Annotated in this window: 45 protein-coding genes and 1 pseudogene (2 of these 46 only partly in view); 22 read left to right on the top strand and 24 right to left on the bottom strand. The window is 73.3% G+C overall.

The window, feature by feature from the left end; translation table 11 throughout:
• A protein-coding gene (locus ACFW6B_RS16480; protein WP_386596439.1) for a phosphatase PAP2 family protein crosses the window boundary here: on the bottom strand, positions 1-146 show its beginning. It extends 610 nt beyond the left edge of the window; 146 of the gene's 756 nt are visible here — the first part of the coding sequence; the start codon lies at positions 144-146; the stop codon falls past the left edge of the window.
• A 461-nt stretch (positions 147-607) separates the two neighbouring features.
• Between ACFW6B_RS16480 and ACFW6B_RS16475 the strand changes: the two genes are divergently transcribed.
• Positions 608-1,072 (top strand): GreA/GreB family elongation factor, encoded by a 465-nt coding sequence (locus tag ACFW6B_RS16475; protein ID WP_386596437.1) that lies wholly within the window; start codon positions 608-610, stop codon positions 1,070-1,072.
• A gap of 245 nt (positions 1,073-1,317) precedes the next feature.
• On the opposite strand, the gene ACFW6B_RS16470 is transcribed toward ACFW6B_RS16475, so the two are convergent.
• The 4 genes from ACFW6B_RS16470 to ACFW6B_RS16455 all read right to left on the bottom strand — a co-directional run bounded on the left by ACFW6B_RS16470 (position 1,318) and on the right by ACFW6B_RS16455 (position 4,165).
• The gene (locus tag ACFW6B_RS16470; RefSeq protein ID WP_386596435.1) at positions 1,318-2,013 is read right to left on the bottom strand and encodes an alpha/beta hydrolase; all 696 of its coding nucleotides are present in this window, start codon (positions 2,011-2,013) and stop codon (positions 1,318-1,320) included.
• Between the two features lie 766 nt (positions 2,014-2,779).
• Complete coding sequence (locus ACFW6B_RS16465; RefSeq protein ID WP_386596433.1) at positions 2,780-3,058, bottom strand: hypothetical protein; 279 nt, start codon at positions 3,056-3,058, stop codon at positions 2,780-2,782.
• Positions 3,059-3,153: 95 nt separating this feature from the next.
• Positions 3,154-3,408, bottom strand: a complete 255-nt coding sequence (locus tag ACFW6B_RS16460; protein WP_386596431.1) for a hypothetical protein — start codon at positions 3,406-3,408, stop codon at positions 3,154-3,156.
• A gap of 271 nt (positions 3,409-3,679) precedes the next feature.
• A complete protein-coding gene (locus ACFW6B_RS16455) occupies positions 3,680-4,165 on the bottom strand; it encodes a PaaI family thioesterase (protein WP_386596429.1) in 486 nt (161 codons plus the stop codon).
• 147 nt (positions 4,166-4,312) lie between these two features.
• On the opposite strand from ACFW6B_RS16455, the gene ACFW6B_RS16450 reads away from it, so the two are divergent.
• From ACFW6B_RS16450 to ACFW6B_RS16440, 3 genes are all read left to right on the top strand, one after another.
• On the top strand, positions 4,313-4,792 hold the full coding sequence (locus tag ACFW6B_RS16450; RefSeq protein WP_386596427.1) for a winged helix-turn-helix transcriptional regulator: 480 nt from the start codon (positions 4,313-4,315) through the stop codon (positions 4,790-4,792).
• Positions 4,793-5,080: 288 nt separating this feature from the next.
• Positions 5,081-6,472, top strand: coding sequence for a diacylglycerol/lipid kinase family protein (locus tag ACFW6B_RS16445; RefSeq protein WP_386596425.1), 1,392 nt, complete (start codon positions 5,081-5,083; stop codon positions 6,470-6,472).
• 370 nt (positions 6,473-6,842) lie between these two features.
• The gene (locus ACFW6B_RS16440) at positions 6,843-7,283 is read left to right on the top strand and encodes an SRPBCC family protein (protein ID WP_386596538.1); all 441 of its coding nucleotides are present in this window, start codon (positions 6,843-6,845) and stop codon (positions 7,281-7,283) included.
• Between the two features lie 94 nt (positions 7,284-7,377).
• Here the strand turns inward: ACFW6B_RS16440 and ACFW6B_RS16435 are convergent, their stop codons facing one another.
• From ACFW6B_RS16435 to ACFW6B_RS16415, 5 genes are all read right to left on the bottom strand, one after another.
• Entirely contained in the window at positions 7,378-8,553 is a 1,176-nt protein-coding gene (locus ACFW6B_RS16435; RefSeq protein ID WP_386596423.1) for a glycoside hydrolase family 6 protein, read from the bottom strand.
• Between the two features lie 166 nt (positions 8,554-8,719).
• On the bottom strand, positions 8,720-9,874 hold the full coding sequence (locus tag ACFW6B_RS16430; RefSeq protein ID WP_386596421.1) for an XdhC family protein: 1,155 nt from the start codon (positions 9,872-9,874) through the stop codon (positions 8,720-8,722).
• A 132-nt stretch (positions 9,875-10,006) separates the two neighbouring features.
• Entirely contained in the window at positions 10,007-12,394 is a 2,388-nt protein-coding gene (locus ACFW6B_RS16425) for a xanthine dehydrogenase family protein molybdopterin-binding subunit (RefSeq protein WP_386596419.1), read from the bottom strand.
• 2 nt (positions 12,395-12,396) lie between these two features.
• The gene (locus ACFW6B_RS16420) at positions 12,397-12,999 is read right to left on the bottom strand and encodes a (2Fe-2S)-binding protein (protein ID WP_386596417.1); all 603 of its coding nucleotides are present in this window, start codon (positions 12,997-12,999) and stop codon (positions 12,397-12,399) included.
• Positions 12,999-13,889: an FAD binding domain-containing protein gene (locus ACFW6B_RS16415; protein ID WP_386596415.1), complete on the bottom strand. Its 891-nt coding sequence runs from the start codon at positions 13,887-13,889 to the stop codon at positions 12,999-13,001. The genes ACFW6B_RS16420 and ACFW6B_RS16415 overlap by 1 nt, the downstream gene beginning before the upstream one ends.
• A gap of 530 nt (positions 13,890-14,419) precedes the next feature.
• On the opposite strand from ACFW6B_RS16415, the gene ACFW6B_RS16410 reads away from it, so the two are divergent.
• Entirely contained in the window at positions 14,420-16,093 is a 1,674-nt protein-coding gene (locus ACFW6B_RS16410) for a PucR family transcriptional regulator (protein WP_386596413.1), read from the top strand.
• A gap of 151 nt (positions 16,094-16,244) precedes the next feature.
• Positions 16,245-17,009, top strand: a complete 765-nt coding sequence (locus ACFW6B_RS16405; RefSeq protein ID WP_386596411.1) for a hypothetical protein — start codon at positions 16,245-16,247, stop codon at positions 17,007-17,009.
• A 93-nt stretch (positions 17,010-17,102) separates the two neighbouring features.
• Here ACFW6B_RS16405 and ACFW6B_RS16400 read toward each other — a convergent pair whose 3' ends face one another.
• Positions 17,103-17,834: an alpha/beta fold hydrolase gene (locus ACFW6B_RS16400; protein WP_386596409.1), complete on the bottom strand. Its 732-nt coding sequence runs from the start codon at positions 17,832-17,834 to the stop codon at positions 17,103-17,105.
• A gap of 180 nt (positions 17,835-18,014) precedes the next feature.
• The gene (locus tag ACFW6B_RS16395; protein ID WP_386596536.1) at positions 18,015-18,959 is read right to left on the bottom strand and encodes a GntR family transcriptional regulator; all 945 of its coding nucleotides are present in this window, start codon (positions 18,957-18,959) and stop codon (positions 18,015-18,017) included.
• Positions 18,960-19,503: 544 nt separating this feature from the next.
• On the opposite strand from ACFW6B_RS16395, the gene ACFW6B_RS16390 reads away from it, so the two are divergent.
• Together ACFW6B_RS16390 and ACFW6B_RS16385 are read left to right on the top strand one after the other, a co-directional pair.
• On the top strand, positions 19,504-20,358 hold the full coding sequence (locus ACFW6B_RS16390; protein WP_386596535.1) for a (2Fe-2S)-binding protein: 855 nt from the start codon (positions 19,504-19,506) through the stop codon (positions 20,356-20,358).
• Between the two features lie 401 nt (positions 20,359-20,759).
• Positions 20,760-21,800: a DUF2637 domain-containing protein gene (locus tag ACFW6B_RS16385; protein ID WP_386596407.1), complete on the top strand. Its 1,041-nt coding sequence runs from the start codon at positions 20,760-20,762 to the stop codon at positions 21,798-21,800.
• A gap of 39 nt (positions 21,801-21,839) precedes the next feature.
• Here ACFW6B_RS16385 and ACFW6B_RS16380 read toward each other — a convergent pair whose 3' ends face one another.
• Positions 21,840-22,292: an ATP-binding protein gene (locus tag ACFW6B_RS16380; protein ID WP_386596405.1), complete on the bottom strand. Its 453-nt coding sequence runs from the start codon at positions 22,290-22,292 to the stop codon at positions 21,840-21,842.
• Between the two features lie 215 nt (positions 22,293-22,507).
• Here ACFW6B_RS16380 and ACFW6B_RS16375 point away from each other — a divergent pair, with 215 nt between their 5' ends.
• Together ACFW6B_RS16375 and ACFW6B_RS16370 are read left to right on the top strand one after the other, a co-directional pair.
• Positions 22,508-25,570, top strand: coding sequence for an alpha-mannosidase (locus tag ACFW6B_RS16375; RefSeq protein WP_386596403.1), 3,063 nt, complete (start codon positions 22,508-22,510; stop codon positions 25,568-25,570).
• A gap of 148 nt (positions 25,571-25,718) precedes the next feature.
• On the top strand, positions 25,719-27,191 hold the full coding sequence (locus ACFW6B_RS16370) for a helix-turn-helix domain-containing protein (RefSeq protein ID WP_386596401.1): 1,473 nt from the start codon (positions 25,719-25,721) through the stop codon (positions 27,189-27,191).
• A 135-nt stretch (positions 27,192-27,326) separates the two neighbouring features.
• Here ACFW6B_RS16370 and ACFW6B_RS16365 read toward each other — a convergent pair whose 3' ends face one another.
• On the bottom strand, positions 27,327-29,486 hold the full coding sequence (locus ACFW6B_RS16365) for a protein phosphatase 2C domain-containing protein (RefSeq protein ID WP_386596399.1): 2,160 nt from the start codon (positions 29,484-29,486) through the stop codon (positions 27,327-27,329).
• Between the two features lie 419 nt (positions 29,487-29,905).
• Between ACFW6B_RS16365 and ACFW6B_RS16360 the strand changes: the two genes are divergently transcribed.
• The gene (locus ACFW6B_RS16360) at positions 29,906-30,886 is read left to right on the top strand and encodes a helix-turn-helix domain-containing protein (protein WP_386596397.1); all 981 of its coding nucleotides are present in this window, start codon (positions 29,906-29,908) and stop codon (positions 30,884-30,886) included.
• A 36-nt stretch (positions 30,887-30,922) separates the two neighbouring features.
• The gene (locus tag ACFW6B_RS16355) at positions 30,923-31,405 is read left to right on the top strand and encodes a DUF456 domain-containing protein (protein WP_386596395.1); all 483 of its coding nucleotides are present in this window, start codon (positions 30,923-30,925) and stop codon (positions 31,403-31,405) included.
• Here the strand turns inward: ACFW6B_RS16355 and ACFW6B_RS16350 are convergent.
• Positions 31,392-32,654 carry an SGNH/GDSL hydrolase family protein gene (locus ACFW6B_RS16350; RefSeq protein ID WP_386596393.1) on the bottom strand — a complete coding sequence of 421 codons (1,263 nt, stop codon included), beginning with the start codon at positions 32,652-32,654 and terminating at the stop codon, positions 31,392-31,394. The genes ACFW6B_RS16355 and ACFW6B_RS16350 overlap by 14 nt on opposite strands.
• A gap of 73 nt (positions 32,655-32,727) precedes the next feature.
• On the opposite strand from ACFW6B_RS16350, the pseudogene ACFW6B_RS16345 reads away from it, so the two are divergent.
• Positions 32,728-32,871: pseudogene (locus ACFW6B_RS16345) on the top strand (PPOX class F420-dependent oxidoreductase); the annotation flags it as partial.
• On the opposite strand, the gene ACFW6B_RS16340 reads toward ACFW6B_RS16345, so the two are convergent.
• The 4 genes from ACFW6B_RS16340 to ACFW6B_RS16325 form a co-directional block, all read right to left on the bottom strand.
• The gene (locus ACFW6B_RS16340) at positions 32,810-34,357 is read right to left on the bottom strand and encodes a DNA-3-methyladenine glycosylase 2 family protein (protein WP_386596391.1); all 1,548 of its coding nucleotides are present in this window, start codon (positions 34,355-34,357) and stop codon (positions 32,810-32,812) included. The pseudogene ACFW6B_RS16345 and the gene ACFW6B_RS16340 sit on opposite strands and share 62 nt — an antisense overlap.
• A 135-nt stretch (positions 34,358-34,492) precedes the next feature.
• Entirely contained in the window at positions 34,493-35,593 is a 1,101-nt protein-coding gene (gene rsgA, locus ACFW6B_RS16335) for a ribosome small subunit-dependent GTPase A (protein ID WP_386596389.1), read from the bottom strand.
• A 266-nt stretch (positions 35,594-35,859) separates the two neighbouring features.
• Positions 35,860-37,371: a cellulose binding domain-containing protein gene (locus tag ACFW6B_RS16330; protein ID WP_386596386.1), complete on the bottom strand. Its 1,512-nt coding sequence runs from the start codon at positions 37,369-37,371 to the stop codon at positions 35,860-35,862.
• 216 nt (positions 37,372-37,587) lie between these two features.
• Complete coding sequence (locus ACFW6B_RS16325) at positions 37,588-38,910, bottom strand: radical SAM protein (RefSeq protein WP_386596384.1); 1,323 nt, start codon at positions 38,908-38,910, stop codon at positions 37,588-37,590.
• A gap of 162 nt (positions 38,911-39,072) precedes the next feature.
• Here ACFW6B_RS16325 and ACFW6B_RS16320 point away from each other — a divergent pair, with 162 nt between their 5' ends.
• Entirely contained in the window at positions 39,073-39,921 is an 849-nt protein-coding gene (locus tag ACFW6B_RS16320; protein ID WP_386596381.1) for an alpha/beta fold hydrolase, read from the top strand.
• A 177-nt stretch (positions 39,922-40,098) separates the two neighbouring features.
• On the opposite strand, the gene ACFW6B_RS16315 is transcribed toward ACFW6B_RS16320, so the two are convergent.
• Complete coding sequence (locus tag ACFW6B_RS16315; protein ID WP_386596379.1) at positions 40,099-41,076, bottom strand: hydroxyacid dehydrogenase; 978 nt, start codon at positions 41,074-41,076, stop codon at positions 40,099-40,101.
• A gap of 228 nt (positions 41,077-41,304) precedes the next feature.
• Here ACFW6B_RS16315 and ACFW6B_RS16310 point away from each other — a divergent pair, with 228 nt between their 5' ends.
• The 6 genes from ACFW6B_RS16310 (at position 41,305) to ACFW6B_RS16285 (ending at position 50,228) form a co-directional block, all read left to right on the top strand.
• Positions 41,305-42,555, top strand: a complete 1,251-nt coding sequence (locus tag ACFW6B_RS16310) for an FAD-binding protein (protein WP_386596376.1) — start codon at positions 41,305-41,307, stop codon at positions 42,553-42,555.
• A 116-nt stretch (positions 42,556-42,671) separates the two neighbouring features.
• On the top strand, positions 42,672-43,919 hold the full coding sequence (locus ACFW6B_RS16305; RefSeq protein ID WP_386596374.1) for an ROK family transcriptional regulator: 1,248 nt from the start codon (positions 42,672-42,674) through the stop codon (positions 43,917-43,919).
• Positions 43,920-44,187: 268 nt separating this feature from the next.
• Complete coding sequence (locus ACFW6B_RS16300) at positions 44,188-45,453, top strand: ABC transporter substrate-binding protein (RefSeq protein WP_386596372.1); 1,266 nt, start codon at positions 44,188-44,190, stop codon at positions 45,451-45,453.
• Positions 45,454-45,474: 21 nt separating this feature from the next.
• Positions 45,475-46,440: a carbohydrate ABC transporter permease gene (locus tag ACFW6B_RS16295; RefSeq protein ID WP_386596369.1), complete on the top strand. Its 966-nt coding sequence runs from the start codon at positions 45,475-45,477 to the stop codon at positions 46,438-46,440.
• Positions 46,437-47,330 carry a carbohydrate ABC transporter permease gene (locus ACFW6B_RS16290; protein WP_386596367.1) on the top strand — a complete coding sequence of 298 codons (894 nt, stop codon included), beginning with the start codon at positions 46,437-46,439 and terminating at the stop codon, positions 47,328-47,330. The genes ACFW6B_RS16295 and ACFW6B_RS16290 overlap by 4 nt, the downstream gene beginning before the upstream one ends.
• A gap of 12 nt (positions 47,331-47,342) precedes the next feature.
• The gene (locus ACFW6B_RS16285; RefSeq protein ID WP_386596365.1) at positions 47,343-50,228 is read left to right on the top strand and encodes a glycoside hydrolase family 2 TIM barrel-domain containing protein; all 2,886 of its coding nucleotides are present in this window, start codon (positions 47,343-47,345) and stop codon (positions 50,226-50,228) included.
• A gap of 54 nt (positions 50,229-50,282) precedes the next feature.
• On the opposite strand, the gene ACFW6B_RS16280 is transcribed toward ACFW6B_RS16285, so the two are convergent.
• Together ACFW6B_RS16280 and ACFW6B_RS16275 are read right to left on the bottom strand one after the other, a co-directional pair.
• Entirely contained in the window at positions 50,283-50,888 is a 606-nt protein-coding gene (locus ACFW6B_RS16280) for a hypothetical protein (RefSeq protein WP_386596363.1), read from the bottom strand.
• Positions 50,885-52,588 (bottom strand): PHP domain-containing protein, encoded by a 1,704-nt coding sequence (locus ACFW6B_RS16275; RefSeq protein WP_386596361.1) that lies wholly within the window; start codon positions 52,586-52,588, stop codon positions 50,885-50,887. The genes ACFW6B_RS16280 and ACFW6B_RS16275 overlap by 4 nt, the downstream gene beginning before the upstream one ends.
• Before the next feature lie 248 nt (positions 52,589-52,836).
• Here ACFW6B_RS16275 and ACFW6B_RS16270 point away from each other — a divergent pair, with 248 nt between their 5' ends.
• Positions 52,837-53,445 (top strand): TetR/AcrR family transcriptional regulator, encoded by a 609-nt coding sequence (locus ACFW6B_RS16270; RefSeq protein ID WP_386596359.1) that lies wholly within the window; start codon positions 52,837-52,839, stop codon positions 53,443-53,445.
• Between the two features lie 21 nt (positions 53,446-53,466).
• Here the strand turns inward: ACFW6B_RS16270 and ACFW6B_RS16265 are convergent, their stop codons facing one another.
• A complete protein-coding gene (locus tag ACFW6B_RS16265) occupies positions 53,467-54,192 on the bottom strand; it encodes a rhomboid family intramembrane serine protease (RefSeq protein WP_386596357.1) in 726 nt (241 codons plus the stop codon).
• Positions 54,193-54,240: 48 nt separating this feature from the next.
• Positions 54,241-55,977: a DUF2264 domain-containing protein gene (locus tag ACFW6B_RS16260; RefSeq protein ID WP_386596355.1), complete on the bottom strand. Its 1,737-nt coding sequence runs from the start codon at positions 55,975-55,977 to the stop codon at positions 54,241-54,243.
• Positions 55,978-56,303: 326 nt separating this feature from the next.
• On the opposite strand from ACFW6B_RS16260, the gene ACFW6B_RS16255 reads away from it, so the two are divergent.
• On the top strand, positions 56,304-56,464 hold the 5' end (the start) of the coding sequence (locus ACFW6B_RS16255) for a rhamnogalacturonan lyase B N-terminal domain-containing protein (protein ID WP_386596353.1). Its footprint extends 1,534 nt past the window's final position; 161 of the gene's 1,695 nt are visible here — the first part of the coding sequence; the start codon lies at positions 56,304-56,306; its stop codon lies off the right edge, out of view.

Raw genomic sequence — 56,464 nt, 5'->3', positions numbered from 1 at the left:
CCCACGTCGTAGGCGGCCTCCCCGAGCCGCGCGTCCAGCGGGCCCGGCTCGCTGTCGCCCGCGTACAGGACCCCGAGCACGAGAACCACCAGCGCGGCGAGGACCGCGGTCAGTGCGAGCCGCGCCCGTAGCGACGGGGGCACCACGGCGGCTTCCTCCCGGCTCCAACTCCCCACGAACGAACCCCCGTTGCGTCCGGCACCGGCCCGTACGCGAGCCTTCGCCACCCTAACCAACAACACCCGCGCGGCACACCGCCGCAGGGTGGTGGTACGGATGGAATTCCGCCCCCCCTGCGGGGCGGGCCCCGCACGGGCTCCCGGCCGTCCTGCCTGTCCTGGGATGCGGTCAAGAGTCTCACCCGGCTAGCACTGGGGGCGTCTGCCGTGGTTCGCGGCGTGCTTGCGGCGGCTCTTCTTCTTCCGGCGTCGCTTCGAGGACATGGGGACCTCCCTCACTTCACTCGCAGGACGGCGTGAAGCGTCCTGAACTCCGGTGACCCACGATTCCACACATCGCATACCGCCGCGATACGGCTCAGGAGCACACAGAAGCGCGCGGATATGCTGATATCACCCCGATTCGACTCGCACATCGAGGAGCAGGCATGCCCAGCGAACCGGCACCGATCAGCGAGGCCGCCCGTCAGGCACTGGAGCGGGAACTCGCCGAACTCCGCACCGAACGCGAAACGGTCGCGACGGCCCTGCAGGACTCGGGCGCGGAGGTGGGCGACCACGCCGACGCGGCGGACGAGTTGCAGCGCGCGAACGATCTGCGGCGCCTGGACGACCGGATCGCGCGGATCACGACGCGGCTCGCGCAGGCCGAGGTGACGGGTCCGCCGCCCACGGACAGGGTCGGCGTGGGCAGCACGGTCACCGTCCGGTTCTCGGACGGCACGACGGACACCGTCCAGATCGGCGAGGGCGCCGCGGTGCTGGACCGGACGCTCGTCACGGCGGACAGCCCGCTCGGACGAGCCCTCCTCGGCCACCGGCCGGGCGACACCGTGAACTTCCGGGCCCCCGAAGGACCCCGCAGCGCGGCCGTGATCTCCCTCGGCGGCTAGGACCTGTCCGGTCGATCATGGTGCTCGAGCAGGACCTCCTGGAACGACTCCTACCCAACAGACGCCTGCGCAGCCAGCCCCGCGTCGTGAAACGCAAGATGTCCAACTACCGGCTCAAACGACCTGGACACCATGACTGGCCCCAGCCCACCTGCACCGGCACACGAGCCGTCCTCATCACAAGACCCCAACCCGCAGATCCGTAAAGCAACGGCATTGCCTTTAGGGCGTGTATCGGAAGTGGATCAGATCGCAGTGGCGAGTTCGACGAGGTGCCGGGCCGTGCCGGCAGGATCGATGATCTGATGGAGGTGTGCACCGGGCAGGTGTGCCACACGCCAGCCGCGTTCGCGCGCCTCGGCGGCAAGGTCGTTGTACGGAGGGCCGAACAGCAGGTAGGAGCAGGGATGGTCGTCCCAGCCGTCGGGGACCGGAATGTGCTGCTCGTAGTAGGACAGCGGCAGGGTGGGCTGTTCCTCGATGACTGTCTGCCGCACCCTCGGATCGGAGAACATGGGTGCGACGTCTGCCTCGTCCCACCAATCGGTCCAGCGTGGCAGCCTGCCGTTCACGGCCATCGGGCGGAGGAAGCTCAGCATCTCGGGTGAGGCAAGAGGGGTTGGTCCGATCCGGGCCGGTAGCGCGGCATCGACGAAGATCGAGCTTGTCACCGGATGGTCGAGGCCCGAGCGAATTGCCGGGAGAAACAGGCCTACGTTGCTGTGTGCCACCAACGTGAGGTGGCTGTCGGCCGGGATGGGCCGGAGGTCGTCGCGGACGGCACTGACGATGCGGGGCCAGAAGGGCGGAGCACCGGCGCCTATGTGCAGCAAGGACGGCACCCGTACCTGGTATCCCGCCGCCGTCAGGTGTTCGGCCACAGGGTGCCAGGTCGAGGGACCTACGGACGGGCTGTGCACGAGAACGAAGATCGGCTGCATGTGACGATCCTGTCGCCCATGTCATCGGAGGCGCGACGGTCTTGGCTGACAGCAGAACGCTTCGCTTCGATGAAGCTCACGCGCCGTCACAGTACGGCCGTTCACAGCCATTCGCCGATGGCGGCGATGAGGACGGTGGCTTCATAGCGGACGGCGAGTTCGTCGTATCGCGTAGCCATGGCCCGGTACCTTTTGAGGTGATTGATGCCACGCTCGACCGCGTGCCGGGCCTTGCAGTCCTGCGGGTCGGACTTCGGCGGTCAGCCGCCGCGCGAGCCGCGTTCCTTGCGGTTACGGGCTTGATCCACCTTGTCCGGGATGTGCAGGGAATCCCGCCTCGCCGCAGGTAAGCGCGGTTCTTCCGGGAGGCGTGAGCCCAATAGGCACATGGGTTGGCTGTTGGTCAGTCCAGGCAGGGGCCGGGCTGGACATCTGTGCTGTAAGCAGCACCGTGAGTGCTTCGACAAGAGGGACGTGTTCTGGCCCCTGCCGTCGCGGACCCGCTCGCCATACCGTTCCGTGATTCGAGTCATCCTCAGGGCCACCTCCCCATCAGCCGGAGCCGTCAAGTTCTTCACGAGAGTGAGGGTCCCCGAGCAGGGCTGGGGCCACGGACGGCTGATGGGGTGGTGCGCCCGCGAGCGCTTCTACTAGGTCGCCGGGTGGTTCCGCCGCGGCTCGATGCCGCGCCAGGGCCTGTCGGCGGCGGACGGCCGGAGGACCCGCGATCCGGAGTCCCCCGGTGCGTCCGTGCCTCGTGGTGAGTTCAATCCCCGTAACTGGAGGGCGGGTAAGGGGCCCTGGCCCGCCGGGTGACATCGCCCGTCGGGATCCGGCCGGACCCCACCTCCAGGTCGATCTCCACGCGCTCCCGCCGGTAAGCAGCCTCGGGATCATCCATGGGTCCGCCGAGCAGTCCGGCTTCCCGCCGCTCGCGGACCACGCGTGCGTGAAGCTCGTCGTCGTCGCTCCGCAGGGGCATTCCCCTGTTGTGGGCGTGCTCCGGATCGCCTTCGACGGCCCGGTTGGACTTGTGGTGCGTCATGCGCAGCCTCCTCAAACGACTACCCGGCGTCTCGCGCGCCCGGGTACGTCCTCGGTGTGCAGGAGTCCTCCGTCCCGTCCTTCGTCGTGCGTCGGTCACTTCGGTGTACCGCTGGCCAGCTCCGCGCTCTCCCGCCCCACCTCGGCGCCGTCGCCCGAAAGCCCTTCGTCAGAGGCGGTGTTGTCCGCTCGGGCCGACAGCGAGCGCGCGGGTTCGGCCTTCGTGGCGGCCTGCAGCAGGTGCTCCGTGTCGAGATCCGACGTCCCGTCCCGCCGGGCGCGCCGTGCGGCCGGGTTCAACGGTTCACCGAAGGGGTCGGACGAGCCGAAACCGTGGGACGACATCAACATGGACAGCTCCCGGTGCGGCGGCTGGTCCTTTCCACCATTTCGCGGTGCCTATTGCTCCGCAACCGGAGCGGGCATCCACGCCGCAAAGGTCCTGGCCTGCGGTTATTCCTCACGGAAGGCGGAACTCGCCGAGGGGAGGCGGGCGTTGCCGAACCCCGGAAAACGGACACGACCCGCCCCGGACCCGCACGCCCCGCGGACCTGCGGACCCGCGCGAGGAACGCCGGACGGTCGGCCGGGCGGACAGCCGGACAGCCCGGCGGCCGGGCGGTCAGACCGAGAACAGCAGGCAGCTGCTGGTGGTGTGGGCGAGCAGCCTGTCGGACTCGTCGAAGAGCTCAGCCTGGGCGAGCGCCGTACGACGGCCGCTGTTGAGGACGGTGCCGACCGCGCGGACCCTGCCGGTGTCCACGGTGACCGGCCGCAGGAACTTCACGTTCAGGTCGAGCGAGGTGTACCCGGTGCCCCGGGGCAGCACGGACTGCACCGCGCAGCCCGCCGCGGAGTCCAGCAGGGTGGCGAAGATGCCCCCGTGGACGCTTCCGATGGGATTGTAGTGCTCCTCTCCCGGAACCAGGGAGAAGACCACCCGGCCGTGCTCGACCTCTTCGAGGGTCATGCCGAGGGTCGCGGAGATCGGCGGCGCGGGAAGCCGTCCCGCCTGCATCTCCCGGAGGAAGTCGAGACCGCTGTGACGGGCGACGGCGGCCGCGGTGACGGCCGGGTCCTCCCAGTCGTACGTACGAGACCTGCCCATGGTTCTTCCACTCTCCCGCCTCGGCCGCCCGGCCCTCCGCCGTCCGGCTCCACACCTGACTCCGTTTTACGAAGCCAGCAGGTACGGCAGAAACTAGCCAGCGCCACACCTGGCTGTCAATCTCACAGCCAGCCTACGATGGGGCGCATGACGTGGCTCGACACCAGTACCGACAACTGCACGGTCCAGCGGACGCTCGACCTGATCGGCGAGAAGTGGTCGATGCTGGTCCTGCGGGACGCGATGAACGGCGTACGGCGCTTCGACGACTTCCGGCGTCATGTGGGGCTCTCCGACAGCGTGCTGTCGGACCGGCTGCGCAAGCTGGTCGCGGCCGGAATCCTGGACACCGTGCCGTACAGCGAGCCCGGCAGCCGCACCCGCAACGAGTACCGGCTCACCCGCAAGGGCTGGGACCTGTGGCCCGTCATGATCGCCCTCAAGCAGTGGGGCGACCGCTACACAGCGGATCCCGAGGGGCCGCCGCTGGAGGTCGTGCACGCGGACTGCGGCGAGCAGGTGCGCACGGCGGTCGTGTGCGGGGCCGGGCACGGCACGCTGATCCCGCCGGAGGCCCGCACCCGCCCGGGCCCGTCGGCGCGGCGGACGGACCCCTCCGGCCGGTGAGGGCACCGGCCCGTGAAGGCGGCGGCCGACCCGGCCCCGGGGTCGTGGAGGCACCCGGTCCGGCCTCCGGGCGGGGTGCCGGAGGGAACGCGCGCCAGGAAACGGGCCGGAACACAGGCCGCCTCGTGGTGCCGGAGCCCGGCTCGTGGCAGCGTGACCCCGTGAGGGCTGTCCCGGCACGTCGGACATGGACGTCCGCCGTACGGGCATCAGGTTCGCGTGACCGGCGCGGCGGTGCCCTCTCGGACGGCGGCCGCGGTGCCGGACGGACCGACCGGTGGAGGAACGATGAGCACACGGACGGGGCCACCGGCCCGCGAACGGTGGGCGGCGAGAGCCTCCCTGACGGCGGCGGCGCTCGCCGTGGCGCTGCCCCTCGCCTTCGGGGGCGTACGCGGCTTCCTGCTCCTGCTCGCCGCCTTCGCCGCGATGGCCGTCGCGGCGGCGGCCCTGTGGTGGGCGCTGACCCGGCGCGGCCCGGTGCGCTGGATCGCGGGGCTGCTCGCCGTCGTCCTGCCCCTCGCCGTCGTCGTGGTCCTCGCGATCACGCTGCTGTGGACCCTGCTGCTGTCCCCCGTCCTGTGGGTCGTCGCCGTGTGGTGCGGCCGCTACGCGCTGCGCAGCGCCCACGGCCGCGCCCGGTCCATGAGAGAACGGCGCACCCCGCCGCCGCGACGGCCGTTCGTCCTGATGAATCCCCGCTCCGGCGGCGGCAAGGTGGAGCGGTTCGGCCTCGTGGAGAAGGCCGAGCGGCTCGGCGCCCGCGTCGTGCTCCTCGATCCGGAACGGCACCAGGACGTCACCGAGCTGGCCCGGCGGGCGGTCGCCGACGGAGCGGACCTGCTCGGCGTCGCGGGCGGTGACGGGACGCAGGCGCTCGTCGCGGCCGTCGCCGCCGAGCACGGTCTGCCGTTCCTCGTCGTCTCGGCCGGCACCCGCAACCACTTCGCCATGGACCTCGGCCTCGACCGCGACGACCCCGCCGCCTGCCTGGACGCGCTGAGCGACGGGGTCGAACTGCGGGTGGACCTCGGCTTCGCCGGTGAGCACCCGTTCGTCAACAACGCCTCGTTCGGCGCGTACGCGGCGGTCGTGCAGGACCCCGCCTACCGGGACGACAAGATCGGCACGATCCTGGAGCTCCTTCCGGAGCTGCTCACCCGTGAGCGGGGACCCGTGCTGACCGCCCACGCGGCCGGTACGACGCTCCGGGCGCCGCAGGCCGTGCTGGTGAGCAACAACCCGTACCGCACGAACGATCCGGCGGGCCTGGGACGGCGCGAACGGCTGGACTCGGGACTGCTCGGTGTCCTCGGCGTCAAGGTGGACAGCGCGCTCGAGGCAGCCCTGCTGCTCTCCCCCGCCCCGCAGGGCCTGTCGGTCCTCACCGCGCGCGAGGTGGTCGTGACCGCCGACAGCCGCGAACTGGAGGTCGGCGTCGACGGCGAGGCCATGGTCCTGCCCACCCCGGTCCGCTGCCGTGTCGAACCCGGTGCGCTGCGCGTGCGGGTCCCGAGGAAGCGTCCGGGCGTCCCCGAGGTCCAGCCCGCCCTGGACTGGCGCCGGCTGATGGCCATGGCCCTGCTCGTGAGCCGTACGGCCGGCGTGCACCGCCCCGGCCACGGACCGGGGCGGGAGCGGCGGCCGAAGGAGCCGGAGGAGCGGTCCGGCACTTCCTGAGCGCCGTGCGGGAGCGCGCCGCGGGCCGTCGGTTCCAGCGCACGGGCGGTGTCCGGCAGCCGTGGCCCGACTCGGACTCGGTGAGCCGGGACCCCTCCTCGCCGCGGGCCGCGACGAGCGCGGCCGTCGTGTCGTCGCCCGGCTCCCGGCGCTTCGACTCGACGGGCCCGGCGAGCGGTTCGTGGACCTCCCGGTGGGTGGCCATGACCTGATCGGGATGTCGGGTGCGGGACCGGTCACCGGGACGTCGAGCGCGGGGCCGGTCACCGGGAGTCCGGCTTCAGGTCCGGGCACCGGGGCGCCTGGTCCGGGGCCGGTCGCCGGAGCGGGCGTCTCCGGGCCGTGGCTCTCCGGCGCCTACGATCGTGCCGTGGTCCTCTTCGTCCTGGAACGCGTGTCCCGGCACTCCGTCGCCGAGAGCTGGCGGCGGCTGACCGACTGGCCCCGGCACGCGGACGTCGTCCCGCTGACCCGGGTCACCGTGCGCACTCCGGCGCCGACGCGGGAGGGCACGCTGTTCGTGGCGCGGTCGGGAATCGGGCCGCTCGCGTTCGACGACCCGATGGAGGTCGTCGCGTGGAACCCGCCGGACGGCGGGGGCCCCGGAACGTGCCGGCTGGTCAAGCGCGGCACGTTCGTCACGGGCTGGGCCGAGTTCGAGGTGCACCCGGCGGGCGGCGGCGGTTCGCGGGTGGTCTGGCGCGAGGAACTGGGCGTGCGCGGCCTGCCCGGCTTCGCCGACCGGCCGCTGGACCGGTCGGCACGGTGGATGTTCGGGCGCGCGATGGACGGGCTGCTGGGGCGGGGGTGACCCCTGGCCGCACCCCCGGGAGGCGACGGCCGGGCTTCCCTCCCCGCCGGGGCGTCCCGGGAGACCAGTCCTCCCCGGCGGGGGCTCCCCGGGGTCAGGTGCCCGGCAGAAGCGGCGGTTCGGCCAACCGGGCGAGTTCCAGGGCCTGTTGCGGGAACCAGTCGCCCGCCTTCGGGTCGACCGTGCCGCGCTCGGGGTCCTCTGGCCCCGCGGTCCCGCGCAGACAGAGCCCGTCCGACTCACCGGGCGTCTTGATCCACAGCCGGGCGTCCTGGAGCGGGTCGCCGGTACGCAGCGTGGGGCGGGCGCCGAGGCCGCGGTCCGGCGGGTTGCACCAGTCCTGCGCGTCGGTGTACTTGCCCGGCGGCGGGGTCCAGGTGCCCCGGCCGTTGCGGCTGGAGTCCGTGACGAAGTGCTTCATCCGGGACGGCGGGGCCGACACGTTCGCGTCGAGCCATGCCTGCGCGTCGGCGCGCGGCCACCACTGGTTGGGGCACAGGGCAGCGTCACCACCGCTGTCGGCGTAGGCCAGACAGGACGAGATCAGCTTGCCGTACCAGGAGTCGGCGTCGTCGGTGTGGTAGTTCGAGGCGTTGGTGTAGAAGCCGGAGGCGCGGGCGACACCGCCCTGGACCAGGCGCGGCACGATGGAGTTGACGGAGTGCCAGCCCGGGTGCCCGGTGTCGAGGTAGACCTTCGTCCCGCGCAGCGGCTCCAGGGCGTCGACCGCGTAGTTCACCTCGGTGTAGCGCGCGGCCGTCCTCGTGCCCTGCGCGTCGTCCTGGCCGCAGTCGGAGGGCAGCAGGGCGAGGGAGTCGGGTTCGAGGGTGACGATCGCGTCCCCGCGGCCGATCCCCCGGGCCACGGCGTCGATCCACGCCTGGTACTCCGCGGTGTTCGCGGCGCCGCCCGCGGAGTAGTTGGAGCAGTCCCGGCCGGGGATGTCGTACAGCGCCAGCACGGCGATCGCGTCCTTACGGCCCGCGTCGCGCACCACCGCGCGGACGTCCTTCTCCACCTCGGCCGGCGTCTGGTCGCCGAACCAGACGGCCTGCGGGGTGTTCACCATCGCCAGGATGCCCGCCGCGTCACGGAACTCGCCCGCCCGGGCGAGACCGAGGACCTGTTCGTACGCCGCCGGGTTGGCGTCCGGGACGTACAGCGACGGTCCGCGCCCCGCGGACTGCGCGGCCTGCGCCGGGGGCACGGCGACGAGGGCGGCGAGCCCGACGGACAGGGCGGCGAGCCGGATGAAGGTGCGTCGTCTCATGCGGGTCCACTCCAGGGTCGCAACGGTCACGAGGAACTTGCGGGAGCGCTCCCACAGGAGGGTCGCCGAGCGACGGGCGGGCGTCAATACGGAGCACGAACAAGGGCAGGAGCACAGGGCGCGGAAGGACGCGCCCGGAAACGGCGGAACGGCCGGGCCGTGTCCGTCAGGCCACCGACCCGATCCGCCGCGCCGAGGCCGGGGGCGTGTCGTGGTGGATGGGGGTGTGCGCCCCGGTCAGGGAGGCCCCGCTCCCTCCGCGCCGGTCGGCCACGATCTCCGCGGCGATCGACAGCGCCGTCTCCTCGGGGGTCCGTGCCCCCAGGTCGAGGCCGATGGGCGACCTGAGGCGGGCCAGCTCCGTCTCGGTGACCCCGGCCTCGCGCAGCCGCTCGTTGCGGTCCAGGTGGGTGCGGCGCGAGCCCATGGCGCCGACGTACGCCACCGGGAGCCGCAGCGCGAGCCGGAGCAGCGGGACGTCGAACTTGGCGTCGTGGGTGAGGACGCACAGGACGGTGCGGGAGTCGACCTCCGTGCGCTCCAGATAGCGGTGGGGCCACTCGACGACGATCTCGTCCGCCTCGGGGAAGCGCGCCGCCGTCGCGAAGACCGGGCGGGCGTCGCACACCGTCACCCGGTGGCCGAGGAACTTGCCCACGCGGACCAGCGCCGAGGCGAAGTCGACGGCACCGAAGACGATCATGCGCGGGGGCGGGACCGAGGACTCCACCAGGACCGTGAGCGGTGCTCCGCAACGAGAGCCCTGCTCTCCGATCTCGACGGTGGCGGTGCGGCCGGCGTCCAGCAGGGCCGCCGCCTCCCCCGCCACCGTGCGGTCGAGTGCGGGACGGGCGCCGGAGCCGCCCTCGTACGAGCCGTCGGGGCGTACGACGAGGGCGTGCCCCATCAGGTCGGCGGGCCCGCTCACGACACGGGCGAGCGCGGCCGCCTCGCCGCCCGCCGCGGCGGCCAGGGCCGTCGCGAGCACGGCCCTGCGGGCGGTGTCCCGCGAGCGGACCGGGGTGACCAGGACGTCGATGACGCCGCCGCAGGTCAGGCCGACCGCGAAGGCGTCGTCGTCGCTGTAGCCGAAGCGTTCGAGGACGGTCCCGCCGTCCTCCAGCGCCTGTCGGCACAGGTCGTAGACCGCTCCTTCCACGCAGCCGCCGGATACCGAGCCGACGGCCGTGCCGTCGGAGTCGACGGCGAGCGCGGCTCCGGGCCTGCGGGGCGCGCTGCCGCCGACGGCCACCACGGTGGCGACGGCGAAGTCGCGGCCCTGCTCGACCCACCGGTGCAGTTCTTCGGCGATGTCCAGCATGTCCCGTTCTCCTTGGCGGCGGTTGCGGGGAGGGGGTGCGGTGGCGGACGCCGGGCCGGCCGCCACGCCCGCGGTGGTCGAACCGGGGGACGCTCCGGGAGGGCTCCGGGAAGCGGGAGGAGCGCCCGGCGCCTAGGCAGTTCCCGTGAGGTGTTCGGGGCGTACCGGGGTCCGGGCGAGCTCCAGACCCGTCGCGTCCCGGATCGCCGCGAGGACGGCCGGGGTGGACGACAGGGTCGGGGCCTCGCCGACGCCGCGGAGGCCGTAGGGGGCGTGGTCGTCGGCGAGTTCGAGCACGTCGACGGGGATGGTCGGCGTGTCGAGGATGGTGGGGATCAGGTAGTCCGTGAAGGAGGGGTTCTTCACCTTCGCCGTCCTCGGGTCGACGATGATCTCCTCCATGACCGCGACGCCCAGGCCCTGGGTGGTGCCGCCCTGGATCTGGCCGACGACGGACAGCGGGTTGAGCGCCTTGCCGACGTCCTGGGCACAGGCCAGTTCGACGACCTTGACCAGCCCGAGTTCGGTGTCCACCTCGACGACGGCGCGGTGCGCGGCGAAGGAGTACTGGACGTGCCCGTTGCCCTGCCCGGTGCGCAGGTCGAAGGGTTCGGTGGGCCGGTGCCGCCACTCGGCCTCGACCTCGACGGCCTCGTCCTCCAGCACGTCGGCGAGATCGGCGAGGACCTCGCCGCCGTCGGTGACGACCTTGCCGCCCTCCAGGAGGAGTTCGGCCGTGGCCCACGCCGGGTGGTACGTGCCGAACTTGCGGCGGCCGATCTCCAGGACCTTCTCGCGGACCAGCTCGCAGGAGTTCTTGACGGCGCCGCCGGTGACGTACGTCTGACGTGAGGCGGACGTCGAACCGGCGCTGCCCACACGGGTGTCGGCCGGCTGGATGGTCACCTGGGCGACGCCCAGTTCGGTGCGGGCGATCTGCGCGTGGACGGTGACACCGCCCTGGCCGACCTCCGCCATCGCGGTGTGCACGGTCGCGACGGGCACGCCGCCGACGACCTCCATGCGGACCCGGGCGGTCGAGTAGTCGTCGAACCCCTCGGAGAAGCCGACGTTCTTGATGCCGACGGCGTACCCGATCCCGCGGACGACGCCCTCGCCGTGCGTGGTGTTGGACAGACCGCCGGGCAGCTGCCGTACGTCCGCCTCCTCGCCCGCCGAGAGCCACTGCCGCTCGGGCGGGAGCGGCATCGCCTTGACGCGGCGCAGGAGTTCGGCGACCGGGGCCGGCGAGTCGACACGCTGCCCGGTCGGCAGGAGCGAGCCCTGCTCCATCGCGTTGAGCCGGCGGAACTCGACCCGGTCCATGCCCACCTCGTCGGCGAGCCTGTCCATCTGGGCCTCGTAGGCGAAGCACGCCTGGACCGCGCCGAAGCCGCGCATGGCGCCGCAGGGCGGGTTGTTGGTGTAGAGCGCGAGGGCCTCGATGTCGACGTCGTCGACCACGTACGGGCCGACGCCGAGCGAGGAGGCGTTGCCGACGACCGCCGGGGAGGCCGACGCGTACGCGCCGCCGTCGAGCACGATCCGCGCCTTGACGTGGGTGAGCTTGCCGTCCTTGGTGGCCCCGTGCTCGTAGGTGAGTTTGGCGGGGTGGCGGTGGACGTGTCCGAAGAAGGACTCGAAGCGGTTGTAGACGATCTTGACGGGCTTGCCGGTGCGCAGGGCCAGCAGGCAGGCGTGGATCTGCATCGACAGGTCCTCGCGGCCGCCGAACGCGCCGCCGACCCCGGAGAGGGTCATCCGGACCTTGTCCTCGGGCAGGCCGAGCACCGGGGCGATCTGGCGCAGGTCGGAGTGCAGCCACTGGGTGGCGATGTAGAGCTCGACCCCGCCGTCCTCCGCGGGTACGGCGAGTCCGGACTCGGGCCCGAGGAAGGCCTGGTCCTGCATGCCGAAGGTGTACTGGCCCCGGACGACGAAGTCGGCCCGGCGCGCGGCCCGTTCGGCGTCGCCGCGGACGATGGGCTGGCGATGGAGGATGTTGGGGTGCGGGACGTGGCCGATGTGGTGGTCGGTGCGGCCCTCGTGGACGAGGACCGCGCCGGGCGCGGTCGCGGACGCCTCGTCCGTGATCACCGGCAGCTCGCGGTACTCCACCTTGATCTTCGCGGCGGCGCGGCGGGCGGTCTCGGGGTGGTCGGCGGCGACGATGGCGACGGGCTCGCCGTGGTGGCGCACCTTGCCGTGCGCGAGGACCGGGGTGTCCTGGATCTCCAGGCCGTAGTGGCGCACGTCGGTGGGCAGGTCGTCGTACGTCATGACGGCGTACACACCGGGGGTGGCCAGGGCCTCGGCCGTGTCGATGGACACGATCTCGGCGTGGGCGACGGTGGAGCGCAGGATCTGGCCCCACAGCATGTCCTCGTGCCACATGTCGGAGGAGTACGCGAACTCTCCGGTGACCTTGAGGGTGCCGTCGGGGCGGAGGGTGGACTCGCCGATGCCGCCCCTGGTCCCGGAGCCCTGGGTGATGTTCGTGGGTGTGCCGGTCGTTCCCATGGTCAGACCGCCTCGGACTGCCGGGCGGCCGCGAGGCGGACCGCGTCCATGATCTTCTCGTAGCCGGTGCAGCGGCACAGGTTGCCCGAGAGCGCCTCGCGGATGTCCGCGTCGCTCGGGTTCGGGGTGCGCTCCAGCATCTCGTCCGCCGCGATCAGCAGACCCGGGGTGCAGAAGCCGCACTGGACGGCTCCGGCGTCGATGAACGCCTGCTGGACGGGCGAGAGTTCGGTTCCCTCGCCGGCCTGCGAGTCGTGGCCCTTGGCGGCCCAGCCCCGGGCCTCGTCGAGCGAAACACCCGAGGACTCGGGCGTGTCGCACGCTCCCGTCACGCAACCGGCTTGCTCGGCACGCTGCTTGGCGAAGTCGGCCAGCCCCTCGACGGTGACGACCTCGCGGCCCTCGGCCTGGCCGGCGGCGACCAGGCAGGCGCACACGGGCACGCCGTCCAGGCGGACGGTGCAGGAGCCGCACTCGCCCTGCTCGCAGGCGTTCTTGGAGCCGGGCAGGCCGAGACGCTCACGCAGGACGTACAGCAGGCTCTCGCCCTCCCAGACGTCGTCGGCCTCCTGCCGACGGCCGTTGACCGTGAAGCTGACACGCATCACGCGACTCCTTCCGTGCGGGCGGCGGTACCGCGGTAGGACTCCCAGGTCCAGGTCAGCGTGCGACGGGCCATGACACCGACCGCGTGGCGGCGGTAGCCCGCCGTACCGCGGACGTCGTCGATCGGGTTGCAGGCCGCGGAGCACAGCGCGGCGAACTGCCTGGCCACCGACGGCGTGATGACCTTCCCGTTGTCCCAGAAGCCGCCCTCGTCGAGCGCCGCGTTCAGGAACTCCTCGGCGGCCTTCGCGCGGACCGGGGTCGGCGCGGCCGAGCCGATGCCGGTGCGGACCGTACGGGTCTCGGGGTGCAGGGCCAGGCCGAAGGCGCACACCGCGATCACCATCGCGTTGCGGGTGCCGACCTTGGAGAACTGCTGAGGCCCGTCCGCCTTCCTGACGCGGACGGCGCGGATCAGCTCGTCCGGCGCGAGCGCGTTGCGCTTCACGCCGGTGTAGAAGTCGTCGATCGGGATCAGCCGTGAACCGCGCACCGACTCGACCTCGACCTCGGCGCCCGCCGCGAGGAGTGCGGGGTGGGCGTCACCGGCCGGGGAGGCGGTGCCGAGGTTGCCGCCGACGCCGCCGCGGTTGCGGATCTGCGGGGAGGCGACCGTGTGGGAGGCGAGCGCCAGTCCGGGAAGCTCACGGCGCAGGTTCTCCATGATCCGGGTGTACGGGACGGAGGCGCCGAGGCGCACGCTCTCGTCGCCGACCTCCCACTCGCTCAGCTCTCCGATGCGGTTCAGGTCGAGGAGGTACTCGGGCCTGCGGTGATCGAAGTTGATCTCGACCATCACGTCGGTGCCCCCCGCGATCGGCACGGCCGTGGGGTGCTCGGCCTTCGCGGCGAGCGCCTCCTCCCAGCCGGCGGGGCGAAGGAAGTCCATGAGTGGCTCTCTTCATTCGTGTCGTGGGCGTGGTGATCGAGCCAGATCGGGTGCGGCGTCATCGGCTCGCACAAGAGGTCTCAACAGCGGAGTGGGGTCAGTACACAGCGGACTCCGGCACCGCGGTCAGTCACCGAAACCATGAAGGAGTTCGCTGGCCAGCGCGCGCATCTTGTAGATTCGTATGAAACGAGGCCATCAGCAACCTCTTCGTTTTCCTCTGGAAACAGATGGTCGGCCCTCTGGAAACAGATGGCCGGCCCTCTGGAAACAGACGGTCGGCCTTCCGGGAACAGACGGCCTGCCCTCCGGGAACAGGGACACGGCCCTCCGGAAACGGACGGCCGATCCTCCGGGAACAGGGCCGCGGCCCCTGGGAAGCGGGGACGCGGGCCGATGGAGACCGAAGGCCCCGGGGCCGGTACCGCCGGTGGCCGGAACCCGCGGACCGCTCCGCGGAGCCCGGGACGCCGACGGGCCTCACCACTGATCCATCGTAGATTTCGAGACAAAGAACGGCGGCGACGAGAATGCGGCTGCGCGCACTGCTGGACACGGACGCGCTGGGCCTGCGGCTGCTCGGCGGCGAGGACGAGCTCGACCGCACCGTACGCGGTGTGATGACCACCGACCTCAAGGACCCGAGCCGCTACCTCTCGGGCGGCGAGCTGGTCCTCACCGGTCTCGCCTGGCGGCACGACGCCGAGGACTCCGAACCGTTCGTCCGCATCCTGGCGGGCACCGGGGTCGCGGCCCTGGCCGCGGGCGAGGCGGAGCTCGGCGACATCCCCGACGACCTGATCGTGGCCTGCGCCCGGCACCGCCTGCCGCTGTTCGCCGTGAACGAGTCGGTCGCCTTCGCCACGATCACCGAGCACGTCGTGCGCCAGGTCTCGGGCGAGCGCGCCGGGGATCTGGCCGCCGTGGTCGAGCGGCACCGGCGGATGATGACCTCGGGCCCGGCGGGCGGCGGCCCCGACGTGGTCCTCGATCTCCTCGGCACCGACCTCGACCTGCGCGCCTGGGTCCTCTCCCCCGCCGGACGGCCCGTCGCGGGCTCGAAGCTCGCGGGCGGCGCGCTGCCGGCCGGCACCCGCGCCGAGCTGGCCGCCGCGCATCTGTCGGCGCTGCGCACCGGGCGCCGGGGGCCGCACCGGGTGGCCGTGGGCCCGGCGGTGTACTCGCTCTTCCCCGTCCGCTCCTCGGGGCGTGCCACGGGCGCCTTCCGGGACGTCCGCGAGACGGTGCTCTCCGACTGGCTGCTCGCCGTCGAGGCGGACGCCGGGGACTGGCCCGAGGAACGGCTCGACCTGCTCCAGGGCGTCACCCAGCTCATCGCGGTGGAGCGGGACCGGCGGGACGCGGCGCGCACGGTGCGCCGACGGCTCGCGCAGGAGGTCCTGGAACTGGTCCAGGCGGGGGCCGCGCCCGCCGAGATCGCGGCCCGGCTGCGGGTGGCGGCGCCGGTGCTGCTGCCGGGCCTGGGCACCGCCCCGCACTGGCAGGTCGTGGTGGCCCGCGTCGAGTGGGACGGCGGCGAGATCGAGGGCGGCCCGGTCGCCCAGGCGCTGCTGGAGGAGATCCTCGTCGACCCCCTGTCGCCGGGCCCCGAGCACTCCGACCGGATCGCCGTCGCCCACACGGGGGACGAGGCGGTCGCGCTGGTCCCCCTTTCGGCGGTCCCCTCCGACGAGGAGGGCTCCGAGCCCGGCCTGCACGCCGACACGCTGCTCGCGGCCGTACGGGAGCCGCTGGCGGCCGGTCTGGACGACGACGGCCGGCTCACCATCGGGGTCAGCGCGGCCGTCCACTCCGCCGAGGGGCTGCGCGGCGCGCTGGAGGAGGCACGGCACGCCCGCCGGGTCGCCGCGGCCCGCCCCGGACGGGTCTGCGCGGCCGGGCACCAGGAGCTGGCCTCGCACGTCCTGCTGCTGCCGTTCGTCCCGGACGACGTGCGCCGCGCCTTCACCGCCCGGCTGCTGGACCCGCTGCGCGAGTACGACGGCCGGCACCGCGCGGAACTGATCCCGACCCTGGAGGCGTTCCTGGACTGCGACGGCTCCTGGACGCGCTGCGCGGCCCGGCTTCACCTCCACGTCAACACCCTGCGCTACCGCGTCGGACGCATCGAACAGTTGACGAGTCGTGATCTGTCGCGGCTGGAAGACAAGTTGGACTTCTTCCTGGCACTGCGGATGAGCTGAGTCCAGGAGCCCCGGGCAACCCCGCGCGCGGCCCACGACTTTGTGAAATCCTTCACCTACCCTCTTGGCCGCGCCCCGTGATCCGTGCTGAGATGCCACCACTCAACAGCTCGATGGCGTGCTCGGGGAGGGCAACGTGGCGCATACCGCCATGTCTGGTACCGGAACGACTGCAGGGGACGATCCACTCCAGACCGCGGTATGGCGGCTGCGCTCACGCGCCTGCTGGGCCGACGCGGCCGCGCTGATCCAGCCGCACGCGGCGGGGCCGGCGCTCCAGAGGGCGTCGCTCCTGGTCGAGCGCTGTCTCTACACCGAGCAGGGCTGGGCCGAGGCGGAGGACGCGCTGCGCACCGCCGAGGCACTGGCGCAGAGCGACGACGAGCGGGGCGCGGCCGCCTGCGAGCGGGGCCAACTCGCCTATGCCGCGACCCTGCTGGGCGTGCGCGACCGGGCCGACGAGGCGCGCGCGGCGCTGGGCCGGGCCGCGGCGCTGCTCGCGCCGGGCGCGCCCGGCAGGGCGCTGCTGGACTTCCGGCGCGGGCTGCTCGCCGAGAACCTCGCGCACTCGCCGCAGGCGGCCCGCGCCGCGTACCGGCGGGCGCACGCGGGCGCGACCGACCGGAACGACGCCCTGCTGCTGTCCTTCACCTGGCGGCATCTCGCCGGAATCGCCTTGCGCGAAGGGGAGTTGGCGGAGGCCCGGCACGGCTTCGCCGAATCCCTGCGGATCCGGGAGGAGCTCGGGTACCTGGTCGGTACGGCGCCGGCGCTGGCGGCCCTGGCCGACGCCGAGAGCGAACCGGAGGCGTCACGGCTGCGGGCGGAGGCGGGACGGCTGTTCAGGCTGCTCGGCGGTGTCCCCCTGTGGCTGGCGGACCGGTTGGACCCGGCACCGCCGGCGGCGACGGCCTGATCCCGTACGACGGGACGCGCCTTCGGAGCCCCGCCCGGGTGCGGACCTTCACGGGCGGGGCCGCACGCGCGCGGGACTCCGGGCGGGGTGCGCTCAGTTCACCGGAGGGAGCGTGCGGGCGAAGCGGCGGACGGCGTCGGCGAAGGCGTCGGGGGCGTCGAAGTTGGCGAGGTGCCGCGCCCGCGGGACGAGTTCCACGCGAGCGTCCGGATGGGCGCGGGCGAAGTCCGCCTCGCCGGCGCGGAAGACCGTGTCCTTCTCGCCGTTCAGGATCAGGACCGGGGCCCCCACGTGGCGCATCGCGTCCGCGTCGAAGCGCCCCAGCAACTCGCCCCAGGCCCGCGGCAGGGTGTGGAAGGCGTAGCCGGCGCGAATGGTCGCCTCCACCACCTCCGGCGGGTAGAGGCGGCGCAGCAGGCGGTCGTTCCACCGGGTGAGGCGCTCGGCCGGGAGGTGCGGGACCAGCCGGGCGGCCCAGCGGTACGGCACCGCCCGGCGGCCACGGGTGGAGGCGCTGGCCCCGGCCAGGACCAGCCCGCGCAGCAGTTCCGGGCGGCGGCGCGCGAACTCCAGCGCGGCGTAACCGCCCAGGGAGTGCCCGACGACCAGGGCCGGCCCGTGGCCGAGCGAGTCCACGGCGGAGGCGATGACCTCCGTCGAGGAGCCCAGGCTCCAGGGCTGCGCCGAACGTTCGCCGTGGCCCGGGAGGTCGACCGCGGCCACCGGGAACTCGTCCCGGAGCGCGGCGAGTTGCGAACTCCACTGTCCCGCGGAGAAGCGCGTCCCGTGCACGAAGACGATGGGCTTCACGTCCGTCGCCGTCATCGGTCCCCCAGTCACCCCGGTCCCCGAACCGGCTCCGCCGACGGGGATCCCCTCGTGATAGCGGGAAACTCTAGCCGCCCGTGCTCCCGCGCACGGGATTCGGCGGCCGGGGGATTCCCGGGGACGAACAGGGCCCGGCCGCGGGCGGGTTCGCCGGCCGGTGGTGGTGGGCGGGGCCGTTCAGGAAGCGCCGGTGAAGTGCTCCCGCACCAGGGCCTGGACGACGGTCAGGTCCTCGGCGATCAACGCGTCCAGCAGCGCGGCGTGTTCGGCCGCGTCGGCCACCAGGTCGGCGCGTCCCCGGGAGACGGGACCGCCGACGAGCGGCCACTGGGCACGGCGGTGCAGATCGTCGGCGAGGCGCACCAACTGCGCGTTGCCCGCGAGGCCGAGGACCGCGCGGTGGAAGGACCGGTCGGACTCCGCGTAGGTCACCCGGCAGCCCGACGAGGCGGCCCGAACGGTGGCATCGGCGAGCGGGCGCAGCTCGGCCCAGCGGGCGGCCGGCACGGTGCGCGCGAGCCTGAGCATCACCGGGACCTCGATCAGGCCCCGGATCTCGGCGAGTTCGGCCAGTTCCCGGGTACCGCGCTCGACGACGCGGAAGCCCCGGTTGGGGACGACCTCGACGGCGCCTTCGAGGGCGAGTTGCTGCATCGCCTCCCGCACGGGCGTGGCCGACACCCCGAAGCGCTCGCCGAGAGCGGGGGCCGAGTACACCTCGCCGGGGGCGAGTTCACCCGCGACGAGCGCGGTGCGCAGGGCGTCGAGGATCTGGCCCCGCACGGAGGCGCGCTGCACGACGGGACGGGCGGCCTCCGCACGGGCGGCGGGGCGCGCCCGCTCCGTCTCGTCGCCACGGGCGTTCGGCTCGCGTGCGGCCGGACGGGTCTCCTCGGCGTGCGCGGGGCGGGCGCCCCCGCCGTCCGCTCCCGGCCGGGTCTCGTCCGCGCGCGGGGGAGCGGCGTTCTCCGGACGTGCGGCGGGGCGTGCCTCGCCGTCGGGTACGGGACCGGCGTCCCCGGGGTTCGCGACAGCGCGTACGCCGTCCGTCTGTACGACGGGGCGAACGTCGTCCGCACGTGTGCCGACGCGTACGCCGGCGCGGGCGTCGTCCGCGCGCACGCCGGCACGGGCACCGTCCGTACGTACGGAGGCGCCGGTGCCGTCCGCGCGCACGCCGGGGCGCGTGCCCTCGGCGCGCGGGTGCGGGATCGGGGTCTCACTGTGCGTGTGCTCACCGCGGGCCGAGGCCAGGACGGCCGGATGAACGCCGCCGGGACCGGCACCGGGCCCGTCTCCCACGCCGCCCGCGGGCATCCCCCTGGCCAGTCCCACGTCCACGGGCCCCGGCTGCTGCGGAACCCGGAAGGCGCCCGCGCGGACGTCCGGGGTCCACGGCCCGGCGGAGCCGTGCGCGCTGCGCGGACCGGCCTGCTCCACGGTTCCTCCTCCGGGTCGGCGGTACTGGGCGGTCGTGACGTCGGCCGTCACCGGTCCGTCAAGTGTCACTGGTCCGTCAAGCACGATAGGCGCACACGGGCCCAGTTCAAACACCCGGACGACAGGGTAAGGTAAGGCTTACCTGCCAACGATCGTGAAGCGATGGTTCCGCATGTCCACTCCCACGCTGCCGGCCGATGCCGCCGCCGCGACCGCTCCGGCGGCCATGACCGCCCTGGCCGGTCCGTACGTGCCGGCCGCCGCGTCGCCCGTCGCGGACGCCTACGCGCGGCTGGGCGAGGCCTTCCCCGGGCTGGGCGTCACGGAGCTGGGAGCGGGAGAAGCGGCCCCGCGGGGCGCGGGTTGGGCCGCCGCCGCCCTGCTCGCCGCCGGCGGGCCGGACCTCGACGCGTTCCTCGCCTGGGACGAGGCCCAGGTGCTCCGGGACTACGGCACGCGCGCACGGCCCGACGTCGTGGCCGGCTTCGGACTGCACAGGTACGCCTGGCCGGCCTGCCTGCTGATCACCGTGCCGTGGTTCCTGCTGCGCCGGGTGCCCCGCCTGCCTGTGGAGAACGTCACGTTCCACCGCGAGCTCGGCCGGATGGCCGTGCGGATCGACACCTTCGCCTGCCTGCCGGACGACCCGGCCGCCGCCCTGCCGGGCGCCCGGGTCGTACCCGACGAGGAGGCGCTGCGCGCCGAGGTGCGCTCCGCGGTGGCCGAACACCTGGAACCCGTCCTCGGCGGGTTCGGGCCGCGGATGCGACGGCGCGGCCGGGCCCTGTGGGGCATGGCGACCGACGAGGTGGTCGAGGGCCTCTGGTATGTCGCCCACCTGCTCGGCGAGGAACGGCGCGCGATGCGCGAGCTGGAGCTGCTGCTGCCGGACTCGACCCGGCCCTACGTCGGCTCGGCGGCCTTCCGCGAACTGACCGGTCCCGAGGGGGAGTCCCTGCCCACCCGCGACCGGGTGAGCTGCTGCCTCTTCTACACGGTGCGCCCCGCCGACACCTGTGCCACCTGCCCGCGCACCTGCGACGCGGACCGGATCACCAAGCTGACCGCCGCCGCGAGCTGAGGCGACCCGGGGGCCGCCCGAGGACCGGGCACGCCCCCGGCACGGCCCCCGCACGGCCTCGCGCGAACCCCGCACGGCTCCCGCACGGCCCCGGCGCGGCTCCCGCACGACCCCCGTGCGACCCCCCGCGCGAACCGGACGCGGATCACCGCGAGCCGGACGCGGATCACAAGTGCTTCACATATTCCTCACTCATCACGGGAACTCTCCACGGAACCACCCGCACGGGTAGTCTTATTCGTACTCAACTCCCGTCCCTCGCGCGGCAGTTCGAGCAGAAAGTCGCCCTGCGCACCTTCTTGCACCTCCTTGGCGGCCTCTTGCCCCGAAACCCCCTGAGGGCCGATGTGAGTGGTCCACTATGGCGGGCGTTACGCCCTATCCCAAGGCAAGGGACCCCGATGAGACTGACCGACATATCGCTGAACTGGCTGCTTCCAGGCGCCGTTCTGCTCCTGGGCCTGCTGGCGGCGGTGGCGGTGCTGGCACGCGGCAAGCGGTCCGGGGACGGCACGAGCAGCGACGACTCGTGGGAGCGCACCGAGGAGCGCCGCAGGCGCAAGGAGGCCGTCTACGGCACGGCCTCCTACATCCTGCTGTTCTGCTGTGCCGCCGTCGCGGCGGCACTCTCCTTCCACGGCCTGGTCGGCTTCGGCCAGCAGAACCTCGGCCTCTCCGGCGGCTGGGAGTACCTCGTCCCGTTCGGCCTGGACGGGGCGGCGATGTTCTGTTCCGTCCTCGCCGTGCGCGAGGCCAGCCACGGTGACGCGGCGCTCGGCTCCCGCATACTCGTGTGGACCTTCGCCGGCGCCGCGGCCTGGTTCAACTGGGTGCACGCGCCCCGGGGCGTGGACCACGCCGGCGCTCCGCAGTTCTTCGCGGGAATGTCCCTGTCGGCCGCCGTCCTGTTCGACCGGGCTCTGAAGCAGACCCGCCGGGCCGCCCTGCGCGAGCAGGGCCTGGTGCCGCGTCCGCTGCCGCAGATCCGTATGGTCCGCTGGCTGCGCGCCCCCCGTGAGACGTACAGCGCGTGGTCGCTGATGCTCCTGGAGAACGTCCGGTCCCTGGACGAGGCCGTGGACGAGGTCCGCGAGGACCGGCGCCAGAAGGAGCAGGAACGGCTGCGCCGCCGCAACGAGGAGCGGGTGGAGCGGGCGCACCTCAAGGCGCTCAGCCGTGGCCACCGCGGCATCCCCGGACGCGGCGACGCCCGGGAACTGGAGACCACGACCGTGGAGCGGGCACCCGCGGGCACCTCCACGGAGCCCGCCATATCCACCGCGGAGCAGCTGCCCGTACGATCGCGGCCCTCCCTCACCCCCGTCCGCAAGAGCACTGAGCCGATCACCGTCGACCTCACCACGGAGGACGACACGATGGCCCTGCCCCGGCTCGACTCCCTGGAGCGCAAGCTCAAGGATCTTGAACAGCAGTTCGGCTGAAGCACGCGCCCCGGACACGACGACGGCGACGCGGTGTTCCTACACCGCGTCGCCGTTCAGTTCGAACCACACCGCTTTGCCCACCCCGTGCGACCGTACGCCCCACGCGTCCGCCAGGGACTGGACGAGGACGAGGCCTCTGCCGTGCGTACCGTCGTCGGCGTCCGGTACGCACATCCTGGGCCCGCTTCCCACGAAGTCCCGGACCTCCACGCGCAGTCCGCACGGTCCGATCGTCGCGGTCAGGACGGCGTCGTCGTCCGTGTGGACCAGCGCGTTGGTGACGAGCTCACTGGTCAGGAGCTCCGCCGTCTCGGCACTGCCCTGTTTCCCCCAGTGGCGTAAGTGCTCCCTCAGCGCCCTGCGCGCCTCGGGCACCGCCCGCAGATCCGCCTTGCCCAGCCGGCGCCGTAACTGCGCGCCGTCCGTCTCCTCCGCCGCCCCCTCGGACGCTTCCTCCACCGGACCGGTGGAGAGGGCCCCCTTGGTCATGGGACCGCCTCCTGGTGCCTGCCGCTTCATGACCCCCGCCTGCGTGCCGATGTCGGGTCCCCTCTGCTCGAACACGTTCACGGGATCCATGCCCTCATCGGGAACGTGACAGTCATGTCGAATCATCAACCAGGTGCCGTACGGCCACGGGTGCGTGACGCCCGCGCGGGGAAGTGAAGGCTTCGACAGTGCCGTCCGAGCACCGAGGAGCAGCCGTGCACGACGACCGTTCGCTGGTGGAGGCCCGTCTGGAGCGCGCGCTGCGCCAGTTCCTGCGCCCCGCCCGGTACGGGGACCGGGTGCCGCTCACACTCTCCGTCTGGCACGTGCCGGGCGAGCCGGTGCCCGTCGGGCAGGCGCTCCAGGCCGCCTACGAGCCCTTCACGACCGGCACGGTCTGGGGAAAACCCTGGTCGACGAGCTGGTTCCGCGTCGAGGGCCGGGTGCCCGAGGAATGGGCGGGCCGCCGGGTGGAGGTGGTGATCGACCCCGGGTTCACCGGGGACGGGCCCGGTTTCCAGGCGGAGGGGCTGCTGTACGACGCCACGGGCGTCCCCCTCAAGGGCGTCCACCCGCGCAACCGCCACCTGACGGTCGGGGCACCGGCGCGGGGAGGCGAGGCGGTGCACCTGCTGCTGGAGGCGGCGGCGAACCCCGCCGTCCTGCGCGGCTTCGAGCCCACGCGTCTGGGAGACGTGCTGACCGCCGGAGATGGGCCGATCTACCGATTCGCGGCTGCCGATCTCGCCGTACTGGACGAGGACGTGTGGCATCTGGTCCTCGACGCCGAGGTCCTCTCCGAGCTGATGCACGAACTGGATCCGCAGCGGCCACGACGGCACGAGATCCTGCGGGCCCTGGAGGACATGCTCGACGCCCTCGATCTGCACGACGTGCCCGGCACGGCCGCGGCGGCACGGGCCGAGCTGGCGGAGGTGCTGTCGCGGCCCGCGGCGGCCAGCGCGCACCGCGTCTCGGCGACCGGACACGCGCACATCGACTCGGCGTGGCTGTGGCCGCTGCGCGAGACGGTCCGCAAGGCCTCCCGGACCTTCGCCAACGTCACCGCGCTCGCCCTGGACTACCCGGAGCTGGTCTTCGCCTGCTCCCAGGCCCAGCAGTACGCCTGGGTCCAGGAGCACCAGCCGCACATCTGGGAGCGTATCAAGAAGGCTGTCCAGGAGGGCAATTGGGCTCCGGTGGGGTCGATGTGGGTGGAGTCGGACGCCAACATGCCCGGCGGCGAGGCGCTGGCCCGGCAGATCGTGCACGGCAAGCGCTTCTTCCGGGAGGAACTGGGCGTCGAGACCGAGGAGATCTGGCTGCCGGACTCCTTCGGCTACACGGCCGCCTTCCCGCAACTGGCGAAGCTCGCCGGCGTCCGCTGGTTCCTCACCCAGAAGCTGAGCTGGAACCAGAGCAACAAGATGCCCCACCACACCTTCTGGTGGGAGGGCATCGACGGCACCCGGGTCTTCACCCACTTCCCGCCCGTGGACACCTACAACTCGCAGTTCCACGGCCGTGAACTCGCCCACGCGGAAAGCAACTTCGCGGAGAAGGGGCGGGCGACCCGCTCCCTCGTCCCGTTCGGCTGGGGCGACGGCGGGGGCGGCCCGACCCGCGAGATGCTGGAGAAGGCCCGCCGGCTGCGGTCCCTGGAGGGCTCGCCCACGGTCCGCGTCGAGAAGCCCGAGGCGTTCTTCGCCGCCGCCGAGGAGGAGTACGGGGCCCACGCGCCGGTGTGGTCCGGCGAGCTGTACCTGGAGCTGCACCGGGCCACCTACACCACCCAGGCCAAGACCAAGCAGGGCAACCGCCGCTCCGAACACGCCCTGCGCGAAGCCGAGTTGTGGTGCGCCACGGCCGCCGTGCGCGATCCGTCGTACGCCTACCCGTACGACGACCTGGACCGGATCTGGAAGACCGTGCTGCTGCACCAGTTCCACGACATCCTGCCCGGCTCCTCGATCGCCTGGGTGCACCGGGAGGCACGCGAGACGTACGCGCGGGTGCTCGCCGAGCTGGAGGAGATCACCGCGGAGGCGGTACGGGCCCTGGGGCCCGGCGTGCCGGCGGTGCTGAACGCCTCGCCGTACGAGCGGACCGAAGTGGTGGGGGACGAGGTGGTGACCGTGCCGGGGCTGGGCACCGCCGCCGTCCCGGCCGGCCCTGGCCCCACCGTGCGGACCGAACGGCACGACGGCCCCACCGTGCGGACCGAGCAGCGTGACGGCGCCTTCGTACTGGACAACGGCCTGCTGCGCGTGCGGATCGACACCGACGGGCTGCTGGCCTCCGTACGGGACCTCGCGCACGGCCGGGAAGTGCTGTGCGGCCGGGGCAATCTGCTCCAGCTCCACCCCGACCACCCCAACGCCTGGGACGCCTGGGACATCGACCGGCACTACCGGCGCACCCACACGGACCTCACGTCCGCCGAGTCGGTGGAACTGGTGGAGAGCGGGCCGCTGCGGGCGGCCGTGCGCGTCACCCGGGCCTTCGGCTCCTCCCGGATCGTCCAGGAGATCCGGCTGACGGCCGCGGGCCGACGGCTGGACATCGTGACCGACATCGACTGGCAGGAGTCGGAGAAGGTCCTCAAGGCCGCCTTCCCGCTCGACGTCCAGGCCGAACGGTCCGCCGCCGAGATCCAGTTCGGGCACGTCCACCGCCCCACCCACGCCAACACCGGCTGGGACGCGGCCCGTTTCGAGATCTGCGCCCACCGCTGGCTGCGGGTCGCGGAGGAGTCGTACGGGGTCGCGGTGCTCAACGACTCGACGTACGGCCACGACGTGACCCGTACGCCGCACGCCGACGGCCTCGGCACCACCGTACGGCTGACCCTGCTGCGCGCCCCGCACAGCCCGGACCCGGAGACCGATCTCGGCACGCACCGGTTCACGTACGCGCTGCTGCCGGGGGCCGGTGCCGGGGACGCCGTGGCGGAGGGGCTCGCGCTCAATCTGCCGCTGCGCCGGGCGGCGGCACCGGCGCTCGAACCGCTGGTGAGCGTCGACGACCCGGCCGTCACCGTCGAGTCGGTCAAACTCGCGGAGGACCGCAGCGGCGACGTGGTGGTGCGGCTGTACGAGTCACGGGGCGGGCGGGCCCGGGCGAAGGTGACCGCCGGTTTCCCGGTCTCCCGGGCCGAGGTGACCGACCTGCTGGAACGGCCGCTCGGCGAGGCCCCGCCGGAGATCGCGCTGCGGCCGTTCCAGATCCTCACCCTGCGGCTGCGGCCCGCCCGTCCGGACCACGGCGCGGAACTGTGAGGAGTCCGGGCCCGCGACGGTGGAACCATCCCCGGCCCGCCCGCCTCTCCCTAAGAGAGGTGCCTGGGATGCCGTCCTGGGACGAGAAGCGGGAGAAACGTTGTCATCCCAGGACGAGGTCGAGGAATTCGCTGCGACGCTACGGCGCTTGAAGGCGCGCTCCGACCGCAGTTACGCAGCGCTCGCGCGTCACCTGAACATGAACACCTCGACCCTGCACCGGTACTGCGCGGGAGAAGCGGTGCCGCTCGGGTTCGCGCCCGTGGAGCGGTTCGCCACGATGTGCGGGGCGACTCCCGCCGAGCGGGGCGAACTGCACCGGCAGTGGATCCTCGCGGTGGAGGCCCGCCAGGGGGCCCGGACGGCGGGGGCCGAGACCGGCCCGTCCGCCCCGCCGGTCCTGGAGCCGGCACCGTCGAGCCCGTCGGGTCCGGAACCCGCGGCGCCCGGCGCGCCGATGACCACGGAGGCCGCCGGGACGGCCGACGGCACGGGCGGGGTTTTGACGCCGGAGACCGGGCCGGACGCCCCCGAGGCGCTTCCGGCGACCGGCGGGCCGGAGGACGGCCAGACCCTGCCGCCGGTCACGGACCTCGGGCCCGCTCTCGGGGAACGCTCCGCGGAAGGGTCCGCCGCGCGGGCGGGAGCGCCGCGGACCCGCCGGTTCAAGCGCCGCGTCGCGGTCACCGCGGCGGTGGTGACCGTGCTGATCGCCACCCTGGGCAGCCTGTCCGCCCTGCCCTCCGGGCACTCCTCGAAGGACACCGGCGACCGGGTGGCCGTCGCGCCGACCGCGAAGGCGGCGGGCGCGCGGAACGGCTCGGCGACACCGTCCGCGTCCCCCTCGGCCACGCGCGGCCGGCCGTCCGGCTCCCCCACCCCGAGCGCGTCCGTCAGCCGCGACACCTCGCCGAGCCCGTCCACGAGCCCCGCTCCCGAGGCCGTCTCCACCGGGCCTCCCCTCACCTGGACCGTGTACTCCCACCGCTGGGCGGTCGGCTGCGCTCACACCTACGTCATCGACAAGAAGCCGGAGCAGGTACCACCTCCGCCGGCCCCGCAGGACGCCTCCCCGTGGGTGCAGACCCAGAACGGGGTGCACGGCAGCCAGACGCTCGTGGACATCATCGTGCAGGGGCGGACGGACGCGGCCGTCGTCCTGGAGGCGCTGCGGGTCAAGGTCGTCGGACGCTCGGCCCCGCTGAAGGGCACCGCCTACTTGACGGGCGGGGGGTGCGGTGGCGCCATGGGCCCCGGCTCGTTCAAGGTCGATCTGGACAGGGACCAGCCCGTCGCCCGCCCGGTCCCGAGCGATGTCGAAACGGGTCCCAAGATTCTGCGCCCGCCCTTCCAGGTGTCCGTGCGGGAGCCCCAGTACCTGATGGTCGACGCCCAGACCGAGAACTGCGACTGCCGCTGGTACATGGAGCTCGACTGGTCCTCGCGGGGCCGCACCGGAACGATCCGGATCGACGACGAGGGCGCCCCGTTCCACACCACCGGCATCAAGGGCCTGCCGTACTACTGGTACGGGGAGAACGGCTGGACCCCGCTGCCACAAGGAGACCCGATGGAGCCCGGTCGCCGGATGAGCGAGCTCGACGACACCCCCCGCTCCTGAGGCCGGGGTGCGTCGCGCGGGCCGGAGCGGGCCGTGCGCGCACCTCTCCGTGGTCCCCGAAGCCCCGGGTCCGGCGGGTGCCCTTTCGGTTCTCCCGGCCGGTCCCCCGGTTCCGTGCATCCGCACCGCGCGCGGTCACACCTCCCACACGGCGGCGGCCGTCCGGTCGTCGGCGTACCCCTTGACCCGCACCGAGACGTCCGCGAGGAACGCGGCGAGGCCGGGCGGTTCACCGGCCGACCACCGTGTCATCAGGTGCTCGGACACCTCGGGTTCGCCGCGCAGCGGCTCCGCGAGGCCGCCCGTGCACAGCAGGAGCGTGTCACCCGGGCGGGCTACGGAGGCCCGGAACCGGAAGGGGGCGTGCGGGGGCCGCGGGGCGGGTTCGTACGGGCTCGGTGGCGTCGTGATGCCCAGGTCCATGGTGAGCCGGTCGCCCTCGGGGGTCTCGTGGGGCGGTGACCCGAAGCCGACGACGGCCTCCCCCGTCGCCTCGGAGACCCGCGGTTCGATGTCCTGCCACTCGCCGTCCCGCAGCCGGAACAGACCGCCCGCTCCGACGCCGAAGAAGACCCGCGTACGGCACTGGGGATCGGCGGGCAGCAGCAGACAGCGCAGGCCCGCGGTGTACTCCTCCGGTTCGACGCCCTGCTCCGCCGCGCTGGCCCGCAGTCTGCCGAGGCTGCGGGCGATGAGCCGGTGCAGTCCCGACTTCAGCTCGCCGCGCCGGGCGGCCCTGATGTCGTCGGCGAGCCGTTCGTGGCTGCGTCCGACGGCCTGCCCGATCAGCCGGCACGCCTCCGCCGCGGCCCGGTGCGCGCCCGAGGTGGCGCGCGCGCCGGTCGCCATCGCCACCAGGACGAGCGCCTGCTCGCCCGTTCCGAACCGGGCGGTGAGCAGCGCGTCCCGGCGCGGCTCGCCGCGGTAGCGCGCGGAGTCCCCGCGGAGGGACACGGCCCGCAGGGTGCTCGTCCCGTACCGGGCGCCGTCCAGCACGGTGTCGGCGACCAGGTCGTCGAGTTCGTCGGGCTCCGCGGCCGGCAGCGCGGTCGGTTCGGGGTCGTAGGTGGGCGGGCCCGAACCGACGTGGCCGGCGGGGGGCGGGGGCTCGACGACGGAGAGGACCGTCTCCCGGGGCTCGTCCGCGGGCAGGTCTCCGGGGGCCGGATCGGGGGGTGGCGTCCGGAAGCCCCCGGTGGTGCTGGGCAGCGCCTCCGCCGGCGGCCCGGGGGCCGCCGCGCGCGGGGGTGCTGCGGGAGCCGACGCGGGTTTCGGCGGCACGTCCGACGGCGCCCTCGACGCGGGCACCCGCTCGGCGGGAGGCTCCGGGGGCGGGTCGTTCCGGGCCTCCCGGGAGGTGTGCGGGCCGGGGTCCTGCGCGGTGAAGCCCGGCGGTTTCGGGCCGGGCGGCAGCGCCGAGGGGGCCACCGGTGCGGGGCCGGAGCCCGGGAGCTCCCAGGACGGGGGATCCCAGGCAGTGGGCTCCCACGGGGTGGGCTCCCAGGAGGCGGGCTCCGACGGGGGCGTCTCGCGGCCGGGCGGACCGATGTCCGCGCCGGGCCCCCGCACCGGGCCCCGCTCCCAGCGGCCCGGCCGGGACACCGGCCCGTCGGAGGGCGTCTCGTCGGACGGGTTCGCGCCCGGCCGGTCGGCGGAGGCCGGAGCGCCCTGGTGCCGCTCCGGTCCGGCGGGCGGCGGCTGCTGCTGCGTGGGCGGCCGCCCGCCCGGCTCGGGGGACGAGGGATCCGGCGCGGTGGGAGGCCGCTCGGGGCGCTGCGGGCCGTCGGGCCCACGGTCGCCGGGCCGCCGGGGGGACCCGCGCCCCGGACCGGACGCCGCCTCCGGCGCGGACCTCGGATCCGGGGCGGACCTGGCGTCCGCCGCCGCGTGCCGCCGCCCCGCCCCGGGCAGCGCCCCGGAGGTGGGTGTCCGGCCCGGCTCGGGCAGACCGGAGGTGGGCGTACGGCCCGGCGCATACGGATCCTCGTACGTGGGCCTCCGCCCCGGCCCGGGCGGGACGTCCGGCGGGGGTGTCCGGCCCGGCGTGGGCGGTGTCTCCGGCGCGGTTCTCCGTGGCGGTGTGGGCCGGGTGTCGGACAGGGGCTTTCGTTCCGGGGTGGCCCGGGCGGCCGGCCCCGTGCCGAGTCCGTCTCCGAGCGTCCCCGACGCCGAGGCGAACCGGTCGTCGAGGGAATCGGCCACGGCCGCGGGTCCCGTGTCCTCGGTGGAGTCGTCGTACAACTGCCGCCACCAGTCGTCCTCGTGACCGGTCGGCTTCTCCCCCTGCTGGCTCATGCTCCCGATTGTCCACCGAGACACCGGGTTGAAAACGGGGCATCCGGAAAAACCGGCCAAGGCGCGGGCCCCTCGAACGGCGTGCCGAGCAGATGTCGAACAGGAATCCACGCCGGAACATACGAACACCTGACCGCCGGGCGGTCCTGCCGACCGGAACGGCACCTCCCCGCAGGCCCGGCACCTCCCCGCAGGCCCGGCACCTCCCCGCAGGCCCGGCCCCACCGGCCGGAACGGCACTCCCCACGGCCCCGGCCCGACCGGAGGATCACGCACGCCCGTCGGCCCCTCGATGACGTGTGCTTGTCAGAGGGGCGGGGGGTGCGGCGATGATGTGCCGGGGCGGCTTCACGCCGTGGCCTGTTTCCGCCAGGGCACCGCCGGCCGGCCGGAACGCAACCACGGGAGGGCGTCGCCGCATGCTGGGAGCGATAGGTCTGGACGAGACCCACGAAACGGCGTACCGGGCTCTGGTGTCCGTGGGCGCCGCCGAGGTGCCCGATCTCGCACGCCGGCTCACGCTCGGGGAGCACGAGACGGAGCGCGCGCTGCGCAGGCTGGAGCTGCACGGCCTGGCCGCCCGGTCCTCGGCGCGCCCGGGCCGCTGGGTCGCCGTGCCACCCGGGGTCGCCCTCGGCGCCCTGCTCACCCGGCAGCGCCACGAACTGGAGAAGGCGGAGCTGGCGGCCGCGCTGCTGGCCGAGGAGTACCGGGGCGCGGCGGGCGAACCGGCCGCGCACGACCTGGTCGAGATGGTGACCGGCGCCGCGGCGGTCTCCCAGCGCTTCCTGCAGCTCAGGCTCGGCGCCCGCGAGGAGGTGTGCGCGCTGGCCACCGGTACCCCGGCGGTGCTCCCCGGCACGGACGGCGACACCGGGGACCGGGCCGCGGGCCGGGGCGTCGGCCGCCGCGTGGTCGTCGAGCGGTCCGTCCTCGGCCTGCCCGGCGGGATCACCGAGCTGTCCGCCGCGCTCGGCCGCGACGAGCGGGTGCGGGTCGCGGACCGGGTGCCGGCCGAGCTGGTGATCGCCGACCGGGCGCTCGCGATGGTGCCCCTCACCTCGCGCACCGCGGAGCCCGCCGCGCTGGTGGTGCACGCGAGCGGACTCCTGGAACTGCTGTCGGGCCTGTTCGAGTCGGTGTGGCGGGACGCGCTGCCACTGCGGCTGGGCGGCGGGGGCGTGCCGGAGCAGGATCCGGACGGCCCGGACACCACCGACCTGGAGATCCTCTCCCTGCTCCTCGCCGGGCTGACCGACGCGAGCGTCGCCAAACAGCTCGATCTGGGACTCAGGACGGTGCAGCGCCGGGTCAAGCGCCTGATGGAGCTGACCGGCGTGACGACACGGCTGCAGCTCGGCTGGCACGCGTACGAACGCGGCTGGGTGGCACGGAGCTGAACTGCGCCCTCCCGTCCGCTCGGGCAGTCTGGGCAGATGGGAGTGTGGGAACTCCTGCTGGTCGGTGTGGTGATCCTGCTCGGCCTGGTCGGAGTACTGGTGCCCGGTCTGCCGGGGTCGTGGCTCGTCTGGTCCGCCGTGCTGTGGTGGGCGCTGAGCTACCCGCAGACCCTGTCCTGGATCGTCCTGATGGCCTCGACCGCCGTCCTGCTGCTCTCGCAGGCCGTCCGCTGGATGCTGCCGCCGCGACGGCTGCGCGAGAGCGGCGCCACCACCCGAATGGCGGCGTACGCGGGGGGCGGGGCCTTCCTCGGCTTCTTCCTGGTCCCGGTGGTCGGCGCCGTGGCCGGTTTCGTCGGCGGGATCTACCTCAGCGAGCGGATGCGCCTGGGCGGGCACGGCCCGGCGAAGGCCTCGGTGCGGAACGCCATGCGGGCGGGCGGCTGGAGCGTGCTGACGGAACTCTTCGCCTGTCTGCTGATCCTCGGGGCGTGGCTGGGAGCGGTCATCTGGGGCTGAGGGGAGCCGGGGCCGTCAGGGTCCGCAGGTCGATCGCGTCGGCCAGCGCGCGCATGCCGGCGTCGTTGAGGTGCAGGTGGTCCCCGGGGTCGTAGGCGGGAAGGATCCGGCTCGGGCGGTCCGGGTCGCGGACGGCGGCGTCGAGGTCCGCGACCACGTCGAAGATCCGGTGGGTGCGGATGGCGGCGTTGACGGCCTGCCGCACGGCTTCCCGGGCCGGGGTGTACGCGCCATGACCGCCGTACGGGGTGATCGTGCCGCCGACGACCCTGATGCCGCGGGCGTGGGCGCGGCGCACGATCACCCGGTAGGCGTCCTCCAGGGCGCGCGGGTCCGTCTGTTCCGGGGTGCCCTTGATGTCGTTGACGCCCTCCAGCACGATCAGCGCCCGGACGCCCGTGCGGGAGAACACGTCGGCGTCCAGGCGGGCCAGCGCGCTCGGGCCGCGGCCGTCGAGCAGGAGGCGGTTCCCGGAGATCCCCGCGTTGAGGACGCCGGGCCTGCGGTGCGCGGGCAGCCCGCGCAGGCGGGCGGCGAGCCGGTCGGGCCAGCGGCGGTTGGCGTCGAACGAGGAGCCGGTGCCGTCGGTGATCGAGTCGCCGAGCGCGACGACACTGCCCGCGGCCGAAGCGCCGAGCACGTCGACGCCGGTCACGTAGTACCAGCTGGAGACGGTGGTGGTGTAGGCCGCGCCGCTCTCCTGCGCGGTCCGGTCGCCGCCGGGCGCGACGAAGTTGGCCTGGAGCGCGGAGCGGTGGTACGTCGCCGGGCCCGAGTCGGCCGGGGTGTGCACCGAGACCAGCAGGTTGGCGTCGGCGGGGACGGGCAGGGCGACGGGGTCGCTCACCAGGTCCCGGCCGGCGGGGACGGTGACCGACCCGGCTCCGGCGAAGGTGACGGCACGCACGGAACCCGCGACGGCCCGGGGGCTTCCCGGCTCGCCCGGCCGCTGCAACGCCAGGGTCACGGCACCGAGCCGGAGCGGCCGCGTGCCGAGCCGGTTGGACAGCCGGACGCGCGCGGCCGCGCCGCCGACGCTGGTGTGGACGACATTGCGGATCGAGGCGCCGGGCAGCGCGGGCGCGGTGCCCGAGGCCGCGGCCTCCCAGGTCCCCGTCCAGGTCCGGGCCGGTTCCGGGGCGCTTCGGCCGGGCGCGGGCCGTGCTTCGGCGATCGCACCCGCCGAGGTGAGGACGAGGGCGGTGGCCAGGGGGACGAGGAGACGCCGGAACATGATCGCGCGGGACATGGGGCGATCGATTCCCCACCCGCGCGCCCCCGCATCACATCATCACACCGCCGGACGCGCCCGAACGGGACGCCTCAAGCCCTGTAAGGTCCGCGGCCTCGACGTCCGCGGGGACGCGGAACTCCTCACCGGTGCCCATGACCTGGGCCCTCACTTCAGCGAGGAACTGATCCGTGTCCATCCGCGGCGGATCCACAGCTGGGCTCTGGAGGACTGAGCTCCCCCGCCGCCCTCAGATGTCCGACGGCGTAGGAGCGCCAGGGCCGCCAGGTGTCCGGGGCGTCCGTGCCGGGCGGTGCCACGTCCGGGTCGCCGAGGGCCCGGGTGCGGATGACGGCGGCGGTGGCCTCGTCCATTCCGGGCAGCGCGAGCAGTGCCGCCCGGGCCTCTTCGCGGTCCGCGCCCGGGTCGAGCCGCAGGGCGCCGTCGGCGAGCGCCGTGGTCAGCGTGCCGAGCGGGCCGCCCGGTTCCGCCTCCGCGAGGACGGCGGCTTCGGGGAAGAGGTGGGTGAGCGTCTCGCACTCGGCGTCCAGCGTCTTGCCGTACCGCAGCACCAGCCGCCCGGCCTCCGCCTCGCCGACCAGCGCGCGCACCGCCAGCTCGTCCGGATCGGCGGCGCCCGGTGACCGCAGGCCCGGCCGCGCCGCGACCAGCGGGCCCAGCCGCGCGTCCGCTCCCAGCCTCTCGTCGACGGCGTACGGATCGGCGTCGAGGTCGAAGAGCCGCCGCAGCCGCTGCACGGCGGTGGTGAGGTCCCTCAGGTCGGTGAGGTGCAGCCGTGCGTCGAGCCAGCCTCCGGGATGGGCGTCGCCGCCGGGGCCCGGTGCTCCGGCGGTCCGGTCCGCCGCTCCGGTCCGGGGACGGCCCGGACCGGCTCCCGGCCGCTCCTCGACGGCCGCGATCCCCGTGCCGTACGGCAGCCGCAGCGTCCGGCGGTACGTGCGGCGGCCACGGCTGCCGGAGACGGCCTCGACGCCCGGTACCGCCTCGGCGGCCAGCAGGTCGAAGACGGCGGTGGACTGGTAGGGGCCCCGGTGGGCGAGCCGGAGCGGGACGCCCCCGGCGGGGGTGGCCGCGCCGCGGGCGGCGGGAGTGGTGCGCGGCGCCGCGGCACGCAGCCCGCTCGGCGTCGACGCGTAGACCGTGCGGATCGTGTCGTTGAACTGGCGCACGCTGGCGAACCCCGCCGCGAACGCGACCTGTGTGACGGGGAGTTCGGTGGTCTGGAGGAGGATCCGGGCGGTGTGCGCCCGCTGGGCCCTGGCCAGCGCGACCGGACCCGCGCCGACCTCCGCCGTGAGCTGCCGCTGGACCTGGCGGGTGCTGTACCCGAGCCGTGCGGCGAGTCCGCCCACGCCCTCGCGGTCCACCACGCCGTCGCCGATCAGACGCATGGCACGGCCGACGACATCGGCGCGTACGTTCCAGGCCGCGGAGCCCGGCACCGCGTCCGGACGGCATCTGCGGCAGGCCCGGAAACCCGAGCCCTGCGCGGCGGCGGCCGTCGCGTAGAACCGCACGTTGCGCCGCTTGGGCGTCACCGCGGGACAGCTCGGCCGACAGTAGATCCCGGTCGTCCGCACGGCGAAGAAGAACTCCCCGTCGAACCGGGCGTCCCGGCTCCGCACGGCCTCGTACCTGGTGTCCTCGTACCTGGTGTCCTCGTACCTGGTGTCCTCGTACCTGGTGTCCTCGTCGTTCACCCTTCCAGTGTGGCGCGGCCCGGACACCGGGACTGGCGGGAATCGGACACGGCACCGCGGCGGGCGGGGCGGCGGGCCCGGCGGGCGGGCCGGGGTGACGGGCCCGGGGGATCCGGGGCCGTCACCCCTGCCCGACTACCAGCGCCCGCGCTTGGCCTCCATGGCGGCGCGGCCCTCCGCCCCCTTGCGCTTCCAGTCACGGCGGATCTCGGCGCGCACGCGGGCGTCCGTCTTGGCGACGATCCGCTGGTTCTCGCGGAGCAGTTTGCGGTAGCTCTCCAGCCGCCGCTCCGGCAGCTCGCCGGAGTCGACGGCCGCGAGCACCGCGCACCCGGGCTCGGCGACGTGTGCGCAGTCCTGGAAGCGGCAGTCGACGGCGAACTCCTCGATCTCGGAGAACACCTGCCCGACCCCGCTCCCGGCGTCCCACAGTCCCACTCCGCGCAGGCCCGGGGTGTCGATGAGGACACCGCCGCCCGGCAGCACGAGCAGGTTGCGGGTCGTCGTGGTGTGCCGGCCCTTGCCGTCCACGTCACGGATGGCCTGCACGTCCATGACGTCCTCGCCCAGCAGTGCGTTGGCCAGGGTCGACTTGCCGGCGCCGGACTGCCCGAGCAGCACGGCCGTACCGCCGGCGAGCACGGCTTCGAGGACGTCGACCCCCTCGCCCGTCTCGGAGCTGACGGCGAGCACGGGCACCCCGGGCGCGGCGGTCTCCACGTCCTGGACGAGGTGCGCGAGGGTCGCCGCCTCCGGGACCAGGTCGGCCTTGGTGAGGACGACCACGGGCTGCGCGCCGGACTCCCAGGCCAGCGCGAGGAAGCGCTCGACGCGGCCCAGGTCGAGTTCGGCGGCGAGGGAGACGGCCACGACGGCGTGGTCGACGTTGGCCGCGAGGATCTGCCCCTCGGACCGCTTGGAGGACGTCGACCGCACGAACGCGGTACGGCGCGGCAGCAGCGTCCGCACATACCGCGGGTCGCTGCCCTCAGGATCGACAGCGACCCAGTCCCCGGTGCACACGACCTTCATCGGGTCACGGGGAACGACGAACTCGGTGTCGGCACGGACGATGCCGACCGGAGTGGCGACGTCGCACAGACCGCGGTCGACCCGCACGACACGACCGGGCAGGAAGCCCTGCTCGGCATAGGGAGCGAACTCGGCTTCCCAGCCCTCGTCCCAGCCGTAGACGGTGAGAGGGCGCGACGAAACCGAAGGAGAAGAGAGATTCAAGGGAGACCCTTCACAAGGGCGGCCCCGGCGACGCGCACTGCGGCGCGAAGGAAGAAGAGGAAGGTCAGCCGGCGGCCACGGAGGTGGACTTGATGAACTTCTGGATGCGGGCAGCGCCCGTCGCAAAGACAGCCATCGGTCACACCTCCTGGAACTCGCTCGAAGCCCACGCCTCGATGCCGATGCGTGAACTGTATCCGGGGCCCCCTCGGGGCCGTCAATCGAATTAAATCCTGTCCCTGCCGGGGTCCATCGGGGAGCGCGGCTCAGTGGACCGTCGCGCAGCGTCCGCCGTTGAGGGTGAAGGCGTCCGGGGACGTGTTCCCGTCGTGCCAGGTGCCGAGGAAGCCGACGGCGAAGGAACCGCCCGCGGCGACCGACTTGTTGTAGTCGGCGGCGGTCGCGGTCACGACGGAGCCGTCCTGGGAGACCGTGCCGTCCCACATCTGCGTGACCCGCTGGCCGTCGTCGAAGGCCCAGCCGATCTGCCAGGAGCCGAGGGCTTCGGCGGACGTGACGGTGACGGTGGCCTGGAAGCCGTCCGTCCACTGGTCGACGACGTCGTACTTCACCCGGCAGGACGCGGGTTCCTCCGGGGAACCGGAGGGTTTCGTGGACTTCTTGGGTACCGGGGGCCGGGTGGTGGCGTGGTCCGGGGACGACGAGGAGGTGCCCTGGGGTTCGGGATCGGACTTCGAACCGGTGCCGGTGCCGGACTCCACGGGTTCGGGCGAGACCAGCGAACCCTGGGCGCGGCTGGTCGCCGACGGGGACGGCACGCCCGGGTCGGCCACCGGCCGGCGGTCGGCCGCGTCGCCGCGCGCGGAGAGGGGCTCGTCGTTCCCGGCGCCGAACGGCATGAGGGAGACGGTGAGGGCGAGGCCGGAGACGATGACGGCGGCGACCAGCAGTCCGGTGCGGCCGATCCGGGGCGCGGCCTCCTTCATCTCGGCGAGTCCGGTGTCCGCCGCGGCGTCCGTGCGCCCACCGCCCAGCCCCGCCTCGGCGGCGCGGCGCCTGCGTTCCAGATAGGCGAGACCGCCCCAGCCGATGACCCCGCCGGCGAGCGCGGCGGGCAGTCCGCCGCCGTGCAGCCGCAGACAGGCCGCGGCCTCCGCGCACTCCACGCACCGGGCGAGGTGCTGCGAGAGGTCATCGGGCGTCCCGGCGCCCGGCGAGCGGGTGACCGCGTCGAGGAGCCGGGCGTAGCTGCGGCAGTCTGCGTCCATCGGTGTGTCGAGGTGGTTGCGGTGGCACCGGTCCCTGAACAGGGTCCGTACCTGGCCGAGTTCCTCGGCGGCCGCCACCGGGTCGAGGCCGAGCCGCCGGGCCACCGCGGGCAGCGGCAGCGCCTCCACCTCGACCAGCCACAGCAGGGCCGCGTCGGCTTCCTGAAGGTCCCTCAGGCCGCGCAGTGCGACCGGGCGGTGCAGCGGGGGCCCCGTGTAGCGGGCGGCCTTCTCGGAGTTGAGCCACAGCCTGAGGTCCGGGTCCAGCCGGTGCCCCTGACCGTGCGCCTCCCAGGCGGCGGTGGTGGTGCGAACCGCGTTCAGCAGCAGGGGAATCCGGGGCAGGCCGGGGCTTCTGCGCCCGGTGGTCCTCTTACGGTCCTCGGCCGAGCGCGCCTCCTGGATGCCGTGGGTGAACGCCTCGGTGGCGAGCTGGGTGGCCGCGGCGGAACCCGACGTGCACAGATCGGCGTACGACAGGACGGCGTCCCAGCATTCCGAGAACAGTGCGGCCTCGGCGGCGTCCTGGGGGGTCGGCAGGTCTGACATGGGGGCTCCTGCATCCACTGCTTACGCGTGCAACGTCACACAACGCCCAACTTTGGTGTTTTCGTGGGGGAGTTGGGGTTGCCTCAACAACGGGCCAGAGCCTTTCACGGTTCTGACACAACTGACAAGCCGCGTAGTCACATCATGCGGTCGCGTGATCACAGGGGGCCGCGGCGCTCCCGGCGGCCGCGTGACTCCGGCCGCCGGGAGCGCCGATCACACCTGGGAGGCCGCCTCCTTCGCGGGCAGGCTGTCCATGAAGGAGCTGACGGAGAAGACCGCGCGACCCGGGCCGGGCTCTCCGTAGCCGGGCGGCGAGGTGAGCCCGAAGTCGTCCATCGTGGCGCGGTAGGCCTCCAGCAGACGGATGTGGTACTCCAGCGGCGCGCCCTGCGGGTTCGCCTTGCCGAGCGGGGTGGTCGGCTCAGGACACCAGGTGGTGAAGCGGGGCGTGATGCCGTGCGACATGAAGAACCGCAGGCCCTCGGTGGTCGAGGCAATGGCCTCGTCGACGCTCGTGAAGCCGAAGGGCTCGGCCATCTCCACGCCCGCGACGAAGTTCGGGATCACGTTGCGCGCGCCGAAGATCTCGGCGGAGTCGAGGATGCGCCTGTGCCACTCGTCCCGGCCGACGTAACGCTCCTTGCCGGGGCAGTACAGCTCGAACAGCCGGCGGTCCCACACCTCGTAGTTCGGGTGGTAGATCTGCACGCCGTAGTCCTTGAACCGCTGCACGTCGTCGCGCGGCAGCGCCTGGGCCACCACCTTGCCGATCCAGCGTCCGGGGAACCTCTCCTCGATGGCCTTGGCGTAGTGGCCGTAGAAGTCGGCCTCGTCGCGTCCGGCCACGGTCTTGGTGATCGCGCCGCCGGTGAGCGTGTACGCCGTCGACGCCTTCGCGGTGTCGTACCGGTCGATGATCTCCAGGGCCTCCAAGACCTCCTCGACGTCCTTCACCCCGGTGTAGGGGCGGCCCGCCGCCTTGTGCTGGCGCCAGTTGTGGTTGATGTCGCAGTACTGGCACTCCTCCTTGGCGCCGAAGTACTGGCAGACGCGGAAGACGGTGAGGTAGATCAGGTAACCCCACTGGATGGTCGGGGCCACCTCCATCACGGACTTCCCGTTGGAGAGGGTGTGCCGGTAGTACTCGGGCATCGGCGGCACCCCGACGTCGGAGATCCGCTTCCCGTCGAGGTAGAGCCCTAGGACGCCCTCGTCGTCGGCGGCGACGCGGTAGGGCGAGGCGGGATTGACGCGCACGGACACGACGGTGCGGCGCAGGTCGTACGGGCCTCCGGTGAGGATGATCTCCTCGGGCGGGCGGCGGAGCGCGGCCTCGCCCAGCTCGGGCAGGGTGCCGTGGTCGAAGGAGAAGATGAAGTACGACTTCGGTTTGACCTCGCCGCTCTCGTTGTCGCTGAGCGCGGACGCGTCGAAGGCCACGCCCCCGCGCAGCAGGTCCTCCTTGATGACGGCTTCCCGCGGCACGTGCGGGAACCGCTCCATCAGATCCTCGACCAGCGCGGTGCGGCTGCCCATCCCGTTCTCCTCGCTCCCGACCTGCTTCGTCTGTCGTGTTCGACTCCTCACGGTATGCCTCCGCCCGGACATCGGCCGTGCCGGGTCCCCCGTGCCGCGCGGGGCCGCCGCGGCACGGGATCTCGTTTGCCCCGTCCGGACGCCGCTGCGAGAGTCGTCACCATGCCTTCCTTCACCGCGTACGACGGGACCGAGCTGGCCTTCGGCACCATGGGGGACGGCCCGCCCCTGGTGTGCCTGCCCGGCGGACCGATGCAGGACAGCGACTACCTCGGGAACCTGGGCGGGTTGTCCGCGCACCGGCGGCTGGTCCTGATGGACCCGCGCGGGACCGGCGGGTCGGCGGTCCCGGCGGACCCCGCCTCCTACCGCTGCGACCGGCTGGTCGACGACGTCGAGGCCCTGCGCGAACGTCTCGGCCTCGACCGGATGGACCTGCTCGCGCACTCCGCCGGGACGAATCTGGCCGTGCTCCACGCGCAGCGCCACCCGGAGCGCGTCGGGCGCCTCGCGCTGATCACCCCGAGCGTCTTCGCCCTCGGGATCGAGATCGCTCCGGAGGTCAGACGGGCGACGGCACTGCTCCGCAAGGACGAGCCGTGGTTCCCGGAAGCGTTCGCGGCCCTTGAGGCGATCGTCGCCGGAAAGGGGGACGCCGACGCGTTCCGCGCCATCGCCCCTTTCTGGTACAGCCGTTGGGACGAGGCCGCGCGGGCGCACCGGGACGCGGAGGACGGGCACAGGAACCAGGAGGCCGCGGCCCGCTTCTCCGACGGCGCCTTCGACCCGGAGGCCACCCGGGCGGCTCTGGCCAGTCTGGAGTCCCCGGTGCTCGTGCTCGCCGGGGAGGTCGACCTGAACTCCCCGCCCCCGGCGACGGCCCGGGTCGCCGCCCTGTTCCCGCACGCCGAGCTGGTCGTCCAGCCCGGGGCCGGGCACTTCCCGTGGCTCGACGATCCGGCGCGGTTCGTGATGGCGACGGAGGCGTTCCTGGCCCGGCCCGCCGGCTGAAGGCCCGGCCCCTGGCGCCCGCCTCGCCCCCTGGCGGCCGGGCCCTCGGGGTGCGGGCCCCGCCGGGTGGGGCGGGCGGGCTTCCGGATCGGGCCGTGCGGCGGCGGGACCGCGCAGGGCCGACGGTCCGGCGGGCGCGCGAGGCCGACCGCCGGCAGGTCCGTGCGAAGCGGGCCGTCAGGCGCTCCGCTCCAGTTCCTCCGGGTCGATCCGGAACTCCGGCGCCTTCCCGGCCAGCAGGCGTCCGGCTTCCGCCAGCACGGTCAGCCCGAGGCGGGCGACCTCGTTGCCCTGCGAGCCGGCGATGTGGGGTGTGACGAAGGCGTTCGGGAGGTCGTGCAGCGGGGAGTCGGCGGGCAGCGGCTCGGGGTCGGTGACGTCGAGGACCGCGCCGATCCGCTCGGCGCGCAGCGCCTCGATCAGGGCGTCGTGGTCGACCAGGGAGCCGCGGGCGGTGTTGACGAGGACCGATCCGGCGGGCATCAGGGCGAGTTCGCGGCGGCCGATCAGGTGCCGGGTCTTGGGGGTCTGCGGGGCGTGGAGCGTGACGATGTCGCTGCCGGCGAGCAGTTCGTCGAGCGGCAGGAGGGGAACGCCGAGCGCCGCCGCCCCCGCCTCGTCGACGTAGGGATCGGCGAGGCTCACCGACAGGTCGAAGGGGCGGAGCAGTTCGATGAGGCGTCTGCCGATGCGTGAGGCGCCCACGACGCCGACCCGGCGGCCGAAGTTGCCGATGCCGGGCAGGATCTCGCCGTAGGGGAAGGCCCGTTCGGCGCGCAGGCGTTCCCGGTGGGCGAAGACGTCCTTGCCCGCGAGCAGGATCACGGCGAGCGTGTACTCGGCGACGGGCAGCGCGTTGGCGGCGGCGGCCGAGGAGACGACGATGCCGCGCTCCCACACCTCCGGTGTCGCGAAGCCCTTCACCGAACCGGCGGCGTGCAGGACGGCCCGGAGCCTCGGGGCCGCGTCGAGCGTGTCCGCGTCGAGCGGGGGACACCCCCAGCCGGTGATCAGGACCTCGGTGTCGGCGAGACGGGCCCGGATCCGCGGATCGGTGAAGTCGCCCGCCACCGGGTCGAGTTCGATGTCCAGCAGTTCGCGCAGCCGGGCGAGGGTGTCCGGAGGGAAGATCCGTGGCACGTTCTCGGGGATCATGGCGAACATCGCCACGGGCCGCTCGAACGGTCTCGCCACGGGACGCTCGGGCAAGGACGTGGCCTTCCGGTTCGGTGACACCGACGACAGCAACCGCTCTCCACGGTAGGCCGCGCCACGCGAGAGGGTCAACGACGGGTCTGCCACCTGGGCGGACCCGCGAGGTACGTTCGCCGGGTGGTCCCGCACGGGCCACGCACAGCGACTTCCCGGGGAGGTACGGCGGGGATGACTCGGACCCTGACCAACTGGGCCGGCAACATCACGTACGCGGCGAAGGAGCTGCACCGGCCCTCCTCCCTCGACGCGCTGCGCGCCCTGGTCGCGGGCGGCTCCCGCGTCCGGGTCCTGGGCAGCGGGCACTCGTTCAACGAGATCGCCGAACCGGGCGCCGGCGGTGTCCTGCTGTCGCTGTCCGCGCTGCCGCCCGAGCTGGACGTCGACACGAGGGCCCGTACGGTACGGGTCTCGGGCGGCGTCCGGTACGCCGAGCTCGCCCGCCGGGTGCACGGGCACGGACTCGCGCTGCACAACATGGCCTCGCTCCCGCACATCTCGGTGGCGGGATCGGTCGCCACCGGCACCCACGGGTCCGGGGTCACGAACGGGTCGCTCGCCGCCGCCGTGCGCGAGGTCGAGCTGATCACCGCGGACGGCTCCGCCCTGGTGATCGGCCGGGGCGACGAGCGGTTCGGCGGCGCCGTGACCTCACTGGGCGCCCTCGGCGTGGTCACCGCGCTCACCCTCGACCTGGAACCGGACTTCGAGGTGAGCCAGCACGTCTTCACCGAACTCCCTCTGGAGGGACTGGACTTCGAGACGGTCGCGGCATCCGCGTACAGCGTGAGCCTGTTCACCGACTGGGGCCACCCCGGCTTCCGGCAGGTCTGGCTCAAGCGGCGTACGGACCGGCCGTCGCCCGGCTTCCCGTGGGCGGCGCCCGCGACCGAGGCCCTGCATCCGGTGCCGGGCATGCCCGCCCGCAACTGCACCGAGCAGCTCGGGGTTCCGGGACCCTGGCACGAGCGACTGCCGCACTTCCGGGCCGAGTTCACCCCGAGCAGCGGGGCCGAGCTCCAGTCGGAGTACCTGCTGGCACGCCCGGACGCCATGGCGGCGCTGCACGCGCTGGACGCGGTCCGCGGGACGATCGCGCCGGTGCTGCAGATCTGCGAGGTGCGGACGGTGGCCGCCGACGGCCAGTGGCTGAGTCCGGCGTACGGCCGGGACAGCGTGGCGCTGCACTTCACCTGGGTCGCGGACACACGGGCCGTCCTGCCGGTGGTGCGTGTGGTCGAACGGGCCCTGGAGCCGTTCGGGCCCCGGCCGCACTGGGGCAAGGTCTTCACCGTGCCGTCGGCGGTGCTGCGCGAACGGTCGCCGCGGCTGGCGGAGTTCAGGGAGCTGGCCGGCGAACTGGATCCGGCGGGCACCTTCGCCAACACCTTCGTGCGGGACTTCCTCCACCCCGCCCCCTGAGCTTCCTCCACCCCATTTCCTAACCCCTTGTCGAAAGTCCCCGGCGGGTCATAGCCTGGCGCGGCGCAGGGCCCGAGGCGCCCGGCAGCCGGTGCGCCGGAGCGAGGGGAGCCCCCATGAAGCGCGGCACGTCACGCGACATCCGCACAGCGAACCGGTACGAGGTGCTGCGCCAGATCATCGCCGAGTCGCCCACCTCGCGGCAGGAGCTGGCGGCGGCGACCGGGCTCAGCCTGGCCACGGTCGCCACGCTCGTCGGCGAACTGCTCGATCTCGGGATGCTGACCGAGGTCGGGTTCGAGGACTCCGCGGGCGGCCGTCCGCGCGGTCTGGTGGCGGTGAACGCCGCCGGGGGCGCCCTCATCGGGGTCGACATCGCGGAGACGTACGTCCGTGTCGAGCTGTTCGACCTGGCCCTGAAGGTGCTCGCCCGTGCCGACGAGGAGATGCGCCCCGGCGAGAGCCGCCCGGAGCAGGTGGTCGGGCACGTCGCGGCCGCCGTCGGCTCGGTGGTCGACCGGGCCGGGATCGAGGGCGCGCGGGTCCTGGGTGTGGGGGTCAGTGTCCCCGGGCAGGTCGACCGCGACACCGGGACCGCGGAGTACGCGCCCAACTGGGACTGGCACGACGTGCCGCTGCTCGACCTGCTCGCGGAGCACGTCTCCTACCCCCTGTACCTCGACAACCCGCTGCGCGCCTGCGCGGTCGCCGAGTTGTGGTTCGGCGCGGCCCGTGGGCGCGGTGACGCCGTCGTGGTCAATCTGGGCACGGGCGTGGGCGCCGGTCTCGCGCTCGGCGGCGGGCTGCACCGCGGTGTCAGCAACAGCGCCGGCGAGTGGGGCCACACCACCCTCGTGCTGGACGGCCGGCCGTGCCACTGCGGGAACCACGGCTGCGTGGAGACGTACGTCGGCGCTCCCGGGATCATGCTGAACCTGCGGGAGGTGAGCCCCGGGAGCGCGCTGCTGCATCCGGAGGACCAGACGGCCACCGTCGACGCCCTCGCGTCGGGGGTCGCGGCGCAGGACCCGGTGGCCCTCGAGGTCGTGCGCGACACCGCCCGTTATCTCGGCGCCGGGATCTCCGACCTGGTCAACCTGCTCAACCCCGAGGTGGTCGTGCTGAGCAGCTGGGTCGCGGCAGCGCTCGGCGAACCCCTGCTGCGCGAGGTGCGCGGGGCCGTCGCCCGGCACGCGCTGCGGCGTCCGCTCTCGGCCACGGAGATCGTCCTGTCCACCATTCCGACGGACCCCGTCTGCCTGGGCGCCGCCACGTTCGCCCTCGAAGGGACGCTCCGGTCGGTCGGCCGGCGGCAGGCCGGGCGGACCGTCCCCGCCAAGAGCCGCACGGCGCCTCCGGTCTGAGCGCCGGAACCGGTTCCGGCGGCGCGACTCGCGCCAAGTACGTCCGCACGCATGTGATGTGACCGATCGTCAATCGCCGCACCGATGAAACGGAACCCGGGGCGTCCGGTATCCCGAACCTCCGGCAACGCTTCGCGCCGACTTCGTCCGACCCCTTGCCGAAGGATTGTCGGAAGGTTAACGTCCCGCACCGCACGGAGCATTCGAGCCACGACCGCACCCGACCGGCACAGCGCACTCAAACCGCCCACAAGACAAGGACGTCACCATGTCGGCATTGAGCAGCAGCAACTGGGACCGCCGATCCGTACTGCGGGCCGCCGCCGGCCTCGCCGCCCTCGGACCGCTGGCCGCCTGCGGCAGCAACAACGGGCGCTCCGGGGGCGGGGGTTCGGGCGACGAACTGGTGCAGTACTTCCACGCCTACGGCGAGGCGGGCACCGAGCAGGCCATCAAGCGGTACGCGAAGGCCTACGACAAGGCTCGGGTGACCACGCAGTGGATCACCGGCAGCGACTTCGAGAGCAAGCTGTTCGCGACGCTGCTCACCGAGAACGCGCCGGACGTCTTCGAGTTCCACCCGCAGATCCAGCTCGTCAGGAGCGGCCAGGTGGCGGACCTGAGCGACATCGTCGACCCGGTGAAGGACGACTTCAACCCGGCCGACATCGCCTCGCACACCGTCGACGGGAAGATCTACGGCGTCCGCATGATCGACGATCCGCAGTTCTTCTTCTACCGGCCCTCCCTGCTGGAGAAGGCGGGACTGAAGGTGCCGGCCACGCTCGACGAACTCATCGAGGCCGCTGCGAAGTTGACGACCGACAAGGTCAAGGGCCTGTTCATCGGCAACGACCTGCACGCCGTCATCAACCCGATGATCTGGTCCGCGGGCGCCGACACCCTCGACGAGAAGAACCGGATCGCCTATCACACCGAGGGGGTCAAGGAGGGGCTGAGGAAGATGCGGAGCCTGTTCACCAGCGGCCACCTGCTCCTCGACGCCCCGGCCGACTACTGGGACCCGTCGGCGATCAACCAGGGCCTGTGCGCGATCCAGTTCTGCGGGATGTGGGCGATGCCCCAGATGCAGAAGGCGCTCGGCGACGACATCGGCGTCTTCCCCTTCCCGAAGGTCACCGACTCGGGCGAGCCGTCGGTCTACAACGGCGGCTGGTCGATGTTCGTCAACGCCAAGGGCAGGCACGTCGACCTGGCCAAGGAGTACGTGAAGTGGCTCTGGATCGACCAGAAGAAGTACCAGGAGGACTGGTCGCTGTCGTACGGCTTCCACATCCCGCCGCGTTCCTCGCTCGCCGCGTCCGCCGCCAAGCTGAAGTCGGGGCTTCCGGCGGAAGGCGTCGAACTCTTCGGGAAGTACGGGCACTTCGACAACATCGGCTGGACCCAGTCCATGATCACCGCGCTTGAGGACGTCTTCGCCGACTGCGTCCGCAAGGGCGGCGACCCGGAGGCCGCGCTCGACAAGGCGGACACGACCGTGAACCGCGAGCTCAAGAAGCTCTTCGGATAGGGCGGCGGACGGACCCCCGACATGGCGACCACCACTTCGGACGGTGCCCCGGGCTCCGCGCCGGACAAGCGCGCGGCACTCCGGCCGCGCCGGTTCCGGCGGGGCGGAGACACCTTCGCCTTCTGGCTCTTCACCGGCCCCTTCCTCATCGGCCTGACCGTCTTCGTGTACGTGCCGATCGGCTGGAGCCTTTGGCTGAGCTTCTTCGAGGCGCGCTTCACCGTCACCCCCGACAAGTTCGTCGGCCTCGACAACTACCGGCAGATGCTGGAGGACGGCGACTTCACCGGCTCGCTGGTGACGTTCACCGTCTTCGCCGCCTTCATCGTGCCGCTGACCTGGGCGCTCTCCCTGGGTCTCGCGCTGATGGTGAACCGGCTGCGTTTCATGCGGGCGTTCTTCCGGTCGGTGTTCTTCCTGCCGACCGCGTGCAGTTACGTCGCCGCCTCGCTGATCTGGAAGATGTCCGTCTTCAGCGGGGTCCGCTTCGGTCTGATGAACACCGTCCTCGGCTGGTTCGGGATCGAGAACATCGCCTGGCTCGCCGACCCGGATCCGCCCTGGTACTGGCTGGTCATCGTGACCGCGCGGCTCTGGCTCCAGGCCGGCTTCTACATGATCCTCTTCCTGGCCGCCCTGCAGAACATCCCTCCGGAGCTCTACGAGGCCGCCGCGATCGACGGGGCCGGTCCCGGCTGGCAGTCCTTCCGCCACATCACCCTGCCGCAGCTGCGGGCCACCTCGACGGCCGTGATCCTGCTGCTCCTCATAGCCGCCTACCAGGCGTTCGACGAGTTCTTCAACCTGCTCTCGAAGACCACCTGGGGCCGCCCGCCGCTCGTCGAGCTGTACTACACGGCACTGGGCCAGGCGCAGGACTACGGCGCGGGCAGCGCGGGCGCGGTCATCCTCACGCTGCTCATCTGCATGGTGACCCTGCTCCAGGGCACGTTCATGGGATTCGGACGCGGGGAGGAGGCCGGATGAACGCCGTCGCACGGCGCCGCGAGGCTCACGCCGGCGCACCGGGCCGGCGCCGCCGGAACGGGCCGGGCGGTGTCCTCGGCAGCACCGGCCTGTACGTCGCCACCGGGGTCGCCGGCCTGCTGTTCCTCGTCCCCTTCTACCTGCTCGTACGCAACGCCCTGTCCACCGACGCCGCCATCACCGGAGAGAACTGGCAGTTCTTCCCCACCGATCTGAAGTGGGGCAACGTCCGCGAGCTGTTCGAGGACCCCACCGTCCCCTTCGCCCGCTCCCTGCTGAACTCCGCCGTCGTCGGGGTGCTGCACACCCTCGGCACCCTGCTGGTGTGCTCGCTCGCCGGCTACGGCCTCGCGCGGATCCCGTACCGGCACGCCGACAAGGTGTTCTACACGGTGCTGGTCACCCTGATGGTCCCCTCCGCCGTGACCTTCGTCCCGAGCTTCGTGCTCGTGTCGTCGCTCGGCTGGGTGGACAGCCTTCGCGGACTCATCGTTCCGGGGCTTTTCAGCGGTTTCACGTGCTTCCTCTTCCGGCAGTACTTCCTGGGGTTCCCGAAGGAGCTGGAGGAGGCGGCGCGCATGGACGGGCTCGGTCGCTGGGGCGCGTACTGGCGCATCGTCGTGCCCAACTCCCTCAACTTCTTCGCCGCGATCGCGACCATCACGTTCATCAGCGGCTGGAACGCCTTCCTGTGGCCGCTGGTCATCGGCCAGGACCCCGATGCCTGGACCGTCCAGGTCGCCCTGTCCTCGTACATGACGAACCAGACCGTCAACTTCCATCTGATCTTCATGGCCACGGCCATTTCCATCCTGCCCCTGGTGTTCGTGTTCCTCTTCCTCCAGCGGTGGCTGGTCCAGGGAATCGCGCAGACAGGCATCAAGGGCTGAACTAGGAGACGCATGTCTTTCCGCACCTCTCCAGGAGCACCGGCCTCTCCCCCGCCACCCGTCGACCACGTCGAGGACGTCTCCCCCGGCAGCGGCGCCCTGCCGCCCCGCGCCTGGTACGCGGCCTCCAGCGCCCGGTCCCTGTCCCTGAACGGCCGCTGGGCCTTCCGCCTCTCGCCCGCCGCCGACACCGAGGACGACTCCTTCGCGGCCGAGGGGTACGAGCCCGGCGGCTGGGCCGGGATCGAGGTCCCCGGCCACTGGGTGCTGCAGGGCCACGGCTCGCCGGCCTACACCAACCACCTCTACCCGTTCCCCGTCGACCCGCCGCGCGTGCCCACCGAGAACCCGACCGGCGACCACCTGCGCCACTTCGACCTGCCGCCGGACTGGCCCGCGGACGGCGGTGCGGTCCTGCGCTTCGACGGCGTCGAGTCCTCGGCCCGGGTGTGGCTGAACGGCACGGACCTCGGCGAGTTCAAGGGCTCGCGGCTGCCGCACGAGTTCGCCGTCGGCCACCTGCTCAGGCCGGACGGCAACGTGCTCGCGGTCCGGGTGCACCAGTGGTCGGCGGGCTCCTACCTGGAGGACCAGGACCAGTGGTGGCTGCCGGGCATCTTCCGTGACGTCACCCTCCTGCACCGCCCGCCGGGCAGCGCGCTCGACTTCTTCGTGCACGCCTCCTACGACCACGCGCGGGGCCTGGGGACCCTGCGCGTCGACTCCGACGTCGAGGGACGGGTCCTCGTGCCCGCCCTGGACATCGACGCCGGGACCGGGACACCGGTCACCGTCCCGGTGCTGCCCTGGACGGCCGAGACCCCCCGGCTGTACGACGGCGAGCTGGTCACCGAGGGCGAGCGCGTCCCCCTGCGGATCGGCTTCCGCACGGTCGAGCTCAGGGACGGCCTGATCACGGTGAACGGCAGGGCCGTCCTCTTCAAGGGCGTCAACCGGCACGAATGGCATCCGGAGAAGGGCCGCGCCCTCGACCCGGAGACCATGCTCGCGGACGTGCTGCTGATGAAGCGGCACAACATCAACGCCGTGCGCACCTCGCACTACCCGCCGCACCCCGCCTTCCTCGACCTGTGCGACACCTACGGCCTGTGGGTCGTCGACGAGTGCGACCTGGAGACCCACGGCTTCACCGAACAGGGCTGGCGCGACAACCCCGTCGACGACCCCCGCTGGACGCCCGCGCTGCTCGACCGGGCCGCGCGCATGGTCGAACGCGACAAGAACCATCCGTCGGTGGTCCTCTGGTCCCTCGGCAACGAGGCCGGCACCGGGCGTGGCCTCACCGCCATGGCCGAGTGGATCCGCGGCCGCGACGGCTCACGGCTCATCCACTACGAGGGCGACCACGACTGCCGTGACACGGACGTCTACTCACGCATGTACGCCGATCACGCCGAGGTCGAACGGATCGGCCGCCGTCAGGACGGCGGCGGCCTGAGACGGCGTCAACTTCCCTTCATCCTCTGCGAGTACGGGCACGCGATGGGCAACGGCCCCGGCGGCCTCGCCGAGTACCAGCGCCTGTTCACCTCGTACGAGCGCCTCCAGGGCGGCTTCGTCTGGGAGTGGATCGACCACGGGATCGAGGACGAGCGCCACGGGTTCGCGTACGGAGGGGACTTCGGCGAGGAACTGCACGACGGGAACTTCGTGTGCGACGGACTGGTCTTCCCCGACCGGACCCCGTCCCCCGGGCTCGTCGAGTACAAGAAGGTGATCGAGCCCGTCCGCGTCGAAGGCCTGGACGGCGCCGTGCGCGTCACCAACGGGTACGACTTCGCGGACCTCTCCGGACTGGCCTTCGAGTGGTCGTACCAGGTGGACGGCGAGACCGCCGGGTCGGGCCCGCTCACGGTGCCCGCGCTGGAACCGGGCCGTTCGGCCGACGTCGGGCTGCCGGCGCCGCCCGTGGACCCGCGGGGAGCGGGGGCGCGGTGGACGGTCCGGGCGGTGCTGGCCGAGGAGACGGCGTGGGCACCGCGCGGCCATGTCGTCGCCTGGACCCAGATCCCCGTGGCGGAGCCCGCGCCGCCCCGCCTCGCGGCCTTCGCCGCCCCGGTCCCGGGCCCAGGGGTGATCACCCTCGGGCCGGGCACCTTCGACGCCCGCACCGGGACGCTGCTGGCCCTCGGCGGGATCGGGGTCACCGGCCCCCGCCTCGACGTGTGGCGCGCCCCGACCGACAACGACAACGGCGCGCACTGGCAGCCGGACGCCCGCAACGGCCCGCTCTGGCGCGCGCTGGGCCTGCACCGGATGCGGCACCGGCTGGACGCGGTCGAGACGGACGACGGCTCCCTGACCGTACGCACCCGGGTGGCGCCCGCGGCCCGGGACGTCGGCCTGCGCACGGTGTACCGCTGGACCTCCGACGGCACCCGGCTGCGGCTGACCGTCTCCGTGGCGCCGGAGGGCGACTGGGAACTGCCGCTGCCCCGCCTCGGCGTCCGGCTCGGGCTCCCGGGCTCCGCGGAACGGGTGACCTGGCTCGGCGGCGGCCCCGGCGAGGGCTACCCGGACACCATGACGGCCTGTATGGACGGGCGTTGGGAGTCGACGGTCGACGCGATGCAGACGCCGTACGTACGCCCGCAGGAGAACGGCGCCCGGCCCGGCGTCCGCCGGGCCGAGATCGGCGGACTGCGCGTCGAGGGCGACCCGGCCTTCTGGTTCACCGCGCGCCGCTGGACGACCGAGCAGCTCGACGCGGCGGACCACCTGACGGATCTGCGTCCCGGTGACACGGTCTGGGTCAACCTCGACCACGGCCAGCAGGGCATCGGTTCGCAGTCCTGCGGTCCCGGCGTGCTCCCGCGCCACCGGCTGCGGGCCGTCCCGGCGGAGTTCTCGTTCGTGTTCTCCGAGGTCCAGGACTGAGCCCCGCCCCCGAACGCGGCCGGACGGCTCTCCCCGGCCGTCCGGCCGCACCCGTCAGTGGTCGGCGCAGCAGGGTGTCGGGTCCGGCACCTCGAAGGGCACCAGGGTGCCGCCGGCGGCCGGCATCGCCGCGAGGACGAGACGGCCCTCGCGCCACTCGGGGCGCACGTGGTCGCGGGTGACCAGCTCCGCCTCCGATGGGGCACCTCCGGGCGAGCCGAACACGGCGACCCGCTCCACGGCGGAGACCTCCAGCAGCCGTCCGACGCCCAGGGTCCCGGTGACGGCACCGGCCCCCGGGTACAGGACGGCGCGGCCGCCCGTGCGCGCCGTGTGCTCGGCGGCCGCGTGGGCGGCTCCGGCCGCGAGCTCGTCGGGCCCGTGCCGGTCGTTGCCGAGGGCGACGCCCGGGCCGGTGCCGGCGACGGACCCGACGGAGGCGTCCTCCGTGAGCGACCGCCACACCGCGCGGGCCGCCCGCTCCGACGGCAGGGCGAAGGACAGCGCGGTGTGCGGCCGCCCCTCCCGTACGTGGTGCGTGCAGCCCAGCGCGTCCGCGGGCAGGCCGAGTTCCGCGGCGAGCGCCCGCAGCAGGTGGTCGGCCTCCCGCAGCGATCCCGTGTGCCCGGTGTCGACCCCGACGACGTACGGTTCGCTCACGACGGCAGCACCCACACCGGGTTGGAGTAGAACCACAGGTCCTTCCACGGGTCGGCGTCGCCGACGACGTCCACGGCCGGGCCCGCCGGGTCGACCGCCGCGCCCATCAGGCCGACGGCGGAACGGTTGCCGTCGGTGCCGCGCAGCCGGACGTACACCGGGCGGTCGACGGCGCCGAGGTCGTAGGTGAGACGGACCGTGCCGGCCGACTTGTTCACCTCGTAGGACTTGGCGACCCGCGCGGTGGGGGCGGTGAACGTGTCCCGGTCCAGGACCGCGCCCGTCACATCGCCCTGGATGACGTCGACGCGCGCCAGCTTGGGCACGAAACCTGCCCAGTTGGGGCCGCCGGCCAGTCCGAGGTCCACGGTCAGGGTGACCCTGGTGCCCTTGCGCACGTGCAGCGCGCCGCCGAGGGTGGCCCAGCGGCCTCCTCCGGAGACCCGCGCGTCGAGACCGCTGATGAGCTGCCCGTGGTCGACCCAGATCCGGCCGGCGCGGATGCCGTCCATCACGGCCGCGTAGGAGAACCCGTCGGAGCCGACGTGGGTACGGCTGTACTGGCCGGGCCAGTAGTCGCCCTGCGTGGTGTCGATCTTCCCGCCGTGGACAGGGTCGGTGTGCCTGCCGTTGGCGGTGAAGTCACTGTCCGGGCCGCCGCGTACGGCGGTGTCCGTGTAGACCTGGTGGGAGTCGGAGTTGGCGGTGATCCACCAGGGCTTGCCCTCGGCGAGGAGGCTGTCCCACAGACCGCCGACGGTGGCGGTCATCCAGTCGAAGCCGCCCCAGGTGCGGTAGCTCTCCAGCGGGTAGCCGGCGAAGGAGTTGGCGCTCGGGCCGTTGTCGTAGATGCCACGGGCCCGGCCCATGCCGAGCGGCGTGGCGAGACCGGCGGCCTGGTGGCCCGGGGCGCCTTCGAAGCCGACGGCGATCCGGCGGCCCGGGGCGGTGGCGTCGCGCCAGCCGCGGATCTCGTGCGGCGAGTCGACACCGCGCCGCGCCGGGTGGTTGGCGAGCATCAGGGCGTCCTTCACCTTGCGCCGTTCGACCTGCTGCGCAAGGAAGTTGAGGCCCGCGACGGCGAGCGCCTCGTTGGCGGGCGTCGAGTCGCCGGCGCCCTTGACACCGCCGTCGTAGTCGGTCTCGAACTGCTTGAGGACGGCGACCTCGTTGCGGCCCGGGTGCACGAACACCGTGCCGTGCTCGGCGGCCGGGATGTTCCATTCGAGACCCTGGAAGACGAGGGTGTCCTCGTGGAGGTCCCGGGCCTCCCTGATGTCCGGGTTGACCTTGTCCACGCCGATCCTGGCGTGGGTCTCGCTGCCGTGGTCGGTGATGACCATCCAGTCCAGGCCGTGCGCGGCACCCTGGCGGACCTGGTCACGGACGCGGTACTTGCCGTCGCTGCTGTACTGGGTGTGGATGTGGTGGTCTCCGGCGAGCCAGAGGAAGCCGTTCGTTCTCCGGCCGCCCGTGGAGGCGTAGGCGGGGGCGGCGGCCCCCTCCGCGAGGACGCTGCCGGCCGCGAGGCCGGCGCCCAGCAGTCCCGCGCGGCGCAGCAGCGAGCGGCGCGACCGCTGCCCGGGCGTGAGGGCCTCGTCGGGCACGGCGGTGTCGAAGGCGGCGGGCAGCGCGGCGTCCGCGCCCTGGTGGCCGTGCGCGTGGTGATGGTGGTGCCCGTGCTCGTGCGTGTGCCCCATGTCCGCCTCCCGAGTCCCGCCCCGCCCCTGCGGACGCGTCATGAGGAGATTCGGGGCGGAGCGTGAACGGCGGGCGGCCCCCTCGTGTTCGCCGGGCGACCTGAATCGGTCAACTGGCTTCATCCGTCGCCCTGTTGCCCTTCCGCATGTCCGATGCGTCATGAATTCCACGGAGTCGGTGACCGCGCCCGGCTAGGCTTCCGCCTGGGTTCCCCAGGAAATGCTCTGCGGTGAGAAGGTGGTCATCGATGGCTCGTGCCGGACTCACGACCGAGCGGGTCGTGCTGGCGGCGGCCGATCTCGCGGACGAGATCGGCTTCGAGAACGTCACCGTGGCCGCGCTGGCCCGGCGGTTCGGGGTGAAGGACGCGAGCATGTACGCGCACGTGCGCAACGTCCGGGAGCTGCGCGAGCGCGTCGCGCTGCTCGCGTCCGGCGAGATGATCGACAGGATCGCCGCCGCCGTGGCCGGACGGGCCGGCAAGGACGCGCTCGTCGCCTTCGCCGACGCCTACCGCGCCTACGCGCTGGAGCGGCCCGGCCGCTACCGGGCCACCCACACGCAGGTCGACCCGGACCTGGTCGCGCAGCGGCCGGAGTACGTCCGCACGGCCGAGGTCACCGCCGAGGTCACCTGCGGGATGCTCCGCGCCTACGGGCTGTCCGAGCCCGATCTGACCGACGCCGTACGTCTGTTGCGCAGCACTTTCCACGGTTACTGCACCCTCGAGGCCATCGGCGGGTTCGGCGCCCCGCGCGCGGTGGAGACGTCCTGGAGACACGCGCTGGACGCGCTGCACGTGGCCCTGGAGAACTGGCCGCGCACCGAGGACGGGCAGCCCGGCACCTCGGGGTGAGCCCGGTTCCGGCAGGGGGTTCTAGAGCAGCCCCAGATCGCCCAGTTCCTTGTGCAGGTCCGCGCGGGGGTTGGCGGGGTCCGGGGGCGGGGTACGGCGGGCCGGGGCTTTCGTGCCGGCGGGTGGACGGGGGCGGCGGTCGCGGAGGAGCCAGGCGCCGGCCAGGCCGCCTACCAGGCCCCCGAGGTGGCCGAGCCAGCTCACCCCGGGTGTCCCCGGTACCGCGACGGTGAGCATGTAGGCGAAGGAGGCCGCCATGACGACGCCGATCAGCGTGTCGATCAGGTGCCGGTCGAAGATCCCGCGGACCACGACGTATCCGAAGTACCCGAAGACCAGGCCGCTCGCGCCGACCGTCTCCGCGTCGCCCCGTTCGAAGAACCAGACCACGAGGCCGCTGCTCACCGCCACCAGCAGGCTCAGCGCGAGGAAGCGGGCCACACCCCGGTAGGCGGCGAGGAAACCGAAGACGAACAGCGGGCCGGAGTTGCTCTCGATGTGCGCCCAGTTCCAGTGCAGGAGGGGCGCGCTGAGGATGCCGGGCAGCGTGGTGACATCGCCGGAGACGAGCCCGTGGTCCCGGGAGAGGGCGTAGTGGTCCGCGTAGTTGGCCAGTTGCACCAGCCAGACGACCGCCAGGAACCCGAACATCACGAAGAACGCCTTCCGCGCCTCCGCGATCATGTGCTCCGCGTCCACCGGGCCGCCGCCGGTCCTGCCGCCCCGCCCCTCGTCCGAACCGTCCATGACACATCCCCCTGCCCCGGCGGATCCGTCTCCGCCCCACCCCGAACTCTAAGGACCGTCCGCGGGGTCACCGCCGTCCAGGGGGACGATTCCGTCGGCGCCGTCGAAGCGGAAGGCCGCCGTTCCTCCCTCGGCCCAGGTCACCGTGACGTCGTACGCGCCGGTCCCCGCCTTCCCGGGTGTCGTCACCCGCACGGACACCAGGTCCGTGAGCGGGAGCGGGTCCCGGTCCCCGGTGAGGCGGACGAGGGCGACGAAGAGGGACGGGCCGTCCCCGGTGACGCCCTCCCCCGTTCCCGACAGGCCGTGCGCCGGCAGGAGTTCGCAGCGGGCGCCGTCGTGCGCGGCCCAGCCCGTGACCCGTACCGGCGTCCCGGGCGCCGCGCCCGACACCAGGTGGGCCCGCACTTCCACGGCACCCCGGGCGACCACGAGGCAGACGGCCCCGACAGCCTCCGAGACGGTGTGCCGGGACGCCGCCCAGCCCTCCCCGACCCCCAGCGGCACGATCCCCGTACGGCTCGCGTCGCCGCCGACGATCACGCTGTTGTCGTACGACGGTGAGGGCTTCGTCACCGTCGAGTAGGCGAGCCGCGTGTAGTAGGGGTCGTAGCGGACGTCCTCGCTGCCGTGGTTGTGGAGGCGGACCAGGCCGTCCGAACGCGTCGACTGGACGAGCCAGTTGGGCGGCCCGATCCCGGTGACGGCGTCGGCGCGCCCGGCCGGGCCCGCTTCCTCCGTGGCCGTCCAGACCTCGTGCTCCGGGGGCAGCAGCAGGGCGACGAACGCCTTGCTCGCCCAGTACGGCGAGGCGGGTCCCGAGTAGTGCTGCGCGAACGTCTCGTCGGGGCCGTGCCAGCCGAGGGTGAGCAGTCCGTCGCCGTCCACCGCGCCCCGGTCGAGGAAGTAGCGCAGGGCGCCGGAGGCGAGGCGCCGGGTCTCGCCCGGGGACAGGGGCGTGCGGCCGGTGAGCGCGCCGAGCCACAGCGGGGCGGCGGCCGCGAAACGGTAGGTGAGCGAACGGCCCTGGAGCATCGGCGCGCCGTCACCGCCGAACAGGCGCGCGTAGTCGCCGAGATGGGACTCCAGGCGGCCCGCGTACAGGTCGAGGAGCCGGGTGTCGTCCGCCAGCCAGGCGTGCAGCACCGGGTAGAGGTGCATCGCCCAGCCGTTGTAGTGGTCGAACTTGCGCCCGTGTCCGTCGGTGTACCAGCCGTCGCCGAGGTACCACTGCTCGATGCGCTCCAGTCCGCGGTCGATCGCGGCACGCGACGCGTCGGGTTCGCAGCCGGCCTCCAGCAGGAAGCCTCCGACGGCCACCGGGAACAACTCCCAGTTGCAGGCCCAGGGTTCGGCCGTCAGCGCGTCGCCGAGCCACGCGGCGGCCCGCTGCCGCACGCCGTCGTCCAGCCGGTCCCACAGGAGCGGCCTGGTCAGCCGCAGCGCGAGCGCGATCGACGCGGCCTCGACGAGCGGCTGGCCGCGGTCCTCGATCCGGGGCCAGCCGCCCGCCGTTCCGGCGGCGAGCCCGCGCGCGTACCGCTCCAGGACCTTCTCGTCGCGGCGGAAGCCCGCCAGCAGCAGCGTGCGGGCGTAGCCCTCCAGGCCGTCGGAGAGCCGACCGGCACTGCTCGTGTGCCCTCCGGGGAGGTGGTAAAGGGCCTGGTCGTCGGTGGCGTACGGGGCGACCGCGGCGAGCAGGGAATCGGCGGCCGCCTCCCAGTGGGCGCGCGTGAGGCCGGTGTACGGGCTCAGGGAGCGGTCCTCGGCGGGTGCGACGGGCATCACTGGCCTTCCTGTCCGGTCCGGGGCCGGAGTCCCGGACGCCGGCCCCGGGGGCGGCCGGGGCGGATACCTGGGGCGCCCCGGTTCCGGTCGGGACGCCCCAGGGGCTCATCCCGTCCTCACCGGAGCCCTCGGCGCCGGACGCGGGGTTCCTCCGGCAGGACGGCGGGGCGGCAGGACGGCACCGCCCGCGGGCAAGCGCTTTCTGAAATGCGGCCAGATTTCATACGACCCCCAACTCACCGTCAGCGAAAGCCCTTTCGCAATACTGCTCCGACTGTCACCCTGCGAAACACCCGCACCCCCACTCCCGAAGGAGGCACCCCGTGCCCGGATCCCCGAACAGGCTGGTCCGACGCCGTGCCGTCGTGCTCGGCGGCGCTGCCGCCGCAGGCGCCGCGGCCCTGTCCGGTCCGTTCGCGTCCGCCGCGTCCGCCGCGTCCGCCGCCTCCGCCGCGGCCTTCGGCTGGAGCGACGACGGTTCGAA

This window comes from Streptomyces sp. NPDC058751 (genome assembly GCF_042746485.1).
In the GTDB taxonomy this organism is placed as follows: Bacteria; Actinomycetota; Actinomycetes; order Streptomycetales; family Streptomycetaceae; genus Streptomyces.
Note: the sequence above shows the minus strand (reverse complement) of the source record. Positions and strands in the feature narration are given on the sequence as shown.

Bases quoted from the DNA above. Each gene is read 5' to 3' on its own strand.
- ACFW6B_RS16455 (WP_386596429.1), bottom strand. From the start codon at position 4,165: ATGGGCAGGTCTCGTACGTACGACTGGGAGGACCCGGCCGTCACCGCG.
- ACFW6B_RS16315 (WP_386596379.1), bottom strand. From the start codon at position 41,076: ATGATCCCCGAGAACGTGCCACGGATCTTCCCTCCGGACACCCTCGCC.
- ACFW6B_RS16450 (WP_386596427.1), top strand. From the start codon at position 4,313: ATGACGTGGCTCGACACCAGTACCGACAACTGCACGGTCCAGCGGACG.
- ACFW6B_RS16435 (WP_386596423.1), bottom strand. From the start codon at position 8,553: ATGAGACGACGCACCTTCATCCGGCTCGCCGCCCTGTCCGTCGGGCTC.
- ACFW6B_RS16460 (WP_386596431.1), bottom strand. From the start codon at position 3,408: ATGTTGATGTCGTCCCACGGTTTCGGCTCGTCCGACCCCTTCGGTGAA.
- ACFW6B_RS16285 (WP_386596365.1), top strand. From the start codon at position 47,343: ATGTCTTTCCGCACCTCTCCAGGAGCACCGGCCTCTCCCCCGCCACCC.
- ACFW6B_RS16465 (WP_386596433.1), bottom strand. From the start codon at position 3,058: ATGACGCACCACAAGTCCAACCGGGCCGTCGAAGGCGATCCGGAGCAC.
- ACFW6B_RS16415 (WP_386596415.1), bottom strand. From the start codon at position 13,889: ATGGACTTCCTTCGCCCCGCCGGCTGGGAGGAGGCGCTCGCCGCGAAG.
- ACFW6B_RS16400 (WP_386596409.1), bottom strand. From the start codon at position 17,834: ATGACGGCGACGGACGTGAAGCCCATCGTCTTCGTGCACGGGACGCGC.
- ACFW6B_RS16300 (WP_386596372.1), top strand. From the start codon at position 44,188: ATGTCGGCATTGAGCAGCAGCAACTGGGACCGCCGATCCGTACTGCGG.
- ACFW6B_RS16445 (WP_386596425.1), top strand. From the start codon at position 5,081: ATGAGCACACGGACGGGGCCACCGGCCCGCGAACGGTGGGCGGCGAGA.
- ACFW6B_RS16405 (WP_386596411.1), top strand. From the start codon at position 16,245: ATGTCTGGTACCGGAACGACTGCAGGGGACGATCCACTCCAGACCGCG.
- ACFW6B_RS16270 (WP_386596359.1), top strand. From the start codon at position 52,837: ATGGCTCGTGCCGGACTCACGACCGAGCGGGTCGTGCTGGCGGCGGCC.
- ACFW6B_RS16330 (WP_386596386.1), bottom strand. From the start codon at position 37,371: ATGTCAGACCTGCCGACCCCCCAGGACGCCGCCGAGGCCGCACTGTTC.
- ACFW6B_RS16290 (WP_386596367.1), top strand. From the start codon at position 46,437: ATGAACGCCGTCGCACGGCGCCGCGAGGCTCACGCCGGCGCACCGGGC.
- ACFW6B_RS16275 (WP_386596361.1), bottom strand. From the start codon at position 52,588: ATGGGGCACACGCACGAGCACGGGCACCACCATCACCACGCGCACGGC.
- ACFW6B_RS16365 (WP_386596399.1), bottom strand. From the start codon at position 29,486: ATGAGCCAGCAGGGGGAGAAGCCGACCGGTCACGAGGACGACTGGTGG.
- ACFW6B_RS16385 (WP_386596407.1), top strand. From the start codon at position 20,760: ATGAGACTGACCGACATATCGCTGAACTGGCTGCTTCCAGGCGCCGTT.
- ACFW6B_RS16425 (WP_386596419.1), bottom strand. From the start codon at position 12,394: ATGGGAACGACCGGCACACCCACGAACATCACCCAGGGCTCCGGGACC.
- ACFW6B_RS16470 (WP_386596435.1), bottom strand. From the start codon at position 2,013: ATGCAGCCGATCTTCGTTCTCGTGCACAGCCCGTCCGTAGGTCCCTCG.
- ACFW6B_RS16360 (WP_386596397.1), top strand. From the start codon at position 29,906: ATGCTGGGAGCGATAGGTCTGGACGAGACCCACGAAACGGCGTACCGG.
- ACFW6B_RS16355 (WP_386596395.1), top strand. From the start codon at position 30,923: ATGGGAGTGTGGGAACTCCTGCTGGTCGGTGTGGTGATCCTGCTCGGC.
- ACFW6B_RS16430 (WP_386596421.1), bottom strand. From the start codon at position 9,874: ATGCTGGACATCGCCGAAGAACTGCACCGGTGGGTCGAGCAGGGCCGC.
- ACFW6B_RS16260 (WP_386596355.1), bottom strand. From the start codon at position 55,977: ATGCCCGTCGCACCCGCCGAGGACCGCTCCCTGAGCCCGTACACCGGC.
- ACFW6B_RS16475 (WP_386596437.1), top strand. From the start codon at position 608: ATGCCCAGCGAACCGGCACCGATCAGCGAGGCCGCCCGTCAGGCACTG.
- ACFW6B_RS16350 (WP_386596393.1), bottom strand. From the start codon at position 32,654: ATGTCCCGCGCGATCATGTTCCGGCGTCTCCTCGTCCCCCTGGCCACC.
- ACFW6B_RS16295 (WP_386596369.1), top strand. From the start codon at position 45,475: ATGGCGACCACCACTTCGGACGGTGCCCCGGGCTCCGCGCCGGACAAG.
- ACFW6B_RS16265 (WP_386596357.1), bottom strand. From the start codon at position 54,192: ATGGACGGTTCGGACGAGGGGCGGGGCGGCAGGACCGGCGGCGGCCCG.
- ACFW6B_RS16410 (WP_386596413.1), top strand. From the start codon at position 14,420: ATGCGGCTGCGCGCACTGCTGGACACGGACGCGCTGGGCCTGCGGCTG.
- ACFW6B_RS16320 (WP_386596381.1), top strand. From the start codon at position 39,073: ATGCCTTCCTTCACCGCGTACGACGGGACCGAGCTGGCCTTCGGCACC.
- ACFW6B_RS16325 (WP_386596384.1), bottom strand. From the start codon at position 38,910: ATGGGCAGCCGCACCGCGCTGGTCGAGGATCTGATGGAGCGGTTCCCG.
- ACFW6B_RS16310 (WP_386596376.1), top strand. From the start codon at position 41,305: ATGACTCGGACCCTGACCAACTGGGCCGGCAACATCACGTACGCGGCG.
- ACFW6B_RS16380 (WP_386596405.1), bottom strand. From the start codon at position 22,292: ATGACCAAGGGGGCCCTCTCCACCGGTCCGGTGGAGGAAGCGTCCGAG.
- ACFW6B_RS16420 (WP_386596417.1), bottom strand. From the start codon at position 12,999: ATGCGTGTCAGCTTCACGGTCAACGGCCGTCGGCAGGAGGCCGACGAC.
- ACFW6B_RS16305 (WP_386596374.1), top strand. From the start codon at position 42,672: ATGAAGCGCGGCACGTCACGCGACATCCGCACAGCGAACCGGTACGAG.
- ACFW6B_RS16390 (WP_386596535.1), top strand. From the start codon at position 19,504: ATGACCGCCCTGGCCGGTCCGTACGTGCCGGCCGCCGCGTCGCCCGTC.